This window comes from Nocardia sp. NPDC049526, from assembly GCF_044465765.1.
Classification (GTDB): Bacteria; Actinomycetota; Actinomycetes; order Mycobacteriales; family Mycobacteriaceae; genus Nocardia.
Genome location: NZ_JBITMA010000008.1, coordinates 54806 through 110601, shown reverse-complemented (window position 1 = coordinate 110601; position 55796 = coordinate 54806). Strand labels below are relative to the sequence as shown.

The 55796-nt window shown below is 65.7% G+C and carries 57 protein-coding genes and 1 riboswitch (1 of these 58 cut by a window edge); of the genes, 27 read left to right on the top strand and 30 right to left on the bottom strand.

The window, feature by feature from the left end:
* A protein-coding gene (locus tag ACIBW7_RS25005; RefSeq protein ID WP_397050213.1) for a DUF2867 domain-containing protein crosses the window boundary here: on the bottom strand, window positions 1-180 show its 5' portion. The gene continues 3 nt to the left of window position 1, outside the view; the window shows 180 of its 183 coding nt (coding positions 1-180); it begins with the start codon at window positions 178-180; the stop codon falls past the left edge of the window.
* 261 nt (window positions 181-441) lie between these two features.
* Here ACIBW7_RS25005 and ACIBW7_RS25000 point away from each other — a divergent pair, with 261 nt between their 5' ends.
* Complete coding sequence (locus ACIBW7_RS25000; protein WP_397050211.1) at window positions 442-1023, top strand: TetR/AcrR family transcriptional regulator; 582 nt, start codon at window positions 442-444, stop codon at window positions 1021-1023.
* Between the two features lies 1 nt (window position 1024).
* On the opposite strand, the gene ACIBW7_RS24995 is transcribed toward ACIBW7_RS25000, so the two are convergent.
* Window positions 1025-1273 (bottom strand): hypothetical protein, encoded by a 249-nt coding sequence (locus ACIBW7_RS24995; protein ID WP_397050209.1) that lies wholly within the window; start codon window positions 1271-1273, stop codon window positions 1025-1027.
* A gap of 119 nt (window positions 1274-1392) precedes the next feature.
* Entirely contained in the window at window positions 1393-1713 is a 321-nt protein-coding gene (locus ACIBW7_RS24990; protein WP_397050207.1) for an ArsR/SmtB family transcription factor, read from the bottom strand.
* 46 nt (window positions 1714-1759) lie between these two features.
* On the opposite strand from ACIBW7_RS24990, the gene ACIBW7_RS24985 reads away from it, so the two are divergent.
* Window positions 1760-2941, top strand: coding sequence for an MFS transporter (locus tag ACIBW7_RS24985; protein WP_397050205.1), 1182 nt, complete (start codon window positions 1760-1762; stop codon window positions 2939-2941).
* Between the two features lie 45 nt (window positions 2942-2986).
* Here the strand turns inward: ACIBW7_RS24985 and ACIBW7_RS24980 are convergent, their stop codons facing one another.
* Window positions 2987-3445 (bottom strand): MarR family transcriptional regulator, encoded by a 459-nt coding sequence (locus ACIBW7_RS24980; RefSeq protein ID WP_364485613.1) that lies wholly within the window; start codon window positions 3443-3445, stop codon window positions 2987-2989.
* 123 nt (window positions 3446-3568) lie between these two features.
* On the opposite strand from ACIBW7_RS24980, the gene ACIBW7_RS24975 reads away from it, so the two are divergent.
* On the top strand, window positions 3569-4558 hold the full coding sequence (locus ACIBW7_RS24975) for an SMP-30/gluconolactonase/LRE family protein (RefSeq protein ID WP_397050202.1): 990 nt from the start codon (window positions 3569-3571) through the stop codon (window positions 4556-4558).
* A gap of 218 nt (window positions 4559-4776) precedes the next feature.
* Complete coding sequence (locus ACIBW7_RS24970) at window positions 4777-5790, top strand: DUF6585 family protein (RefSeq protein WP_397050200.1); 1014 nt, start codon at window positions 4777-4779, stop codon at window positions 5788-5790.
* A 274-nt stretch (window positions 5791-6064) separates the two neighbouring features.
* On the opposite strand, the gene groL is transcribed toward ACIBW7_RS24970, so the two are convergent.
* Together groL and ACIBW7_RS24960 are read right to left on the bottom strand one after the other, a co-directional pair.
* Entirely contained in the window at window positions 6065-7690 is a 1626-nt protein-coding gene (gene groL / locus ACIBW7_RS24965; RefSeq protein WP_040696754.1) for a chaperonin GroEL, read from the bottom strand.
* Between the two features lie 224 nt (window positions 7691-7914).
* Window positions 7915-8214 carry a DUF222 domain-containing protein gene (locus ACIBW7_RS24960; protein WP_040696580.1) on the bottom strand — a complete coding sequence of 100 codons (300 nt, stop codon included), beginning with the start codon at window positions 8212-8214 and terminating at the stop codon, window positions 7915-7917.
* A gap of 243 nt (window positions 8215-8457) precedes the next feature.
* Here ACIBW7_RS24960 and ACIBW7_RS24955 point away from each other — a divergent pair, with 243 nt between their 5' ends.
* Both ACIBW7_RS24955 and ACIBW7_RS24950 read left to right on the top strand, forming a co-directional pair.
* On the top strand, window positions 8458-9132 hold the full coding sequence (locus ACIBW7_RS24955) for a suppressor of fused domain protein (RefSeq protein WP_397050197.1): 675 nt from the start codon (window positions 8458-8460) through the stop codon (window positions 9130-9132).
* A gap of 44 nt (window positions 9133-9176) precedes the next feature.
* Window positions 9177-11234, top strand: coding sequence for an NAD(+) synthase (locus ACIBW7_RS24950; RefSeq protein ID WP_397050195.1), 2058 nt, complete (start codon window positions 9177-9179; stop codon window positions 11232-11234).
* Window positions 11235-11414: 180 nt separating this feature from the next.
* On the opposite strand, the gene ACIBW7_RS24945 is transcribed toward ACIBW7_RS24950, so the two are convergent.
* The 6 genes from ACIBW7_RS24945 to ACIBW7_RS24920 form a co-directional block, all read right to left on the bottom strand.
* A complete protein-coding gene (locus ACIBW7_RS24945) occupies window positions 11415-12143 on the bottom strand; it encodes a Clp protease N-terminal domain-containing protein (RefSeq protein ID WP_397050193.1) in 729 nt (242 codons plus the stop codon).
* A 52-nt stretch (window positions 12144-12195) separates the two neighbouring features.
* Window positions 12196-13290, bottom strand: a complete 1095-nt coding sequence (locus ACIBW7_RS24940; RefSeq protein ID WP_397050191.1) for an NAD(P)/FAD-dependent oxidoreductase — start codon at window positions 13288-13290, stop codon at window positions 12196-12198.
* A gap of 82 nt (window positions 13291-13372) precedes the next feature.
* Window positions 13373-14413: an RNA polymerase sigma-70 factor gene (locus tag ACIBW7_RS24935; protein WP_397050189.1), complete on the bottom strand. Its 1041-nt coding sequence runs from the start codon at window positions 14411-14413 to the stop codon at window positions 13373-13375.
* Window positions 14414-14476: 63 nt separating this feature from the next.
* Window positions 14477-15376, bottom strand: coding sequence for a CDP-alcohol phosphatidyltransferase family protein (locus tag ACIBW7_RS24930; protein WP_397050781.1), 900 nt, complete (start codon window positions 15374-15376; stop codon window positions 14477-14479).
* Window positions 15376-16098: a phosphatidylserine decarboxylase gene (locus tag ACIBW7_RS24925; protein WP_397050187.1), complete on the bottom strand. Its 723-nt coding sequence runs from the start codon at window positions 16096-16098 to the stop codon at window positions 15376-15378. The genes ACIBW7_RS24930 and ACIBW7_RS24925 overlap by 1 nt, the downstream gene beginning before the upstream one ends.
* Before the next feature lie 175 nt (window positions 16099-16273).
* Window positions 16274-16546 (bottom strand): GlsB/YeaQ/YmgE family stress response membrane protein, encoded by a 273-nt coding sequence (locus ACIBW7_RS24920; RefSeq protein ID WP_063044923.1) that lies wholly within the window; start codon window positions 16544-16546, stop codon window positions 16274-16276.
* A 222-nt stretch (window positions 16547-16768) separates the two neighbouring features.
* Between ACIBW7_RS24920 and ACIBW7_RS24915 the strand changes: the two genes are divergently transcribed.
* Window positions 16769-17797, top strand: coding sequence for a beta-ketoacyl-ACP synthase III (locus ACIBW7_RS24915; protein ID WP_397050184.1), 1029 nt, complete (start codon window positions 16769-16771; stop codon window positions 17795-17797).
* A gap of 75 nt (window positions 17798-17872) precedes the next feature.
* Here the strand turns inward: ACIBW7_RS24915 and ACIBW7_RS24910 are convergent, their stop codons facing one another.
* The 4 genes from ACIBW7_RS24910 to ACIBW7_RS24895 all read right to left on the bottom strand — a co-directional run bounded on the left by ACIBW7_RS24910 (window position 17873) and on the right by ACIBW7_RS24895 (window position 21984).
* Entirely contained in the window at window positions 17873-18313 is a 441-nt protein-coding gene (locus ACIBW7_RS24910; protein WP_397050182.1) for a hypothetical protein, read from the bottom strand.
* A gap of 133 nt (window positions 18314-18446) precedes the next feature.
* A complete protein-coding gene (locus ACIBW7_RS24905) occupies window positions 18447-18800 on the bottom strand; it encodes a UBP-type zinc finger domain-containing protein (RefSeq protein WP_397050180.1) in 354 nt (117 codons plus the stop codon).
* Window positions 18800-20302 carry an ATP-binding protein gene (locus ACIBW7_RS24900; RefSeq protein ID WP_397050178.1) on the bottom strand — a complete coding sequence of 501 codons (1503 nt, stop codon included), beginning with the start codon at window positions 20300-20302 and terminating at the stop codon, window positions 18800-18802. The genes ACIBW7_RS24905 and ACIBW7_RS24900 overlap by 1 nt, the downstream gene beginning before the upstream one ends.
* Before the next feature lie 14 nt (window positions 20303-20316).
* Complete coding sequence (locus ACIBW7_RS24895; protein ID WP_397050176.1) at window positions 20317-21984, bottom strand: FAD-dependent oxidoreductase; 1668 nt, start codon at window positions 21982-21984, stop codon at window positions 20317-20319.
* A gap of 420 nt (window positions 21985-22404) precedes the next feature.
* On the opposite strand from ACIBW7_RS24895, the gene ACIBW7_RS24890 reads away from it, so the two are divergent.
* Window positions 22405-22860: an SRPBCC family protein gene (locus ACIBW7_RS24890; protein WP_397050174.1), complete on the top strand. Its 456-nt coding sequence runs from the start codon at window positions 22405-22407 to the stop codon at window positions 22858-22860.
* Window positions 22861-22920: 60 nt separating this feature from the next.
* Here ACIBW7_RS24890 and ACIBW7_RS24885 read toward each other — a convergent pair whose 3' ends face one another.
* A complete protein-coding gene (locus tag ACIBW7_RS24885; RefSeq protein WP_397050172.1) occupies window positions 22921-23529 on the bottom strand; it encodes a hypothetical protein in 609 nt (202 codons plus the stop codon).
* 352 nt (window positions 23530-23881) lie between these two features.
* Here ACIBW7_RS24885 and ACIBW7_RS24880 point away from each other — a divergent pair, with 352 nt between their 5' ends.
* From ACIBW7_RS24880 to mnhG, 8 genes are all read left to right on the top strand, one after another.
* Window positions 23882-26140 carry an AAA family ATPase gene (locus ACIBW7_RS24880; RefSeq protein ID WP_397050170.1) on the top strand — a complete coding sequence of 753 codons (2259 nt, stop codon included), beginning with the start codon at window positions 23882-23884 and terminating at the stop codon, window positions 26138-26140.
* Window positions 26141-26259: 119 nt separating this feature from the next.
* On the top strand, window positions 26260-27567 hold the full coding sequence (locus ACIBW7_RS24875; RefSeq protein ID WP_397050168.1) for a hypothetical protein: 1308 nt from the start codon (window positions 26260-26262) through the stop codon (window positions 27565-27567).
* A gap of 111 nt (window positions 27568-27678) precedes the next feature.
* On the top strand, window positions 27679-30570 hold the full coding sequence (locus ACIBW7_RS24870) for a Na+/H+ antiporter subunit A (RefSeq protein WP_397050166.1): 2892 nt from the start codon (window positions 27679-27681) through the stop codon (window positions 30568-30570).
* On the top strand, window positions 30567-30938 hold the full coding sequence (locus tag ACIBW7_RS24865; protein ID WP_397050164.1) for a Na(+)/H(+) antiporter subunit C: 372 nt from the start codon (window positions 30567-30569) through the stop codon (window positions 30936-30938). Before ACIBW7_RS24870 ends, ACIBW7_RS24865 begins: the two co-directional genes overlap by 4 nt.
* A complete protein-coding gene (locus ACIBW7_RS24860) occupies window positions 30935-32539 on the top strand; it encodes a Na+/H+ antiporter subunit D (protein ID WP_397050162.1) in 1605 nt (534 codons plus the stop codon). The genes ACIBW7_RS24865 and ACIBW7_RS24860 overlap by 4 nt, the downstream gene beginning before the upstream one ends.
* The gene (locus ACIBW7_RS24855) at window positions 32536-33102 is read left to right on the top strand and encodes a Na+/H+ antiporter subunit E (protein ID WP_397050160.1); all 567 of its coding nucleotides are present in this window, start codon (window positions 32536-32538) and stop codon (window positions 33100-33102) included. Before ACIBW7_RS24860 ends, ACIBW7_RS24855 begins: the two co-directional genes overlap by 4 nt.
* Window positions 33099-33359: a monovalent cation/H+ antiporter complex subunit F gene (locus tag ACIBW7_RS24850; protein ID WP_397050158.1), complete on the top strand. Its 261-nt coding sequence runs from the start codon at window positions 33099-33101 to the stop codon at window positions 33357-33359. Before ACIBW7_RS24855 ends, ACIBW7_RS24850 begins: the two co-directional genes overlap by 4 nt.
* Window positions 33356-33688: a monovalent cation/H(+) antiporter subunit G gene (gene mnhG, locus ACIBW7_RS24845; protein ID WP_040696631.1), complete on the top strand. Its 333-nt coding sequence runs from the start codon at window positions 33356-33358 to the stop codon at window positions 33686-33688. The genes ACIBW7_RS24850 and mnhG overlap by 4 nt, the downstream gene beginning before the upstream one ends.
* Window positions 33689-33791: 103 nt before the next feature.
* Here mnhG and ACIBW7_RS24840 read toward each other — a convergent pair whose 3' ends face one another.
* From ACIBW7_RS24840 to ACIBW7_RS24820, 5 genes are all read right to left on the bottom strand, one after another.
* Window positions 33792-35078 carry a DUF5933 domain-containing protein gene (locus tag ACIBW7_RS24840; RefSeq protein ID WP_397050779.1) on the bottom strand — a complete coding sequence of 429 codons (1287 nt, stop codon included), beginning with the start codon at window positions 35076-35078 and terminating at the stop codon, window positions 33792-33794.
* A 224-nt stretch (window positions 35079-35302) separates the two neighbouring features.
* Entirely contained in the window at window positions 35303-36448 is a 1146-nt protein-coding gene (locus tag ACIBW7_RS24835) for a glutamate--cysteine ligase (RefSeq protein ID WP_397050155.1), read from the bottom strand.
* A 13-nt stretch (window positions 36449-36461) separates the two neighbouring features.
* Window positions 36462-37148, bottom strand: a complete 687-nt coding sequence (sodC, locus tag ACIBW7_RS24830; protein WP_397050153.1) for a superoxide dismutase[Cu-Zn] — start codon at window positions 37146-37148, stop codon at window positions 36462-36464.
* Window positions 37149-37277: 129 nt separating this feature from the next.
* On the bottom strand, window positions 37278-37838 hold the full coding sequence (locus tag ACIBW7_RS24825; protein ID WP_397050151.1) for a LytR C-terminal domain-containing protein: 561 nt from the start codon (window positions 37836-37838) through the stop codon (window positions 37278-37280).
* Between the two features lie 67 nt (window positions 37839-37905).
* The gene (locus tag ACIBW7_RS24820) at window positions 37906-38253 is read right to left on the bottom strand and encodes a DUF3263 domain-containing protein (protein WP_397050149.1); all 348 of its coding nucleotides are present in this window, start codon (window positions 38251-38253) and stop codon (window positions 37906-37908) included.
* A 185-nt stretch (window positions 38254-38438) separates the two neighbouring features.
* Here ACIBW7_RS24820 and ACIBW7_RS24815 point away from each other — a divergent pair, with 185 nt between their 5' ends.
* The 3 genes from ACIBW7_RS24815 to ACIBW7_RS24805 are packed head-to-tail and all read left to right on the top strand — an operon-like array spanning window position 38439 to window position 40882.
* Window positions 38439-39029, top strand: a complete 591-nt coding sequence (locus ACIBW7_RS24815) for a peptide deformylase (RefSeq protein ID WP_397050147.1) — start codon at window positions 38439-38441, stop codon at window positions 39027-39029.
* A complete protein-coding gene (locus ACIBW7_RS24810; protein WP_397050145.1) occupies window positions 39022-40011 on the top strand; it encodes a GNAT family N-acetyltransferase in 990 nt (329 codons plus the stop codon). The genes ACIBW7_RS24815 and ACIBW7_RS24810 overlap by 8 nt, the downstream gene beginning before the upstream one ends.
* Window positions 40012-40066: 55 nt before the next feature.
* Window positions 40067-40882 (top strand): exodeoxyribonuclease III, encoded by an 816-nt coding sequence (locus ACIBW7_RS24805; RefSeq protein WP_397050143.1) that lies wholly within the window; start codon window positions 40067-40069, stop codon window positions 40880-40882.
* Window positions 40883-40897: 15 nt separating this feature from the next.
* Here ACIBW7_RS24805 and ACIBW7_RS24800 read toward each other — a convergent pair whose 3' ends face one another.
* From ACIBW7_RS24800 to ACIBW7_RS24790, 3 genes are all read right to left on the bottom strand, one after another.
* Entirely contained in the window at window positions 40898-41155 is a 258-nt protein-coding gene (locus tag ACIBW7_RS24800) for a Txe/YoeB family addiction module toxin (RefSeq protein WP_397050141.1), read from the bottom strand.
* The gene (locus ACIBW7_RS24795) at window positions 41152-41424 is read right to left on the bottom strand and encodes a type II toxin-antitoxin system prevent-host-death family antitoxin (protein ID WP_327094215.1); all 273 of its coding nucleotides are present in this window, start codon (window positions 41422-41424) and stop codon (window positions 41152-41154) included. Before ACIBW7_RS24795 ends, ACIBW7_RS24800 begins: the two co-directional genes overlap by 4 nt.
* A 144-nt stretch (window positions 41425-41568) precedes the next feature.
* Window positions 41569-43491 carry an acyl-CoA dehydrogenase gene (locus ACIBW7_RS24790; RefSeq protein WP_397050139.1) on the bottom strand — a complete coding sequence of 641 codons (1923 nt, stop codon included), beginning with the start codon at window positions 43489-43491 and terminating at the stop codon, window positions 41569-41571.
* Window positions 43492-43630: 139 nt separating this feature from the next.
* On the opposite strand from ACIBW7_RS24790, the gene ACIBW7_RS24785 reads away from it, so the two are divergent.
* The 3 genes from ACIBW7_RS24785 (at window position 43631) to fahA (ending at window position 46822) form a co-directional block, all read left to right on the top strand.
* Window positions 43631-44257, top strand: a complete 627-nt coding sequence (locus ACIBW7_RS24785; protein ID WP_397050137.1) for a TetR/AcrR family transcriptional regulator — start codon at window positions 43631-43633, stop codon at window positions 44255-44257.
* A 136-nt stretch (window positions 44258-44393) separates the two neighbouring features.
* The gene (locus ACIBW7_RS24780; protein ID WP_397050135.1) at window positions 44394-45650 is read left to right on the top strand and encodes a homogentisate 1,2-dioxygenase; all 1257 of its coding nucleotides are present in this window, start codon (window positions 44394-44396) and stop codon (window positions 45648-45650) included.
* A complete protein-coding gene (fahA, locus tag ACIBW7_RS24775) occupies window positions 45647-46822 on the top strand; it encodes a fumarylacetoacetase (RefSeq protein ID WP_397050133.1) in 1176 nt (391 codons plus the stop codon). Before ACIBW7_RS24780 ends, fahA begins: the two co-directional genes overlap by 4 nt.
* A 4-nt stretch (window positions 46823-46826) precedes the next feature.
* Here the strand turns inward: fahA and ACIBW7_RS24770 are convergent, their stop codons facing one another.
* The gene (locus ACIBW7_RS24770) at window positions 46827-47513 is read right to left on the bottom strand and encodes a TetR/AcrR family transcriptional regulator (RefSeq protein ID WP_397050131.1); all 687 of its coding nucleotides are present in this window, start codon (window positions 47511-47513) and stop codon (window positions 46827-46829) included.
* A gap of 96 nt (window positions 47514-47609) precedes the next feature.
* On the opposite strand from ACIBW7_RS24770, the gene ACIBW7_RS24765 reads away from it, so the two are divergent.
* Window positions 47610-49001, top strand: coding sequence for a lipase family protein (locus tag ACIBW7_RS24765; protein WP_397050129.1), 1392 nt, complete (start codon window positions 47610-47612; stop codon window positions 48999-49001).
* Window positions 49002-49138: 137 nt separating this feature from the next.
* On the opposite strand, the gene thiC is transcribed toward ACIBW7_RS24765, so the two are convergent.
* The gene (thiC, locus tag ACIBW7_RS24760; protein WP_397050127.1) at window positions 49139-50764 is read right to left on the bottom strand and encodes a phosphomethylpyrimidine synthase ThiC; all 1626 of its coding nucleotides are present in this window, start codon (window positions 50762-50764) and stop codon (window positions 49139-49141) included.
* Window positions 50756-50882: riboswitch (TPP riboswitch) on the bottom strand. It overlaps the preceding gene by 9 nt.
* Before the next feature lie 108 nt (window positions 50883-50990).
* On the opposite strand from thiC, the gene ACIBW7_RS24755 reads away from it, so the two are divergent.
* Window positions 50991-51185, top strand: coding sequence for a hypothetical protein (locus tag ACIBW7_RS24755; RefSeq protein ID WP_040696654.1), 195 nt, complete (start codon window positions 50991-50993; stop codon window positions 51183-51185).
* Here ACIBW7_RS24755 and ACIBW7_RS24750 read toward each other — a convergent pair.
* Together ACIBW7_RS24750 and ACIBW7_RS24745 are read right to left on the bottom strand one after the other, a co-directional pair.
* Entirely contained in the window at window positions 51178-51660 is a 483-nt protein-coding gene (locus ACIBW7_RS24750) for a VOC family protein (RefSeq protein ID WP_397050125.1), read from the bottom strand. The genes ACIBW7_RS24755 and ACIBW7_RS24750 overlap by 8 nt on opposite strands.
* A gap of 67 nt (window positions 51661-51727) precedes the next feature.
* Window positions 51728-52135, bottom strand: a complete 408-nt coding sequence (locus tag ACIBW7_RS24745; RefSeq protein WP_397050123.1) for a hypothetical protein — start codon at window positions 52133-52135, stop codon at window positions 51728-51730.
* 58 nt (window positions 52136-52193) lie between these two features.
* Between ACIBW7_RS24745 and ACIBW7_RS24740 the strand changes: the two genes are divergently transcribed.
* Window positions 52194-52655: a MarR family winged helix-turn-helix transcriptional regulator gene (locus ACIBW7_RS24740; RefSeq protein WP_397050121.1), complete on the top strand. Its 462-nt coding sequence runs from the start codon at window positions 52194-52196 to the stop codon at window positions 52653-52655.
* 57 nt (window positions 52656-52712) lie between these two features.
* Here ACIBW7_RS24740 and ACIBW7_RS24735 read toward each other — a convergent pair whose 3' ends face one another.
* Window positions 52713-54188, bottom strand: a complete 1476-nt coding sequence (locus ACIBW7_RS24735) for an MDR family MFS transporter (RefSeq protein WP_397050119.1) — start codon at window positions 54186-54188, stop codon at window positions 52713-52715.
* A gap of 126 nt (window positions 54189-54314) precedes the next feature.
* Between ACIBW7_RS24735 and ACIBW7_RS24730 the strand changes: the two genes are divergently transcribed.
* Together ACIBW7_RS24730 and ACIBW7_RS24725 are read left to right on the top strand one after the other, a co-directional pair.
* Complete coding sequence (locus ACIBW7_RS24730) at window positions 54315-54884, top strand: TetR/AcrR family transcriptional regulator (protein WP_397050117.1); 570 nt, start codon at window positions 54315-54317, stop codon at window positions 54882-54884.
* A gap of 311 nt (window positions 54885-55195) precedes the next feature.
* Window positions 55196-55672 (top strand): DUF1772 domain-containing protein, encoded by a 477-nt coding sequence (locus tag ACIBW7_RS24725; RefSeq protein ID WP_397050115.1) that lies wholly within the window; start codon window positions 55196-55198, stop codon window positions 55670-55672.
* The last annotated feature ends 124 nt before the right edge of the window (window positions 55673-55796 follow it).

The window sequence follows — 55796 nt, the reverse complement described above, 5'->3', positions numbered from 1 at the left end:
GCCGGCGAAACTGCGGGCGGTGCGCGCGAGCATCCATGGCACGAGCCGACGGTGGAATGGGCGCACGACGGCGAAATACCCTCGGCCCCAGTGATTTCGATACTCGACCAGCGAAGTGATGGTGACCGTGCCGTCGTCGACGAGAACCGAGACGACAAAGTCGAGGAGCACGCGTCGCATCGGCGGTCACGTGCTCGCGTTCATCGCATTCGCGATCGGGAAAAGGGTTGCCGAAGAATATCTTTCGGGTCCATTTCCGCGGGTCGAAAGGAGCGCCGGGGGGGCAACGCTATTTCGTAGGAATCGATGTAATCCCAATCGGTCCCGACGAACGCGCCAACGTGGCTCGTTCGGGAATTCGACTCGCCCATAAGTCGGCATCACATTCCTCCGCTGACCCATACGGGGCCGCCTGGAATGACCATACGGTAGCGTACGGGAATGACAAAAGGGGATGCGGCCGCGAAGACCCGGCTCACCGCCGACGACTGGGCACAGGCCGCACTGGACGCGCTGGCGGAGGGCGGTCTGGCGGCAGTCGCCGTCGAGCCGATCGCCAAGCGGCTCGGCACCACCAAGGGCAGCTTCTACTGGCATTTCAAGGACCGCGCGACCCTCGTCGAGGCGGCACTGGCGCGCTGGGAGCAGCGCAGCACCGACGATGTGATCGCCGAGATCGCCATCGAGACCGACCCGGCCGAGCGGTTGCATCGACTCTTCGCCCAGGTCATCGACTACGCGGCCATCGGACACATCGAATTGGCGCTACTGGCCTCGGCCGACCAGCCGTCGGTCGCCGCGACACTACGCCGAGTCGCGGACCGGCGCATCGAATACGTCGCGGAATTGCTGCGCGAATTGGGGCTGACCACCGGGCAGGCGCGGACCAGAGCGGTTGTCGCCGTGAGCATTTACCACGGCTTCAACCAACTGGCCCGCGTCTCCCCCGACGCGCTCCCACGTACCGACACACAGCGAAGGACGTTGGTGGACAGCGCATTTCAGAGTCTGTTGCCGGACTGAATCAGCTGCCGCCGCCACATCCGCCACCGCCGCCGCCGCATCCACCGCCACCGCAGCTCGAACCACCACCACAGCTGGAGCCGCCGCCGCAACCGCCGCCGCCTGCGTCGCCACCGCCACCTGCGGCCCATCGACTCCGACTACGGCGGTTGCGGCGCCCCCGACTGTCGCGGTTCGCGAGATTGATGAGCGCGATCGTGCCGTACAACAGCACGATACCGATCACGATCACGACCATGAATCCGTTCATTGTCCCCACCCCTGAGTGACATTCGAGGCTTGTCCTCGCACCAAGTGCACCTCCTACGGGATCGCCGGTAAAGCCAATACTTTTGGGGCGTTTGAACACCAGGAGGTCGAGTGCTCGGGTCAGAGTTGCGAGCTGTTGATGATCGCATCGAGCAGGCCGGGGAAACGTTGCGCCAGATCGTCACGCCGCAGTTCGACGAGTCGGTTGCGGCCGGAGACATAGGTGGTCGTGACACCCGCGTCGCGCAGCACCTTCCAGTGGTGCGACGCGGTGGCAGCGGTGATTTCGACATCGAATTTGTCGATGGCGCAACTGAGCGGTTCACGGACCCCGGCAAGCGAGCGGATCAGCTCCAGCCTGATCGGATCGGCGATGGCGCTCAGCACCCGGATCAGGTCCAGGTCGCCGGTGCTCGGCTGCGGTAGCTGGCGCACGTTCATCCTCCGATCGTTTGACAACCATCGAATTATATCTCAGCATCATAAGATGCTTCGACAACCATCGAACAATCTGTATCGATCCCTGATCCCACTCGCCGTCGGCACCTTCGTGCTGGGCACCGACGGTTTCGTCCTCAATGGCATGCTCCCGCTCATCGCCCGCGACCTGGACGTTTCGGTGTCCACCGCGGGCCAGCTCACCACCATGTTCGCCTGGACCTACGCCATCGCCTCGCCGATCATCGCGGCCGCGACCGGATCCTGGGACCGGCGCTGGGTATTGGGCGGCGGTGCGGCGCTTTTCGTCATCGGCATGATCGGACAGGCCGCGGCACAGGACTTTTCGGTGATGGCCGGAGCGCGCATCGTTGCCGCGGTCGGCGCGGCGGCATTCCAGGCCAATGCCTTCGCCGTGGCCGGGGTGGTCGCCGACGACGCGCACCGCGGCCGGGCACTATCGGTCGTCACCGCCGGAATCACGCTGTCCGCCGTCGCGGGTGTGCCGATCGGCATCTTCGTGGAGCGTTGGATCGGCTGGCGCGGAGTGCTCTGGGCGATCGTGGCGGGCGGCGCCATCGCGGCCGCGCTGGTGCTGCTGCTGCCGCGGGTCACCCTGCCGAGTACCGGATTGCGCGATCGCGTCGGCGTACTCGCCCGGCCCGCCGTGCTGCGGGTTCTGCTGGTGACCACGCTGCAGATGACCGCGGGCTATACGACCATCGTCTACCTGCCGATCGTCGTCGCACCATCGGTGCCGCAGGGGCAACTCGCGTGGCTGCTGCTGGTCATGGGCATCGGTCAGGTCATCGGCAACTCACAGGCGGGCCGGGCGGTGGACCGCTTCGGCCCGGCCCGCACACTGACCGTCGGACTCGTCGGCAGCCTCATCGGCCTGTTACTGCTCGGCCCGGCCACCCACGCCCACTGGGCGGTCTTCGCGGTGCTCGGCCTGACCGGCCTCTTCGGATCGGCGATCCTGATCCCGCAGCAATTCCGGCTCTTCGCCATTGCCCACGACGCGCCGACCGTCGCGCTCGGACTCAATGGCTCGGCCATCTACCTCGGCAGCGGCATCGGCTCACTACTCGGCGGCACGGTGCTGAATTCGTCGGGCGCGAGCTGGCTCCCATGGACCTCGGCCGCGGTCGGCTTCGTCGCACTCGCGCTCGGCATCGCAACCCTGCGCCGACCGGCACGCACCGAAGCGGCAGTGGTCGTTCCGGCGTGAAATCGCCGGTACCCCAATAGCTCCCGGGTCGATCTGATCCGGGAGCTATTTTTTCGGCGCGGATTCGGGGCGGATGGAGTCGAGCAGATCGGCGCAGCGGGTGAGCAGTTCGCGCAGCGCGGCATGTTCGGCCTCGGTGAATTCGTCGGCCAGTGCGCGTTCGACGCGGACTGCATTCACGTCCGCCTCCTGCGCGAGCGCCGCCCCCGCTTCGGTGAGACGGGTCTCCAGAACGTTCTTGTGCCAGGCGTGCGGGGTGCGCTCGATGAGGCCGCGGTCCTGGAGATTGGTCAGGATCGTATTCATGGTCGGCGGGGTCACCCCGCACAGCCGGGCCAGCGCGGCGGCATTGATGCCCGGATTTTCGATGAGGAACAGCAGGGTCCCGTACTGGGGAACGGTGAGGCCCGCCGGTTTGAGCGCCGCGCTCTTCGCCGAGTTGAGGGCCTGTTCGGCGCGCTTGAGATACGAGCCGAGGCGCTCGGAGGAGTGCATGGACGTCATATCCGCATGGTAACTGCCCGTCTACTGATTAGACTCTTGACGTTGATTAGAGTTCTAATATACGTTCGTACACATCTTAAGATGTGAATGCATCCGGATGTTCGACTATCAGGAGCCACAAGCATGTTCCGCACCATCTCGACCATCGCCACCGCCATTGCCTGCACCTCCGTCACGGCGTGCGGCACCGCGACGGAGGCCGCGAGCCAACCCGCGACCCGCATCAGCACCGCATACGAACTGCCCGGTGATCGCGTCTACCCGGAGGGCATCGCCGTCGACCCCCGCACCGGTGACACCTACGTCGGCTCATACGCCAACGGCGCCGTCTACCGCGCGACGCCCGGCGCCACGCGAGCCGAAATCTTCCTGCCCGAGGGGACTGACGGCCGCAAAACCGCCAATGGCCTGAAAGTCGATGCGGCAGGGCGACTGTGGGTCATCGACTCGACCGCCGGAGTCGCGGTCTACGACACCGGCAGCCGTGCACTGGTCGCCCGCTTCGATATCACCGGCACCGAACCGAGCCTGGTCAATGATCTGGCCATTACGCCGGACGGCAGCGCATATCTGACCGACAGCCTGCGACCGGTGGTCTACCGGGTCACCCCGGAGCAGGTCACCGCGGCGCACGGCGGAAAGGCCATTCTGACAACACAATTCGACCTGAGCACCATTATCAGCGCGCACGCGCCGGACGCATTTACCTTGAACGGCATCGTGTCCGACGATTCCGGTCGCTATCTGCTGATCGTCGATATGAATTCCGGTGAGCTGTATCGCATCGCGACCGCGGCGAATTCGCCGGAGATTCGCAAGGTGACCATGCGCGGCGCCGACCTGAAACACGGTGACGGACTGGAACTGCACGGCAGCACGCTGTGGGCGGCGCAGAATACCGGCAACACCATTACCCGCTGGCAGATCAGCGATGACGGCGCGACCGTCGAGCTGGAACGCACGGTCACCGATGACTCCCTGCGCATTCCCACCACATTGGTACGCAGCAATGGTCGAACGCTGGTTGTCTCTTCCCAATTCGATAAGGGCGGGCCGATGGGACCCGGCACCCCGACCATGCCGTTCGCCGTCCTGACAGTTGACGGAATCTGATCCCGCCGCGCGGCCGGTTCGTTCAGCGGACCGGCCATCGGCCTATTCGCCGTATGACAACTTGATCTAAATCACTCCGAAACGCCCGCACCCATCGCAGGTAGGCCGCCGCGATGACGTAAGCTCGGCCGACTGACCGGGCACGCGGCTGGGGTGGCGACCTTCGGGCGAGTGTCATACGCTTCGCCGCGGAGGAAAACCGCCTCATGGAGGGACAATTGACCACTCCGAGCCATGGCGATGTCGGAACCGGCGGCCCACAAAAGGTTCCACTGTCGCAGCTGATCCACCTGATGGCCGAATATCAGAAGCTCGGCACGCACCGACAGACCTTTCTACCGGCGCCGACGAGCGACACTTTCATGCGTGGCTGCGGGATCGTCGCGGGCGGGTTCGCGGCCGTGGGAGTTATCTGTGTGACGGTCGGCGCCTATCCCGGTGCGCTCGCGATCGGTCTGCTCGCCCTGGTGCCCGCGTCGATGGCATTCTTCCGCGGGCGGCGCAATCGTCGGCACCGCGCCGCACGGCTGGATCTGTTCGATGTCGGCATGACCGTGTACCGCTCCGGTGAGCAGGTGGCCGGGTTCCGCTGGGACAGCGCCGAAGTGCGCCAGCAGGTCATCCCCTTCCAGAATTCCGCCCACACCGAGTATTCGCTGCGGATGTCGGGCCCCGACGGCGCCGAGGCCGCATTCGACGACACCCTGTTCGGCGACGCGCGCGATTGGGGCCGGGCCATCCAGTCGGCCGTCACTCTGGCCCAGCTCCCCCGCGCCGTGGCCGCCATCGATGACGGCGCGACCGTCCATTTAGGCGAAATCGCCCTCGACCTCACCGCACTCTATTTCCACAGCCGGGCCTACACCTGGGAACAGATCCAATTGATCGACGCCCGAAGCGGTTTGGTCCGCATGAAGGTCGACGGCAACTGGGTCTCGCTCACCCCCGTAGGCCAGATCCCCAACTTCTACATCTTCAACGAACTCGCCGAACGCCTACGCCTGGCCGCTGCCGCAGAGGCCGCAGCCGAATCGACGGATCCCGAACTGCCGACCATCACACCGACCGCCGAACCCGATCCCCCCACCCCGGTAGTCGTCTCCGATCCGACGGTCGACAATGCTCCCGAGACAGCCGCCGATCAACAAATCGAACCCCCCACCCCAACGGCCAAAGGCACCGCCAAATCCCCCAACCGGCCCTCCCAAGACCTGAGCGCCGCCTCGAATTAACCCCCGCCCCAACCCCTTCCACCGAACCATTGGCCTTGATCCGTTCGGCTATCGCCATTCCGTTCATCGTTCTCGAATAGCCCCCACGATGTATAACGCCGCGAGTGTCGAAATCCCCCTCCGATAACCGCCCACGCGCAATCCAACCCATTGCGCCCCTGGAGTTCTCACCAGATCAAAGCTGCGGTTCGAATAGGCCAACCAAAGGCCGAAGGCCGGGCCACCTGATGGTGGCCCGGCCTTCGGGTCTAAAGGTGTTGCTGGGGAGCAGGACTCAGAAGTCCATGCCGCCCATGCCACCGGTCGGGTCGCCGGCGGGAGCGGCGGCCTTCTCCGGCTTGTCGGCGACGACGGCCTCGGTGGTGAGGAACAGGGCCGCGATGGAGGCCGCGTTCTGCAGGGCCGAACGGGTGACCTTGACCGGGTCGGCGACACCGGCGGCCAGGAGGTCCTGGTACTCGCCCGAGTCGGCGTTCAGGCCGTGGCCGGCCGGGAGGTTCGAGACCTTCTCGGCGACAACGCCGGGCTCGAGGCCCGCGTTGAAGGCGATCTGCTTCAGCGGAGCCGACAGCGCGACACGCACGATGTTCGCACCGGTCGCCTCGTCACCGGTGAGCTTCAGGTCGTCCAGCGCCGGAGCCGACTGCAGCAGGGCCACGCCACCACCGGCGACGATGCCCTCCTCGACGGCGGCCTTGGCGTTGCGCACGGCATCCTCGATGCGGTGCTTGCGCTCCTTGAGCTCGACCTCGGTCGCGGCGCCTGCCTTGATCACCGCAACACCGCCGGCCAGCTTGGCCAGACGCTCCTGCAGCTTCTCCCGGTCGTAGTCCGAGTCCGAGTTCTCGATCTCGGTGCGGATCTGCGCGACGCGGCCCTTGATGGCCTCCGCGTCACCCGCGCCCTCGACGATGGTGGTCTCGTCCTTGGTGATAACGACCTTGCGGGCCTGGCCGAGCAGCTCGATGCCTGCGGTCTCCAGGGAGAGGCCGACCTCTTCGCTGATGACCTCGCCACCGGTCAGGATGGCGATATCGGCGAGCTGCGCCTTGCGACGGTCACCGAAGCCCGGCGCCTTGACGGCAACGGACTTGAAGGTGCCGCGGATCTTGTTCACGACCAGGGTCGACAGGGCCTCGCCCTCGACGTCCTCGGCGATGATCAGCAGCGGCTTACCGGCCTGGATGACCTTCTCCAGCAGCGGCAGCAGGTCCTTGACGGTGGAAACCTTGGAACCGACGAGCAGGATGTACGGATCCTCGAGGACCGCTTCCTGACGCTCCGGGTCGGTCACGAAGTAACCCGAGATGTAGCCCTTGTCGAAGCGCATACCCTCGGTGAGCTCCAGCTGGAGCCCGAAGGTGTTGCTCTCCTCGACGGTGATGACGCCTTCCTTGCCGACCTTGTCCATGGCCTCGGCGATCAGCTCACCGATGGACGCGTCGCCGGCCGAGATACCGGCGGTGGCGGCGATCTGCTCCTTGGTCTCGACCTCCTTGGCGGTCGCGAGGAGCTTGGTGGTGACGGCCTCGACGGCCTTCTCGATGCCGCGCTTCAGACCCAGCGGGTTGGCGCCGGCCGCAACGTTGCGCAGGCCCTCACGTACGAGCGCCTGGGCGAGCACGGTGGCGGTGGTGGTGCCGTCGCCCGCGACGTCGTCGGTCTTCTTGGCGACTTCCTTGACCAGCTCGGCGCCGATCTTCTCGTACGGGTCCTCCAGGTCGATCTCCTTGGCGATGGAAACACCATCGTTGGTGATCGTGGGGGCGCCCCACTTCTTCTCCAGGACAACGTTGCGACCCTTGGGGCCCAGCGTCACCTTGACCGCGTCGGCGAGGGCGTTGAGACCCCGCTCGAGGCCGCGACGGGCCTCTTCGTCGTACGCAATTGTCTTGGCCATTGCGTTGAGATCCTCCACATGTATATGGCTGACACACAGGTCGATCGCAGGTTGGATCGCCCCATTTACGCTGGCCAGGTTCGGTGCCCGCGACGGACGACCGAGGGTGTCGATGGAACCCGGTCTCACCGTCCCGACCTGGCACTCACACGTCGAGAGTGCCAAGCCCTTTTTAGCACTCAGGGGTATCGAGTGCAAGGTCCGCCGCGCTGCCCAGCGCCGGCTCATGCCGAGCTGCGGTCGTCCACCCGGAGTATCAATGCGACGAAAGCATCGGCTCGGCGCTCCTCGGGCGTGCGTGGTTCACCCTCATCGACCGTTACGAGTTCCGCGTCGTTCAGCAGCAACTCCGCCTCCACCCGCATGATCGCCCGAATGAACGGTGGCGCGACATCGGGCGGCAGGTCGCCATTGATGATGTAGCTGCCGTCGGGCTGCGATTCGGTGGAGACATAGGTCAGCGCACGCTCGAGATCAGCGCGTCGTTCCCCCGCAACCAGGTCGGAATCCATGTCATCCGCCATTGCTATAGCTTACCGGTGCGCCGGATCAGCCCTTTCCCGACAGGCCGACCAGTCCGGGATCCGCGGCACCGCCCCGGGTCGGGCGACCAGCAAATGACTGTCCGCCAATGGCTTACGATCGGCTTCCGCGGCGTGAGCGACGGGCCCGGAGGCGGTAGCGAAGCGTGACCATGGAGGGCCCCACGAACGCCACCAATCAAGCACAGCGCGGCGCATGATCGGCGCCGACCTTATGGTGTCCAGGTGAGTGAAAGTCCCGGCTGGAACGCTATCGACGCCGCGTTGGAGCAGCTGTACCACGACACCGCACCCAGCCATTGGGGGACGGGGGTCCCCTGGTCGCTCGGCGGGCCCGATCCGCTGGACGGCGTCAGCGCCTATCCGCGCACCGAACCGGTCCCACACTGGCACTACATCAGCTACGGGATGACCGAGCTGTACGAGAAGGAATGGGATAACCCGGACGAATCGGGCTGGGGATTCGAATTCACCTTCCGCCTGCTGCGCACACCGGCCGACGAGAAGCCGCCGGTCTGGCCGGCGAACTTCCTGCAGAATCTGGCCCGCTACGTGTTCCAATCCGGGAATTGGTTCGCACCGGGCCACACCATCAAGTCGAACGGCCCGATCGCCGCGGACCATCCGGATTCGGATATCCACGCCGTCGCCTTCACCGTCGACCCGGAACTCGGCGCCATCGACACCCCGCACGGGCGGATGCAGTTCCTGCAGATCGTCGGCCTGACCATGCCGGAGTACCGGGCCGCGCAGGGCGGGCACACGCTGGCGGTGCTCGACGAACTCGCGCCGCAGCTGCCGCTGTTGGTCACCGATATCGAGCGCGGGCCGCTCATGGAGGAACCGAAGACCAAGGCGAAATGGCCGCGCTGGGGCGGGGGCCTGCGCGGGCGGGCGTAGATTTCGCCATGGAGGAAGATCAACGATCCCGAAGGGGGACGCCCGTGCCCGCATTGCCGTTCGACTCGCTCTATCGGCACGGGTTCGCGCGGGTGGCGGTCGCGGTGCCGCGGATCCGGGTCGCCGATCCCACGTTCAATGTCGAGCAGACACTCGAGCTCGCTCGGCAAGCGGCCGCCCGAGGCGTGGTGCTGACGGTCTTTCCCGAACTCGGACTCTCCAGCTACACCGCCGACGATCTTTTCCACCAGGATGCGCTCGACGATGCAGTGGCCGCGGCAATCGAGCATGTAGTCGCGGCGAGCGCCGAGATCGATACGGTGCTGGTGATCGGTGCGCCGGTGCGGACGCAGGGGCGGCTGTTCAACTGCGGCATCGCGGTATGCCGCGGCACCGTCCTCGGGGCGGCGCCCAAGAGTTATCTGCCGAACTATCGCGAGTTCTATGAGAAACGCCAGTTCGCGGCGGCGCGCGAAACGCTGGACAACCACATCACGATCGCGGGTCAGCGGGTGCCGTTCGGATCCGATCTGTTGTTCACCGCGACCAATCTCGACGGCTTCGTATTCCACCTGGAGATCTGTGAGGACGGCTGGGTACCGTTGCCGCCCAGTGGATATACCGCGCTGGCCGGTGCGACGGTGCTGGTCAATCTGTCGGCGAGCAATATCGTCATCGGCAAGGCCGACTATCGGCGCGCGCTGTGCACCTCGCATTCGGCGCGCTATCTGGCCGCCTATCTGTATTCGGCTGCGGGACACGGTGAATCGACCACCGATATGGCCTGGGACGGACAGGCGCTGGTTTGCGAGAACGGCGACCTGCTCGCCGAGGGTGAGCGGTTCTCCGACCATCCCCAGTTGATCACCGCAGATCTCGATCTGCAGCGGTTGGCCGCGGATCGCATCCGCACCACCAGTTTCGCCGACAATGTGCACGATCACCGCGACCGGCTGGTGCGGCTGCGGCGTATCGAGGTCGAGTTGCCGGTTCCGACGAGTGCCATCACCTTGGGGCGCGAAATCCAGCGCTTCCCTTACGTTCCCAGTGATCCGGCCGCGCGCAACGAACGGTGCGCAGAGGTACATCACATCCAGGTCGAGGGCCTGAGCACCCGATTGCGTGCGACCGGTAGCCAGCGCGTGATCATCGGCGTATCCGGTGGATTGGACTCCACCCAGGCACTGATCGTCGCGGCCAAAACCATGGACCGGCTCGGCCTGCCGCGCGCGAATGTGCTGGCTTACACCATGCCCGGCTTCGCTACCAGCACCCGAACCCGCACCGACGCGCACGCGCTGATGGACGCGCTCGGCGTGACCGCGCAGGAGATCGATATCCGCCCGTCCGCCACCCAGATGCTGCGCGACCTGAATCACCCTGCCGCCGAAGGTATTCCGCAGTACGACATCACCTACGAGAATGTGCAGGCGGGCGAGCGCACCTCGCATCTGTTCCGACTTGCCAACCAGCACCACGCACTCGTGGTCGGCACCGGCGATCTCAGCGAACTTGCCTTGGGCTGGTGCACTTTCGGCGTCGGCGACCATATGGCGCACTACAGCGTGAACGCCTCGGTCCCCAAAACACTGATCAAATATCTGATCGCCTGGGCGGTCGACACCGATCAGTTCGGCCCCGACGCGGGCCGGGTGCTGTCATCGATCCTGCAGACCGAGATCTCGCCGGAGTTGGTGCCCAGCCATGATTCCACCGCACCGAGCCAGAGCTCCGAGGCCACCGTCGGCCCCTACGAACTGCAGGACTTCCACCTCTACTACATGCTGCGCTTCGGTTACCGCCCCAGCCGGGTCGCCTACCTGGCCCGGCACGCCTGGTCCGAGCGCGACCGCGGCAGCTGGCCGGACCTCATTCCGGCCGACCAGCGCAACACCTACGACCTGCCGATCATCAAACACTGGCTCGCCGAATTCCTGCGCCGCTTCATCCAGACCAGCCAGTTCAAACGCTCCACCCTGCCCAATGCCCCGAAAGTCGGTTCGGGCGGCTCACTTTCACCGCGCGGCGACTGGCGTGCGCCGAGCGACGCCTCCGCCGCCGCCTGGTTGGACGAACTCGCCCGCAACGTCCCGGAGAACTGAGCCGCCGTCACGCGGCAACGGGCTCACGGTATTCGAGCGGGATCCGTGAGCCGCGTCGCACCGACATCCCCCGCGATCGGATGGCCCTGCGCTGCCGTGTCCTGGCCGCGTGCGTGGATCGAATGCCGATGACTATCCAGGCAATTCGACGTCGTCCAGCGATGGACGCGGCCCGGGCGTTCATGACTTCTCGGCGGCGATCACCGACAGCAGTTCGGTCAGATCGGCTTCGGCCTTCGCCTTGTCGACGCCGAGATCGGACAGGATTCCGGAACCGTTCTCCTGTTCGAGCAGGGCGAGCAGGACATGTTCGGTGCCGATGTAGTTGTGTCCCAGGCGCAGTGCCTCACGGAAGGTCAGCTCGAGCACCTTCTTGGCCTCGGCGCCGAACGGAATGAGCGCCGGCACCTGCGCCGGATCGGCGGGCTGTCGGGCGATGGCGTCGGTTGCCGCATCCCGGACCGCGTCGAGTTGCACCCCTTGCGCAATGATCTCCCTGGTGCCGAGGCCTTCCGGTTGGGACAGCAGGGCCAGCACCAGATGTCCGACGGTGATCTCCGAATTACCGAAGTTTCGGGCCGACTCCTGAGAGGCCACCACCATCTTTCGCGCACGCGGGGTGAACTTCGCGAAGCCCGCGTTGGGATCCATAGTCGCCGGATCACCCGGCCCCTTGGGCACGAACCGCTTTTGCGCGGCCTGTTTGGTGACGCCCATGCTGGCGCCGATATCGGTCCACGATGCACCGGAGCGGCGGGCCTGATCCACGAAGTGGCCGATCAGATGATCGGCCACTTCGCCGAGGTGCCCGGCCGCGACCACCGCATCGGAGAGTTGGTCGAGCACATTGTCCGGACGTGCTTTTTTGATGCCATCGATCAGATCGTCGAGGCGTACGTTGAATGTCATGCGTCAACCATAGGTTGACGATCCTATTTCGTCAACCATTAGTTGACGATATTCAGGGGCGCGCCGCCCCCGCCGCACCACGCACGATCTGCTCCTTGAACCAGGCCGCCCTCCGCCCGGTGAGCACGGTCCGTCCCGGCGAGTCGTCCGCGTGCAGAAACTGGATGACGCCATCGCGCCGACCGAGGCTGATGCACTGGAAGAAGTAACGGAACCGCAGCTCACGGGGTGCACGACCGGCCAGCCGTGCGACAACGGCATCGGCCGCGTACTTGCCGGTGGGCAACGCCGTCGCACAGGCCATCCGCAGCTCCCGACCACCCGGACCCGCGACCACCGCGGCGTCGCCCGCCGCGTAGACATCCGGATGCGATACCGACCGCAACGTCTCGTCGGTCAGCACCCGACCATGTCCGTCCACGGTGAGCCCGGCTCGCTCCGCCAACTCCGGCACCCCGAATCCGGCGGTCCACACCGTCGCGGCGGCCTCGACGACGCCCCCGTCGGTCAACCGCACGCCTTCCGGGGTCACCTCGATAACCTTTGCGTCCGAACGAATCTCGACCCCGAGCCGCTCCAGCACCCGTCGCACATGATCGCGCGCCCGCGTCGACAGCCAGGATGCGGGCTGATCCGAGCCGAGCAGCAATACCCGCGAATCCGGTCGGGACTCGGCCAGTTCCGCGGCTAGCTCGATACCCGTGGCGCCGCCACCGACCACCACGATCCGCCCCGCCGGAATACCGGCCCGCAGATACTCCGAATCCTCCGGTGTGGAAACCGAATACGCGTACTCGGCCACTCCCTGAACGCCCGCCGGATCGTTTGTACTGCCCAACGCATAAATGAGCGAGTCGTATTCGAGATCCGGTGCGCCGTCGAGGATCACCTGCTTGTGATCGGTATCGATCCCCTGCACCCGAGCGCGCACGAACTGGATTCGCTTGGGTTCGAGCAATTCTCGCAGATCCCATTCCGGAATCGACTGCCCCGCACTGTATTGGTGCAGCCGCACCCGTTCGACGAAGGTCGCGCGGGCGTCGACAACGGTGATTTGGGCGTCGCGGGCGGTGCGCGCCAACCTGCGGGCCGCCGCCAACCCCGCGTATCCGGCGCCGAGGACGACGATTCGATGCTGTCCGGTCATGATGTGGCTCCCTTTCGATCGGCCGACACCCCTTAGACGGGACAGCCCACCGATCCCTGACAGCCTCGGGAAATGACCCGCGTCACGCCCGCCCGATATAGGACAGTTTCTCCGGATTGACGATCAAGCGCAGCGCGGTCACCGCATCGTCGAGGGTGTCCACGCCGACGACCAGTGCGGGCTCCCCCGCCAACCGCACGACGACCGCGAGCGCGCCGTTGATCTCCTCCAGCGCCATCACCATCCCCGGCACCTCCCACCGGAACAGTCCGGCCACATACCGCGCGACCGCGGGAGCCCCGACGATCGGGCGCCGAGCCGCGGTGACCTGACCGCCGCCATCCGCGGTCGAGACGACATCGGCCGCGAGCATCCGCTCCAATGCCTCGATATCCCCGATCCGTGCCGCCTTCAGGAAGCGCTCGATCAGTTCGCGGGCCTGGTCGGCCGGAACATCGAAGCGCGGCCGCCCCTCGCGCACCCGGATACCGGCCCGGCGGAAGATCTGTTGCGAATTGGCCTCGGATACCGCGAGCATGTCCGCGATCTCCCGGTGTGCGTATCCGAACGCCTCGCGCAGCACGAAAACCGCGCGCTCGATCGGGCTCAACCGTTCCAATGCCGTCAGCAGCGCCAGCGATACCAGCTCGCGCTCCTCGACCGTCTCCAACGGCCCGAGCTCCCCGCGCGCGGTCGGTACCGGCTCGGGCAGCCAAGGCCCGACATAGGTCTCCCGGCGGGCCCGCGCCGAAACCAGCCAGGTGCGGCAGAGATTCACGACCGCGGTGGTCAGCCAGGCCTCGGCCGAGCGAATCGTGGTGCGGTCGGTGCCATCCCAGCGCAGGTAGGTCTCCTGTACCGCATCCTCGGCCTCGGTCGCGGAGCCGAGCATCCGATAGGCGAGCGCGAACAGGCGCGGGCGATGCGCCTGGAATTGGCGCAATCCATCCGGTTCCACCGCCACCTTCTTCCGTGCTCGGCCGCCGAAGATGACGGTACCGGTCGGGATCCACCCGGCCTTCGACAGTTCGGTGGCCGACCCGATGGTCCGGCCACCACCGAAAACCCGACCCAGATCGAATCCCCAGAAGCCCAAACCACCAAGTGCCGCAACGCTGCTCATAGGCGCAGCATTCCCGCGCGACCTAGACGATTCCTTAAGGAATACCAGGAGAGCCGCAACAGCTCAGAGGTGCAGATCGTCCACCCGACGGTCTTTACCCGGACTGCGCAGCCGCAGGCGGCTCGCCCCGCGGATCGCCGGACGCCGCAGCGCGGGCCGACGCCGCTGCGCCCGCCGCTGGGCCCGGCGTTCGGATGGCTTGTGCTGCCAGGTTTCCGGACGCGCGGCCACCCAGCGCTGCGAATGCCAGGCGAACGGGATATGCCCGAGGTACAGCGCGACCAGCACCAGCAGCAGCACGATCGGATAGGTGACCAGCAGCGCCGCCGCGAGCGCAGTCAGCACCAGCAGCCCGGCAGCGGCCTGCGGCGCAACCGATACCGACTTCATGGCCAGCGTGGGAATCGTGCTGACCGCCAGCGCCGCCGCGAACAAGGTCCAGGCCGCGACCTCGTAGTAGCCGACCCACCAGCCGTCGCCGAACTGCACGTACAGCCCGATCGGCACCAGCGCGATCAGCGCCGCCGCCGGTGCGGGGACGCCGACGAAATACTCGCGCGCCCACTGCGGTCGAGTGTCGTCGTCGAGCAGGGTGTTGAACCTGGCCAGGCGCAGCACAAGGCTCACCGCGAAAACCAGCGCGATGATCCAGCCCGCGCTGTTGCTGTCCAGCAGCGCGATATAGATCACCAGACCGGGCGCGACACCGAAGGAGATGGCGTCGGAGAGCGAATCGAGTTCCGCGCCCATCTTGGTGGTGGCGTCCAGCATCCGGGCGAGCCGGCCGTCGAGGGTGTCCAGTACGGCCGCGGCGCCGACCATCGCCAAGGAAATGTCGAGCCTGTCGTCCAGGGCGAACTTCACCGCGGACAGTCCGGCGCACAGCGCCATGATTGTCACGATGCTCGGCAACAGCCGGATGGTCCGGCGCCTTCGCTGCGGTGTGGGCAGGGCCTGCTCCATCATGAGTCGGTGGAAAGTACGGCCAGCACGGTCTCGCCCCCGATCGTGCGCTGTCCGGGTTCGACGAGTAATTCGGTACCCGCCGGGAAGTACGTGTCGACCCGGGACCCGAAACGGATCAGGCCGTAGGTATCGCCGATGGTCAGTTTGTCACCGGCCTGCGCGTCGCAGACGATGCGCCGCGCCAGCAGACCCGCGATCTGCACGACCACGAGCCGCGCGCCACCGGCGGTGTCGATGACCATGCTGTTGCGCTCGTTCACCGCACTGGCCTCGGGCAGATCCGCCGAACGGAACTGACCGGACTGGTGCAGCACGGTGCGCACGATGCCGGAGATGGGGGTGCGCTGTACATGGACGTCGAGCACCGAAAGGAAGATGCTCACGCGCGGCAGCGGCGCATCGCCGAGGCCCAGTTCGGCGGGCGGCGTCGCGGTATCGACCAGAGCGATCTCGCCGTCGGCCGGGGCGACGACCACGCCCGCCCGGTTCGGCGGCACCCGGTTCGGATGCCGGAAGAAGGTCGCGCAGGCCGCGGCGGCCAGCAGACCCGTGCGGCGCACCCACTTGCGCTTACCCCCGATGACCGCCACCGCGAGCGGCGCCGCGACGAACGGCAGCCCGGCGGGGTGCAGCGGGGGGATCGCGGCCCGGACCAGATCGACGACATGGCCGACCCCGGTCGTTTCGGGCGTGCCGGGCGGGGTGGGACGGCGTGCCACAGGCTCCTCTTTCATGCTCGATGCAGACAGTTTGCGCCCTTCAACAATAGGTCCGGCGCAAGCGTTCACACCTTACGGGAACGGAGCCTGTGGCACTGCGGCGTTTGCATCAGGCCTGGAGGAGGCAGCCTGGATAACCACGTAGGGCCCGCAAACGTCGCAAATCCAACGGCGGTCAGCTCATGGCTTTACGGCCGGTGAACAGCCGCACCAGGAACAGCAGAATCACTGCGCCTCCGAGACAGGTGAAGAAGCTGAACCAGAGTCCGCCGCCTTCGACATCGACGCCGAGCAATTTGAGGAGGAATCCGCCTAGTAGGCCGCCGACCACGCCGACCACGATGTTGAGGAGGATGCCTTGTTGGGCATCCGTCTTCATGATCTTGCTGGCGATCCAGCCGGCGAGACCGCCGATGATGATCCACCCGATAATCCCGAGTCCGAGCATGGTGTCCTCGAATCACTAGTTGGAGCAGCGCCGCACCACAGGGCGTGCTTCGAGGGTATACCCGCCAAATGTGAGAATACGCACTCCCAACGCGCGCCACACGGGCTAATATGAGGGGGCCTCATGTCTACGGTGACGTAGGCGGCCGGCCGATGAGGGACTCATTTCGTTGCTTCGGGGTACAACCCGGCGGCGCCGCCGCAGGTACATAGGAGACGCATCATGGCTGCTCGAATCGCCCAGACCACAGGGGCTGAGCACACGGCGATCCTCGGGCTCGGCGTTTACCGCCCCGCTCGAATCGTCACCAACGACGAGGTCGCTGGACCCATCGAGTCGAGTGACGAGTGGATCCGCACCCGTTCCGGAATCAAAACGCGGCGCTTCGCCTCGAAGGAAGAGACGATTCACAGCATGAGCGTCGCGGCCTCTCGCGGCGCGCTCGAATCCGCGGGAGTCGAGGTCGATCAGGTCGACTGCGTCATCGTCGCCACCTCCACCCACCTCTTGCTGACTCCTGCGGCCGCGCCGCAGATCGCGACCGAGCTGGGCATGAACGGCACGGCGGCGTTCGATATTTCGGCCGGATGCGCGGGCTTCTGTCACGCGCTCGCGCTGGCCTCGGATCTGGTGCGCGCCGGAACCGCCGGACATGTGCTGGTGATCGGTGTGGAGAAACTGACCAACACCATCAATCCGAAGGACCGCGCGACCGCCTTCCTGTTCGCAGACGGCGCCGGCGCGGTAGTGGTCGGACCGTCCGAGGAGCAGCGCATCGGACCGACGGTATGGGGGTCGGACGGCACCCAGCACCACGCGATCCGGCAGGACAAGGACTGGATCGAATTCTTCGAGGAGATCGAGGAGAAGGGCCTGGACGCGGTGCGGCCCTACCTCGCCATGGAAGGTACGGCGGTATTCCGCTGGGCCGCACATTCATTGGAGAAGGTCTGTCGCGATGCCATCGATCGCGCGGGCCTATCCACCGACGACCTGGACGCGATGATCCCGCACCAGGCCAACGGCCGGATCATCGAGATCATGGCCCGGGTGCTGAAGCTGCCCGAGCACTGCGCGCTGGCCAACGATATCGAGGAGACCGGAAATACCTCGGCCGCCTCGATTCCGCTGGCCATGGAGGCGTTGCTGCGCAAGGGTGAGTCGAAGCCGGGCGATACCGCGCTGCTGATCGCCTTCGGCGCCGGTCTTTCCTACGCCGCGCAGGTCGTGACGCTGCCCAACTGGCAGTAACTCAGCCCGGACCCCGGTGACCTTCACCGTGAAGGTCACCTGTCCGGGGGCCGGGTTCCAGTCGGCCGATCGCGCCTACTTGTCCTTTTCGGCTATTCCGGCGGCCACCGCGACCGGGGTATCGGCGTAGGTGGGGGCCAGGCAGACAAGTTTGGCGGTGCCGAGGGCGACGTTCGGGCTGCCCTCGAACTCACTGCCCGGATTCTCCGCGAGCACCTTCTCGATCAACGCCTTCTCCTCGGTGCTGTCCAACTTCTTGAACTCACCGCAGGTGGTGCTCGACGCGGGGCCGAGCGAGGGGTAGCTCGCCGTGGTTTTGGTGGTGGTCGGCGCTGCGGCGGCCGTGGTCGGCGCAGGGCCGGTCGCGGACGTGGTGCCAGCGGGCGTACTGGTGCCCGTCGCGCCCTTGCGCAGACCGCTCGCGTCGGAGCTGGAATCGTCCGAACTGCCACATCCGGCCAGCGCGACGGCCACCGCCCCGGTGGCCAGGGCGATGGCGGTAACTCGCTTGATCACGTGCGTTCCCCGGTGACTCGCGGCGCCGGAGTCTCCGGCGCGTCCGGAGCAGGGTACCGGGTGGGATGTTTCGGGTGTCATGGAGCCCACAGTGCGGTGCGGCCCTTACGTTTTTCCAAACGATCCCTGATGCTCAGTGGATACGGCTCTGCCAATCGGCGGGCACTCTTCCGCGCGGCCCGGGCACCGGCTGGTCCACCGGATGATGTGTCGGCGGTGCGAGTTCCGGTCCGCCGCTGTACATCTCGTCGGAGCGGAAGTCGAAGAACCAATCCTCGCCCGGCTCATAGCTCTGGATGAACGGATGTCCGGTGTCCTTGGCGTGTTTGGAGGCGTGCTGCTCCGGCGAAGTATCGCAGCAGCCGATATGGCCGCACTGCGCACAACGCCGCAAATGTACCCACCAGCCCTGGGCCGCCTCACATTCCATACAGCCCGCACCGCTGGGCGCGACCGTGGGATCGATACCCTCCAACTCCTGCGTCATCACTGGCCTCCTGCATTGGCTTCGGAACGGTCGCCGGACTCCGGCATTTCCTCGGGACGGTGCAGCGGGAGCCAGACCGTGAATCGGGTATTGCCCGGCTCGGAATCGAGCCGGATATCGCCGTGGTGCTTGTTCACCACGATCCGGAACGAAATGTCGAGGCCGAGGCCGGTTCCCTCGCCCACCGGCTTGGTGGTGAAGAACGGTTCGAAGATACGGCTGCGCACGTCGGCCGGTACGCCGGGGCCGGTATCGCCGATCTCGATCACGGCGCAATCGTTTTCGTGCCGGGTGCGGATGGTGAGCGTGCCCGCGCCGTTCATCGCGTATACCGCGTTATCGATCAGGTTGGTCCACACCTGATTCAATTCCGCCGCGTAGCAGGGCACTTCGGGCAGTGCCCGGTCGTATTCCTTGACCACCTTGACGCCGTCGCCGATCTTGCGACTCAGCATCACCAGCGTGCTGTCGAGCAGTTCGTGGATGTCGACCACCTGGAACGGCGCCCGGTCCATCTGCGAATACTGTTTGGCCGCGCCGATCAGAGTGGAGATGCGCGTGGTCGAATCGGCGATCTCGTTCATCAGCAGTTCGGTCTCGATGGTGTAGTTCAGCCACCGGATCGCCCCCTGGAACACCTGGTCGGGGCAGTCCTCCAGGGTGGCCGAAACCCGTTCCAGCCAGTCCACATCGAAGCCGGCCTGTACGAAATTCGGGGCCAGGTTCCAGCTGTCCTCGATGCCGTGGTCCGCCAGCCATTCACTGAGGATGTCCTCGCGCTCGGAGGCCTCCAGGGTGGTCAGCTCCGGGGCCTTGGCAACCTGGGCCGCCGCCTCCTCTTGCAGCCGCACCAGCACCTGCAGCGACGCCGTATCGAACTTGCCCTGCGCCATCATCGCCAGCTTGTGCCGCATACCCGCGATCCGGTCCCGCAGCCCGGAGGTCGCGCGCACCGCGGCGGCGGCCGGATTGTTCAGCTCATGGGTCAGACCGGCCGAGAGCGAACCGAGCGCCAGCAGGCGTTCGCGCTCGGCGATCCGCTCGCTGCTCTTGCGGGCACCGAAGAACGCGCCCTCGAGCAGGTGCACGGCCATCGGGAACCAGTCGTGCATCAGCTGCGCGAAGGCGCCGGCATCCAGTACGAAGAACCGCGACCGACGGGTCACGTACATCGAACCGGTGTAGTTCTGATCGACCTTGTCGCCGAGATAGGCCGTCCACGCGCCCGCATACGCGCCGCGGTAGTCGGTGCGCGTCGTCTCGATCTCGGCACCGCCGGAGAGCTTGGTGAGCTGCACCTCGCCCTCGATCATCACGTAGAAGCAGGTGGCCGGATCGCCCTCGCGGAAGACCAGTCCCGGTTCGACGATCTCGATGCGGCCATCGGCGCACAGCAGATTCAGCTGTTCGTCGGTGAGCTTCTCGAAGAGAAAGAGGCTGCGCAACTCCGCCGGATCGCAGACCAGATGACTGCTGCGATCCGCTGTCTCCTTCGAATTCATGGTCCAGCCTCCTATCACGCCAGGTACCGATGCACGAGCATGACCGCCATCGCACCCTCGCCGACCGCCGAGGCGACCCGCTTCGCCGAATCGGCGTGCACGTCACCCGCGACGAAAACGCCGGGGACGCTGGTCTCCAGGTGATGCGGCGGTCTGGGTAGCTCCCAGCCCGCGGGTCTGGTTCCGTCGACGAGCAGATCGGGACCGGCCAGCACATAGCCCGCCTCGTCCCGCTTGACCACGCCGTCGAGCCAGTCGGTCTGTGGTGCGGCACCGATGAACAGGAACAACCGTTCGGCCTCGGCTTTTTCTTCCGCACCGGTCCGGTTGTTGCGCACCACGATCTGCTGCAGGTGATCGTCGCCGTCGGCGGCGATCACTTCGGTATCGGTGTGCACGCGGATATTCGGTATCTGCGCGATCTGCTGGATCAGATAGTGCGACATGGACTTCTCCAGCGAATCCGCGCGGACCACCAGATGCACCGTGCGCGCGTTGCGGGACAGGAATACCGCCGCCTGCCCCGCCGAATTCGCCCCGCCGACTATGTAGACATCGTGGTCGGCGCATTCGGAGGCCTCGGTCATGGCCGAGCCGTAATAGACACCGCGCCCGGTGAAATCGTCCACGCCCGGTGCGGGATGACGCCGGTAGTCCACACCCGTCGCGATGATCACCGTGTGCGCGCACAGCCGCCCGCCGTCGGCGAACCGCACGGTCCGCGCGGACCCGTTCACCTCGAGCCCGACCACCTCGCGCGTGGTGATCACCTCGGCGCCGAACTTCGCGGCCTGCCGCCGCGCCCGATCGGCCAGCTGGGCACCGGACAGCCCGTCCGGGAAGCCCAAATAGTTCTCGATGCGCGAACTCTGGCCCGCCTGGCCGCCGGTCGCGGTGCGCTCGACGAGCACCGTGCGCAGCCCCTCGGAGGCGCCGTACACCGCCGCGCCGAGTCCGGCGGGTCCGCCGCCGACCACGATGAGGTCGTAGAAGTCGCCGGTCGGATTGGTGTTCAGCCCGACACTTTCGGCGAGCTCGCCGTCGCTCGGTTGCACCAGTGCCTGCCCACCCGGAGTTATCACCACCGGACAGATATCGGGATCGGCGCCCGCCGCCTCCAGCAGCCGTGCGCCTTCCGGTTCCTCGGCCAGGTACCAGCGGTAGGGCAGCTGATTGCGGGCCAGGAATTCGCGCACCTCCGACGACCGCGGGGACCAGCGGTTGCCGACCACCTTGGTCTCGGTGACGGGTTTGTGGTCGTTGCTGCGCCAGGCCTCGAGCAGTCCGTCCAGCACCGGATAGAGCTTCTCCTCCGGCGGATCCCACGGCTTGAGCAGATAGTGGTCGAGGTCGACGACATTGATCGCGTCGATCGCGGCGCTGGTATCGGCGTAGGCGGTCAGCAGCACGCGACGCGCGTACGGGTGCAGGTCCATGGCCTGCTCCAGGAATTCGATGCCGTCCATGCCCGGCATCCGATAATCGGCGATCAGGACCGCGACCGGTTGGCCGCGCAGTTTCATCTCACGCAGTGCGTCGAGTGCGCCCGCGCCCGACTCCGCGCGCAGAATCCGGTACTCGGCCCCATAACGGCGGCGCAGGTCGCGAACGACCGCGCGGGAAACTCCCGGATCGTCGTCGACACTGAGGATGGCCGGTTTCGTAGCAGCGGGTGCAGTCACCTATCGAGTATGGAACGCTCGTCAAACGCGATGCTCGCGCACCAAGTCGAGTTCGGTGGGCGTTAGCAGGCGCTCCAGTTGTTCGTCCGGAACTATCGAGCGTGCGAAACGCGGCGCGAAGATGTCTCGAGTAGCGGGTGTCTCGGGTGCGATGGCGGGAAGCAGCGGGACCGGACCCCCGTGCCGACGGTGTAAGAGCGAGCGCAGTTTCACGGCCGATCACCTCACGCTTGACGGAAAAGCTTGTGGCAGTGTCTGATGCTTCGTCTATCCGCCATTGTGCGCGCGCCATTACATGGCCGGGGAAACAAATCGCGAAAAAGTGACACATTTGTCTTCCAACAGTCGCCGACTAGGCTGTTGCCAAATCGTCAAGTCGTGCTAGACGGACGTCCGTCGCAGAGTTCTCCGGAGGCAGCGTTGCCGAAAAATATCGAAGCCACGATCGAGATCGCGGCACCGCCGGAACAGGTCTGGGCCGTCGTCGCCGATCTCAAGCGGATGCCGGAATTCAGCCCGCAGTGCGTACGGATGCTCGCGCTCGGCACGCCGAAGGCGGGCACCTGGACGATCAACCTCAATACCGACGGCAAGAAGTACTGGCCGACCACCGCGCGCATCGTGCGCTATGAGCCCAACCAGGCCTTCGCATTTCGGATCAACGAGAACCGCACCATTTGGAGCTACACGCTGGAGCCGACCGCCACCGGCACGCGGCTGATCGAACGCCGTGATGTGCCCAACGGCACCAGTTGGTTCTCCCGTAGGGCCATCGATGCCGCGCTCGGCGGCGAGGCGCCGTTCGAGGAACTGCTCGAACGCGGGATGAACGAAACGCTCGGCAAGATCAAGTCCGCGGTGGAGGCCGCCGCCTGAGTAGCAAAACGCGCGCACGCGAGACAAGCTCGCGTACGCGCGTCCTGCGCGGTGTGCGGATCAGGGCTGACCGGTGGCCAGTGCGGTCAACGCGTCGATGAACGGCTGGCCACCCTGCGCGGCGCCGCCGGCGAGCGCACCGGCGACCAGGCCGAGCGGCCCGGTAATGAGGCTGAAGATGCCGAACCCGACCAAACCACCGATGAACCCACCGAGCAGGCCGCCCAGAATCATCCCGAGGATGTTCTGGTTGGCCTGCTGCACGAAGTTGTCGAACGAGTTGATGTTCTTCAACTCGGCGATGTCCTTCGGGCTCACCTCCGGAGTCAGCGTGAGGCTTCGACCGCTATCGGCGATCTGGTAGCCGACCGGAATGGCATGCCCGGCGACCTCGAAGGTCAGCGGTACTTCCGCGACGACGGCACCACTGTCGGCCTGCACGGTCACCGCTTTGCCGTCCCCGCTGAGCGCGAACTTCCCGGCGTCCAGCTTGGTGGTCACCACCTTGCTGTCGGTGGACACCCCGGTGTTGTAGCCGACGCCCTGCTCGACGCCCGAGGTGGTGACGGCCTGCTCGATAGCCGCCGGTTGCGCGTTCGCGGTGCCTGCGGTAACTCCCATCGCCGCAATGGCCATGACCGCGATCGCGCTGAACTTCCCGAATTTCATTCTTCGAATCCCCTCCAAATAATGGCCGTCCCCGACTGGACCGACCCGGCGGCGACACTACCGTGCCCGTAAATGGCTGGGGCACAAGGGCTTAGCGCGATCAATCCGGACAGGCGTACCAGTCTCCGGGGTGAAATTACTGGTCAGAGACCCCTACCACAACGGCACGTGAAATCGGCGATATCGACGACGATCCGAGGCCGTTTTCGGTTCCGTGAGTACATTCACAATTTCGGGTCGCAGGGCGCAGATAGCGGATCGGGGCACTCGCCACCCCAGGATTTTCCGCATATCTCGGATCTATCCGACGGACCGCCGACCAACCGGGGCCGGACGTTGGCAGAATGACACAGTGGCAGAACTCGCGCTCACCGCCCGACTGAATCCCTCCGCCGCAGATGCCAGGCGCGGGGTGATCCGGTTGCATCCGGAGGCGCTGACCGCGCTCGGCCTGCGGGAATGGGACGGCATCGCGCTGATCGGGGCGCGGCGCACCGCCGCGGTGGTCGGGGTGGCCCCGGCGGGCACACCGGCCGGAGTGGCACTGCTCGACGACGTCACGCTGTCCAACGCGGGGCTGCGCGAGGACGGGAATGTGGTGGTCTCGCCCGCGACGGTGTACGGCGCCAAGCAGATCTCGGTGAGCGGTTCGGTGCACGCCACCAGGACCATTCCGGCGGCGACGCTGCGGCAGGCGCTGCTCGGCAAGGTGGTCACGGTCGGCGACGCGGTATCGCTACTGCCCCGCGACCTCGGTCCGGATATCAGTTCTTCGGCTGCCACCCAGGCACTTTCGCGTACCTTCGGGATCGCGTGGACCACCGAGTTGCTGACCGTCACCGCGACCGATCCCGGCCGCGCTCCGGTGAGCGTGCAGCCGAATACCGCGGTGGTCTGGGGCGCGAGCGCGGTGGCGGCCCGGGATTCCGCCGATCGGGCGGCGGCCGGGCTGCCGGTACCGGCGGGTGAGGCCGCGCGCGGGGCCACCGAAGCCGCGGCGCTGGCCGCGACCAATGGGGCGGGCGCGGGGTGGACCGCGTCCGTCGGCGAGTCGGCCATTCCGGTCGAGGAGCTGGCTGGTGTGCATGGGCAGGCGACGAAACTCCAGGAGTGGCTCAGCCTCGCGCTCGACGAACCGGAACTGCTGAAGGCCCTCGGCGCCACACCGCATCTCGGGGTCTTGATCACCGGCCCGGCCGGGGTCGGCAAGGGCACGCTGGCGCGTGCGGTGGCAGCACCGCGGCGCATTGTCGAACTGGATGGTCCGACGGTCGGCGCGGCCGAAAGCGGTGCACGGTTGCGCGAGGTAGCAGCCGCGGTGGCCGAAATCGGTTCCGGGCGGGGCGGAATCCTGCTCGTCACCGATATCGACGCACTGCTGCCCGCACCGGCCGAACCGGTCGCCACGCTTATCCTGGACCAGTTGCGCGCGGCGATCGCCGAGCCCTGCGTGGCACTGCTGGCTACCACCGCGCATCCGGCCGGTGTCGATCCACGGCTGCGCGCACCCGATCTCTGCGATCGTGAGCTCGCACTCGCGCTGCCGACCGCAGCTGTACGCAAGGCACTGCTCGAGCAACTTTTACGCAAGGTGCCGACCAAGGATCTGAAACTCGAGGAAATCGCCTCGCGCACACCCGGATTCGTGGTCTCCGATCTGGCCGCGCTGTGCCGGGAGGCGGCACTGCGCGCGGCTTCGCGAGCCAGTAAGCAACAGTCGGAGCCGGAGCTGACCCAACCCGACCTGCTCGGCGCTACCGAGGTGATCCGACCGCTATCACGTTCCGGGACCGAGGAACTCGCGATCGGCAGCCTCAGCCTGGACGACGTCGGGGACATGGTCGAAACCAAAGAGGCGCTCACCGAAACCGTGCTCTGGCCGCTGCGCCACCCCGATTCGTTCGCCCGCCTCGGCATTCGTCCGCCGCGCGGCGTACTGCTCTACGGCCCGCCGGGCTGCGGGAAGACCTTCCTGATCCGCGCACTGGCCGGGACCGGTCAGCTCAGCGTGCATGCGGTCAAGGGCGCCGAGTTGATGGACAAATGGGTCGGCGCATCCGAGCGTGCGGTGCGCGAATTGTTCCAGCGCGCACGCGATTCCGCACCATCGCTGATCTTCCTGGACGAGGTGGACGCACTCGCGCCACGCCGCGGTCAGAACAGCGACTCCGGCGTCGGTGACCGCGTGGTCGCGGCACTGCTCACCGAACTCGACGGTGTGGAACCGCTGCGCGATGTGGTGGTGCTCGGCGCGACGAACCGTCCGGAACTGATCGATCCCGCACTGCTACGCCCTGGCCGATTGGAACGGCTGATCTTCGTACCGCCGCCGGATGGCGAGGCCCGACTGGAGATCCTGCGGGCCGCCGGGAAATCGGTGCCGCTGGCCGCCGATGTCGATCTGGCCGCGCTCGCCGCCGATCTGGACGGCTATTCCGCGGCCGATTGCAGTGCGCTGCTGCGCGAGGCCGCATTTGCCGCGATGCGCCGGGATGTGGATGCCGCCGATGTCACCGCCGGGGATGTCGCGGCGGCCAGGGCGGCGGTGCGGCCGTCACTCGATGCCGAGCAGGTCGAGTCGCTGCGCCGGTACGCGGACAACCGCCAATAGCCGATCGGAGCAATCCCCCGGTAATTGCTGTCTTACTGCGTTTTCCGCATATTCGACATATTCGGGCAATATGGGCGCAATCACCGGCTCCCGCGTCGAGCGCGGGTAAGTTCGACGAGGTGCGCAAGATCGGCAATGCGATCGACACGATCACGGCCTTCTTCGGGGCCGCGGTCGCGGGCGTCGCACTGTTTCTGCCGATCACCTTCAGCTGGAGCGCCGACACTTCGCCGTATCGGTTGGCCAGTTTGAACAACAGCGTCCCGCGCGGTGCCGCGATCGGGGTGATCGTCGCGGTAGCCGTCGCGGTGCTGGTGATCACCTTTCACAAGCCGCTGGTGGCATGGGCGGCAGCACTGTTCGGCGCGATCGCCATGGACATCAATCACTTCGCCGGACGCCATGTTTCCTCGGCCGACCTGCTGACCACTCAGAACTATCTGGATTCGATTCTGGCCGGTGTGCTGCTCGGCGCGTTGGGCGCGGCGGTGCTGCGCCGGCCGGGACCCGCGGCCGGCTTCGCGATCGGCGCCGCGGGCTTCTTCGTCTTCGGTGATCTCGCGGAAATGCTGGAGATCGCCGACGACAATCCGTACGCGGTCCTCGAGACACCGCCACGCTGGCTCGTCAGCGTCGCGGTGGTCCTGCTGATCATCAGTACGCTGCGCAATCGGTCCCGGCCCGAGAAATCGAAACCGCCGCGGATCGCCGTCGAACTTCCGGTCACTCCGATCCTGGCCTCGATGGTGCTGGCACTGGTGATCCTGGCCATTACCGAATGGCTGGCGCGGCAGCATCAACATGCGCCGAATGTCAGTCATGCGGTCGAAATCGGGATGGCGGTCGCCGCGACGGTCATCGCCGCCACCGCCGCGGCCATGCTGCTACCGGGGCGCGACGGCATCGGGGTGTATCTGGCGGTGAGTCTGGTGCCCGCCGCCGAGGCGATCGGCGGCAATCCGCGGCCCGGGTGGAGCATCGCCGCGCTGATCGCGGTCACCGCCGTCGGACTGCTGATCGGGATCCGCCTGCCCTCGACCTTCATCGCCATCCTGCTGATCACCGGACTCGCGGTATTCGCCCTGGTGAAATCCTCCGAGGACCATCGCTATGTGACCGCGGCGGGCAGCACGGCCCTGGCACTCACGGCCGGTTACTGCTGTGGCACCGCGCGTCCCCGCTATGCACCGAGCGGCGTGCTCGCCATTTCCGCGCTGTATCTGCCGTCGATCATCACGGCCCTGCCGCACGACACCGCCGAATGGCCGCTGAACGGAGGCGCCGACCATCAAGTGCTGGCCGGCCGGACCGCGCTCGCGATCGCCTGCGGTTCGGCCCTCGGATTGGTGGTGCTGCGCCGATTCCGGCCGCGCAGCCGACCCAAGCCGGGGCAATCCGTCGACGACGAAACGTTAGCGGACATATAGCCCACCCGCCCGGAGATGGCATACGCCATATTCGCTCAGCCGACGAAACCCCCAGGCTCCAAGTAGGATCATTCGGTATCACCCCGCCGCAACTACCCGACGGAGTGCAGTTTGCTCGGAATCCTGCTCGCGCTCGTGACAGCCGCACTTGCGGCGCCGTTGTGCGTGCGGGTGCTGGGGCGCAACGGTTTCTACGTACTCGCACTCGTCCCGTTCGGCTGTCTCGGCTGGGTGATCGCGAATTGGGGTAGGGCACAGCGGGTTCGGGTCGGTTGGGCACCGAGCATCGAGATGAATATCGAACTGCGCTTCGATTCGCTGGCCGCCATCATGTCCGCGCTGGTGCTCGGCATCGGCGCGGTGATTCTGGCTTATTGCGCACGGTATTTCGAGGACGACGAGCCGCGGCTGCAGGTGTTCGCGGCTCAGTTGGTCGCCTTCGCCGGGGCCATGTTCGGCCTGGTCACCAGCGATAATATGTTGCTGCTCTTCGTCTTCTGGGAAATGACGACGGTGTTGTCGTTCCTGTTGGTCGGCCACAATGCCGAACAGGCGGTGAGCAGGCGGGCCGCGATCCAGGCGCTCTTGGTGACCGGGGCGGGCGGGCTGGCGATGCTGGTCGGGATCGTCATCCTCGGTCAGGCCAGCGGCAGTTATCTGCTGTCCGATCTGCTCGCTGGACCGCCCTCCGGCACCGCAGTGGACGTCGCGGTGGTGCTGCTGCTGGTCGGGGCATTGAGCAAATCGGCGATCGTGCCGCTGCACTTCTGGCTTCCGGGTGCGATGGCGGCGCCGACACCGGTGAGCGCGTATCTGCATGCGGCGGCCATGGTGAAGGCGGGCGTCTATCTGGTGGCGCGGTTGGCGCCGGTATTCGCGGATAGCCCGGCTTGGCATCCGCTGATCCTCACACTCGGTGTGGCGTCCATGGTGCTCGCGGGATTGCGGTCGTTGCAGGTGACGGATCTGAAGCTGGTGCTCGCCTTCGGGACGGTCAGCCAGTTGGGGTTCCTGATCATGCTGGTCGGGCTGGGGACGCCGGATGCGGCGCTGGCCGGGGCGACCTTGATCGTGGCGCATGCGCTGTTCAAGGCGTGTTTGTTCATGGTGGTCGGGATCATCGACCACGGAGCCGGTACGCGGGATCTGCGGGAGTTGTCGGGGCTGGGGCGGCGCGCGCCGGTACTGTGCGCGGTTGCGGTGTCGGCGGCGCTCAGTATGGCCGGAATTCCGCCGCTGCTCGGATTCGTCGGCAAGGAAAGTGCGCTGGCCGCGGTGTTGGATGCGGATGTCCTTGCCGAACCGGCCAAGGCCGCGTTGGCCATCGGCATGGTGCTCGGGTCCATGCTGACTGTTGGCTACAGCATTCGGTTCATTTGGGGAGCCTTTGCGGATAGGGAGGTGCTACCCCGTTGCGAGCCCGAGAGCGGAGATCCGCACGCTGACGGGGACGGGCGCTTTGCGCAGCACGGTTATTCGGAAAGTGGTCACTGGCATGCGCCGGGAGCCCAGTTCACGGCTGCGCCCGCCGTGCTCGCGGTGGCGAGCTGGGCAGCGGGACTCTGCGCACCATGGATGGACGAACTGCTGAGTCCCTACGCGAAAACCCTTCCCGGCGTACTCGATTCGCATCTCGCACTCTGGCACGGTTTCAATGTCACACTGGCGCTGACGATCCTGATCATCTGCGCGGGCATCGTGGTTTTCCAGCTGCGTGGTCGCATCGGCGAATCCGCGACCATGCTCGGCAATGCCGACCGCGCCTACGACGCCACCCTGCGGGCCATGGACCGGCTGTCGCTGCGGATGACCGGTGCGGTGCAGCGCGGTTCGCTGCCATTGAGTCAGGCGGCGATCCTGGTGACGTTGATTCTGCTGCCGACGGTGCTGCTCGCGGTCGGCACGCGCACCGGAGTTCGCCTGCGCCTGTGGGATTCGCCGTTCCAGGTCGCGATCGGCGCCATCATGGCCGCGATGGCGCTGGCCGCGACGGTGCTGCGCAGCCGGTTGGCCAGCGTGCTCGTCGTCGGCGTCACCGGTTACGGCTGCGGTGTAATCTTCGCGCTGCACGGTGCGCCCGATCTGGCGCTGACCCAATTCCTGGTCGAGACACTGACTTTGGTGATCTTCGTACTGGTATTGCGGGCCTTCCCGGCCGAAATCGACGAAAGCCGCACGGCCGCATTCAAGGTTCGTCGGGCGATCCTGTCGGCACTGGTCGGTGCGACGGTCGCGGTGCTGGCCGCCTTCGCCGTCGCAGCCCGCTCCACCGAACCCATCTGGCGCCTGATCCCCGATGCCGCATACACATTCGGCGGCGGTAAGAACGCCGTCAATGTTCTGCTCGTCGATATCCGGGCCTGGGATACCCTCGGCGAGATCTCGGTGCTCGTCGTGGCCGCGACCGGTGTGGCATCGCTGGTATTCCGCAGCCGACGTTTCGGCAGCGCGCCGCGCGCGGCGGACTCCCCGGACTACGATCCGGACCTGATCAGCTGGTTGCCCGCGGGGCGGCTGGTGGATCGGCGCGAACGATCGATGGTCCTGCAGGTCACCACCCGACTGGTCTTCCCCACCGTCATGGTGCTGTCGGTGTACTTCTTCTTCTCCGGCCACAATGCGCCGGGCGGCGGTTTCGCGGGCGGACTTACCGCCGGACTAGCACTGACGCTGCGCTATCTCGCGGGCGGCCGCTACGAACTCGGCGAGGCGCTGCCCGTCGATGCGGGGCATCTGCTCGGCGGCGGGCTGGCACTGGCCGCGGGAACCGCGAGCACCTCAGTGCTGCTCGGCGCGCCGCCGCTGTCGTCGGCGATCGTGGAGGTGACGCTGCCGGTGATCGGGCATGTCAAGGTGGTCACCGCATTGTTCTTCGATCTCGGCGTCTATCTCATCGTGGTCGGGCTGGTCCTGGACGTGCTGCGCAGCCTGGGCGCGCGTCTGGACAGTGAGCTGGCCACCGACGAGGACGAATCCGCCTCGGCGCAAGGACGTTTCCAGTGAGTGCGAATCTGACCCTGCTGATCCTGATCGGGATTCTCGTCGCGTGCGGTGTCTATCTGATTCTCGAACGCGCGGTCTCGAAAATGCTGCTCGGCATGATCCTGTTCGGCAATGCGGTGAATCTGCTGATCCTGACCGTCGGTGGGCGGGACGGTCGGCCACCCATCCGCGGTGAGGGAGAAGATATGGCCGATCCGCTGGCCCAGGCGATGGTGCTCACCGCGATCGTGATCACCATGGGTCTGGCGGCCTTCGTGCTCGCCCTCGCCTATCGCTCCTACATCCTCACCACCACCGACACCGTGCAGAACGATCCGGAGGACGCCGAGGTCGCGGCCCGGCGCGAGGCAGAGGATCCGGAGCGTTGAGTCTGCTGAGCACGCTCACGCCGCTACCGGTCCTGGTGCCCCTGCTCGGGGCGGCGGGCACGCTGGTGTTCGGGCGGCAGCCGCGTATCCAGCGCTTCGTCATGATTTTCGTGCTGTCGGTCGTGGTGGGCATCTGCGGGGTGCTGCTGTATCTGGTCGATCGCGAAGGAACCACCGCGTTGCAGGTCGGCGGCTGGGGTACGCCGATCGGCATCACCCTGGTGGTCGATCGACTATCCGCGGCCATGCTGCTCGTCTCCGCGATCGTGCTGCTCGCGGTCTCGGTCTACGGTGCGGGCCAGAACATCCGCGACGGTGACGAGCGCCAGCCGACCTCGATCTATCGACCGACGTATCTCATACTCACCGCGGGTGTTTCGGCCGCATTCCTGGCCGGTGATCTGTTCAACCTCTTCGTCGGCTTCGAAATCCTGCTCGCCGCATCGTTCGTGCTGCTCACCGTCGGCGCGACCGCGGACCGGATCCGCGCCGGTATCGCGTATGTGATGGTCTCGATGGTGTCGTCGCTCATCTTCCTGACCGGCATCGCGCTGGCCTACGCGGCCACCGGAACACTGAACCTGGCCCAGCTGGCGGTGCGAATGGGCCAGGTGCCCAACGGTATTCGAATGGCCGTCTATGCGGTGCTATTGGTTTCCTTCGGTATCAAGGCGGCGGTCTTTCCGCTCTCGAACTGGCTGCCCGACTCCTACCCCACCGCGCCCGCGCCGGTGACCGCCGTTTTCGCGGGCCTGCTGACGAAAGTCGGTGTGTACGCGATCATCCGGACGCACTCCCTACTGTTCCCGGACGGCGGATTCGACGATGTGCTGCTGGTCTGCGGCCTGCTCACCATGGTGGTCGGCATCTTCGGCGCCATCGCGCAGAGCGATATCCGGCGGCTGCTGTCGTTCACCCTGGTGAGCCACATCGGCTACATGGTGTTCGGCATCGGACTCTCCACCGCCGCAGGCCTTTCCGGCGCGGTGTTCTATGTGGCGCACCACATCCTGGTGCAGACGGCGCTGTTCCTGGTGGTCGGACTGATCGAGCGGCAGGCGGGATCGGTATCACTGCGACGACTGGGTGGTCTGGCGGCGGCAAGTCCGCTGCTGGCGATCCTGTTCTTGGTGCCGGCCTTGAATCTCGGTGGTATACCGCCGTTCTCGGGATTCATCGGCAAGGTGGCATTACTGCAGGCGGGTGCGGCGGCAGGCAGCGTACTGGCCTGGGTGCTGGTCGCGGGGTCGGTGCTGACCAGCCTGCTGACGCTGTATGCCATGGCGCGGGTGTGGAGCAAGGCGTTCTGGCGGCCGCGCGTCGAGGCACCGGAGGGGCATCTCACTGCGGCGAAACCACCGACGCTGGTGGAGGATTCGACGGACATGCTCTATGACGAGCGCACCGATCCGGGACGCATGCCGCTGCTGATGGTCGGCTCGACGGCGGCACTCGTGGTGGTCGGTCTGTGCCTGACCGTATTCGCCGGTCCGATTCTGCGCATCGCAGACCGCGCCGCCGACGATCTGAGCAATCCGGCGGTGTATGTCGGTGCGGTGCTCGGCAATTCGCATACCGATGCGAAGGGACCGATCCGATGAGCACGGCACGTCGCCTTGTCCCGAATCGATCGACGGTCGTGCGCATAGGCGTGCTGCTGTGGCTGACGGCGGTGTGGGTGACGCTCTGGGGTGATCTCAGTGTGGGCAATCTGCTGGCCGGCCTCGTCGTCGGTGCGTTGATCATGCTGACCTTGCCGTTGCCGCGCGTCCCGGTATCCGGACGCCTACATCCGCTGTCGCTGATCGAATTGATCATCGTCAGTTCGTATTACGCGCTGGAATCCAGTCTGCAGGTTGCCTGGTTCGCGATCCGTCCGGCGCCGCCGCCGGTCTCCGGTGTACTGCGGGTGAATCTGAGCGTGCGATCCGATCTGGTGCTGGTGTTGTGCGCCGATGTGCTCAATCTGATTCCGGGCACCATGGTGCTGGAGATCGACCGGCAGCGTTGCGTCTTCTATGTGCACGTCCTTGACGTGAGCAGCGAAAAGGCGGTCGACACGTTCTACCGGACCACCCGGCGGCTGGAGCGGCTGCTCATCTCGTCGTTCGAACGCCCCACCGAATGGCGTTCGGCCCGAACAACTCCGGAGGTGGAGTCGTGAATGTTGTCGCGATTGTGGCGGGCATCATGCTGATGGCCGCCGCGGTGATCGTCAGTTACCGCATCCTGGCCGGTCCGAGCACCCTGGACCGCGTTGTCGGCATCGATTCGCTGGTGGCCATCGCCGCCTCCGGCCTGGCGGTCTGGGCCGCCTACAGCGACGACGCCACGGTCGTTCCCGCGATCGTCGCGCTGGCGCTGGTCGGCTTCCTCGGCTCCGCAGCGGTGTCCCGATTCCGCGTTCGGGATGACGTATGAATCTGTGGCACTTGGCCTCCGGCGTCCTGATCCTGAGTGGCGCGACACTCGCGCTGACCGCGTCGATCGCAATCGTGCGCTTTCCGGACACTCTCTCGCGCATGCACGCCGCCACCAAACCCCAGGTCGTCGGCCTGATCCTGGTTCTGGAAGGTGTGGCGATCCAGTTGCGCGGGCACGGCAATATCTGGCTGCTGGTGCTGGTCGGGCTGTTCACGCTGCTCACCGCGCCGGTCATCGCGCATCTGATCGGGCGGACGGCCTATCGGGAGCAGCGCTACCGTGACGGGCTGCTGCGGGTGAACGAACTGCGGGACGACACGTTGTAAACGGAGCGATCCGGTCCTGACCGCCACCCTCGCACCGGATCTGCGGGATACCGCTCGACCACTGACCGTGATGAGCGCATCACTACTGAGATAACGCTCAGAGCTATCGAGCAGCGCCGACAGGTACCTCTTCCACCTCGACGACCGGAGCCGCGGCAAACCACGTCGCATGGAATGCCGCGGCCATCGCGGCCAGCAGCGCGAGCACGGCAGTCCCGGCCAGCACCGGATATTCGGCCATCGAAACCGCCAGATAGCGGAACGAGAGCAACAGCGCGCCGAGGATCACCACACCGAACAGCACCAGACGCACTCGGAACCAGCCCCAACCACGCTCGGGATCGCGCAGCGCGGATTCGACGGTCAGGCACAGCACCGCACCAGCGACCAGATCGACGCCGTAGTGGTAACCGAAGCCCAGCGTCGCGGTCAGGGTGGCGGCCAACCAGAACGCACCGAGGCAGCGCAGCCACAGCGGAGCAGGCGAGCCGTCCGTGTCCCGGCGGGTATGCAGGAAGACCGACAGCGCCCAGGCCGTATGCATCGAGGGCATGCAGTTGCGTGGTGTGAAGGAGTCGAAGGACAGCGGCGCCGGATTGCGATCGATCGGCGGGACGAAATCGGGCCAGAAGTTGCCCACCTGCATGCCGTGGCCATCCGCACCGTAGCCGAACATCGGGCCGACCACCGGGAAGATCACATAGATGACCGGACCGATCAGCCCCAGCACCAGGAAGGTTCGCACCAGATAGTGGGTCGGCCACACCCCGCTCGATACCACCCGGCGCAGCTGCCACACCGCGACGACAATCGCCGCCACCGGCAGTTCGATATAGACCCAGTGCAGCACCGCGTAGACCACCGGTCCGAGCGCATCCACCACGCGGCCCATCACCCAGGACGGATCACCGAGCGCATGGTCGGCCAGCGCCACATAGACGTCATAGACCTGTGGCCGGCTGACGACCGTAATGTGCAGCCACACATCACCGACCTTGGTAGCCAGTACCAGCAACGCGCCCAGCGCGGCGGCGTGCAGCGCATTGCGTCGCTCCACTCCGCTCCAGCGGAATCCGGCGACCAGCGCCAGACCGGTGAGCACGAGCGTCGGCCCATTGCCGATGGCGAACGACTCGCCGCTCACCAGTCGAATACTCGCCCACACCACGTCGATACCCGCCGCGATGCCGACCGCGATCATCCTGCGGCGCTTGGAGATTCCGACCAGCGCCAGAATGAGTCCGGCCCACGGCAACGACATGGACTTGGGCGTGCCGACATAGTCGTGCCACAGACTGCCGAGCGGCCCCTCGAAATCGTGCCCGATCGAACCCACCTGTAGGGCGATCAGCAGCACCGGCACCGCCGCGATCGCGGCCGCCGTCCAGATCCGCGAACGCGGCACGCGCACCCGCTCGGTATTCGATTTGCGGCGCTCCCGGGTCCCTCCGTGGTTACGCTCCGCTATCGCCTCCGGGCCCGTCGCTCGCGCCGCGGAGACGCGGCCACCCTTTTGGTTCGGATCTTCGACAAGCACGTCGACCATAGTAAACGGCGGATGAACGCCATCCCCCTGACCAGCTGAACGTCAGCCGACCTTTCGACCAGGCAGAACTACTGGTCCAACTCCTTGACCAGGGCATCGACCACCGCGACCAGATCGCCCTGCGTGCTCGCGGCCACTTTGCGCTGCCGCTGATAGGACGCGCCGCGCTGTGGGATCTCCGCCACCAGTGCGAGTTCGTCCGCACAACCGAGCCGCTTGGCGGTCGGCTCCAACCGCTGCAACAGATCCATCAGATCATCGGTGACCAACCGCTCATTGCTGTCGTCGTCCACGATGACGATCGCATCGAGGCCGTAGCGGGCCGCGCGCCATTTGTTCTCCTGGACATGCCACGGCGGGATGGTCGGCAGCGTCTCGCCGTTGTCGAGGCGCTGATCGAGATCGACGATCAAGCAGTGGATGAGCGCGGCCATGGCCGCGAGCTCCGCGCGGGTCGAGATCCCATCGCAGACCCGCACCTCGATGGTCCCCCATTTCGGCGCGGGCCGGATATCCCAGTGCATGCCGCCGAGCTGTTCGAAAACCCCGGTCTTCATCTCGTCGTGCACGAAATGCTCGAACTGGGTCCAGTTTTCGAATTGGAACGGCAGACCGGCGGTGGGCAGCTGCTGGAACATCAACGTCCGGTTGCTGGCATAGCCGGTATCGGAACCCGCCCACATCGGCGAGGACGCGGACAGCGCCAGCAAGTGCGGATACGACAGCAGCAGCGAGTTGAGGATCGGAAAAACCTTCTCGGCGTGCGAAACTCCGACATGCACATGCACGCCCCAGATCATCATCTGGCGGCCCCACCACTGGGTTCGATCGATAAGCTCGTCGTAATGCTCTGAGCGCGTTAATTGTTGGGCCGACCACTGGGCGAATGGATGGGTGCCCGCGCAGAACAGATCGACGCCGAGCGGATCGGCGGCGCGGCGCACGGTATCCATGGTGCCGCGCAGATCGTCGACCGCCTCGCCGACCGTGTTGTGTACACCGGTGACGAGTTCGACCGTATTGCGCAGTAATTCCTTGGTGACCTGCGGGGTTCCGTCGTAGGAGTGTAGGTCACCGAGCGAATCGAACACGGCCGCAGCAGTATTCGACAGATCGCGGGTCACCTTGTCGACGAGCGCGATCTCCCATTCGATACCGATGGTCGGCCGGGGCGACCCGGGGAAGGGAACCCGCGCGATTGCTGTCCCGGCCATATCGGTGACCTTGCTACTGGATTACACCGCAGGCGATGCGACCGCCAGCGTCGCCCGTCGCCAGTGTGGTGTCGTCCGGGCCGGCAACGCCGTCGGCGCGGACATAACGGTTGGGGATATTGCCGAAGTTATCGGCATCGGCGTGGATCATCAGGGCCTTGCCCTTGATGTCCTCGAGCGTCACCGCATCGGTGGTGGTGACCAGTTTGGCCGTACCGTCGCCACGGACCTCGAGCGAGGTCAGATCGCCGCTGGCCGGATGGGCATTGGCACTGCCGACCTGCAGGTGGCCGCCGGCCGACAGGAAGTCACCCGCCGGACCGCCGGTGGGCGCGACCGAGTTGGGCTCACACTTGCCGACCTGGTGGATGTGCAGGCCGTGGAAGCCGGGGCGCAGGCCGTGCGCCTCGATGCTGACCTGCAGGTGGTTGCCGTCCTTGGTGATATTCGCGACGGCGACCGAGGAACCCGCGGGGTCCTTCAGGTCGACCTTCACTCCGGTGTTGGCATTCGGGGCGCCCGTTTCGGTGCCGGATTCGCCGGCCGACGGGGCGGACGCACCGGTCCACACAGGCGGCGTAGTTCCCTGGACGTCACTCGACTCCTGGCTGTTCGAGCAGGCGGCGAGGCCGAAGACCGCGACAGCGAGCACCGGGGTCACAGTCCGCCAGGACGGGCGAAAAGTTGTGGACGGGGCCATCGGGGGAACTCCTTTACGAGTACCGAGTTTACGAGTAAAGCTGGGTGGACACGTTCGTTACCGGACAAGATGATGCCACGCCCGCCGTGTCGCACCCGTGACCGGGCCGTGTCGCGAGCCCCGCACTGGTCAGTTACCCGTGACAACCACTGTCACACCCGAACCCGACCCGCCGGAGCGTGGCTCGGCGGTCGCGCCCAGTTCATCGGCTATGGCCAGTGCGGCTTCCTTCTCGCCGGGGTTATTGCCGTAATACACAGTCGTATTCGTGAGATTGGGGCCGGGATAGTTGCCGACCTCGGCGACCGTCCAGCCGTTGGCGGTGAGCTCGCCCGCGGTGCGCGAGGCCAGTCCGGCAATGGTGCTGTTGTTCAGAACATGTACCGGGACAGCGCGATTCGCCGTGGTTGTCGTGGGCGTCGTCGTGGTGGTCGACGGCTTCGTGGTGGCCGACGCCGAACTGGTCAGTGCCGCACTCGTGGTCTGCACCGGCGAGTTGGTCGTCGCGACCGTCGTGGCGGCGGCGGCCCGACTCGTTGTACTCGAGGGATCACCCGCCCCCGAGGTATCGGAATCCGAACTCGATAACGACATCGCGCCGAGCCCCGCGAAAACGATGGCCAGTGCGATCAACACCATCGCCAGCGCGCGCAACGGCGGCCCGCCGGAGGTGGGATTCGGGTTGCTCACGCTTATGACCCTATCCGCAAACCGGGCCCTTTGGTCTTTGCGCAGGCTCCGCTTTTACGGCGGCGCGTCATACCTGGAAGCCGAGCCTCCGAGCGGCTCGCGCCTTCTGCCTGCTCGCCCGCAGTCGGCGCAACCGCTTCACCAGCATGGGATCGGCCGCCAGTGCCTCCGACCGATCCACCACCGCATTGAGCACCTGGTAGTACCTGGTCGGCGACATGCCGAACAGTTCACGAATGGCCTCTTCTTTAGCCCCGGCGTATTTCCACCATTGCCGTTCGAAGGCCAGGATGTCGTGTTCGCGACGGCTGAGACCGTCACCGTCATCATCGACCCGCTGGGCTGCCGTGACATCTTCGCTCGCAGAAGGGCCGTCCTGGATCGCGGAAAGATTCAGAGCCGCTGCGCCGTCCATCTTGCTCCCTCGCCGAGTGACCACTAGACGAAAATGATGCTTGTACGTCGCGGATCATTCAACCACGGGCCGCGGGATTGCCCCAGCACTGTCGCGGCGTGTTCGCTACCGGTCGGTAGCGAGTCGCGACCACCCGCGATCGCGGCGGCCGCGACCCCTGCGAGCCCATCGGCAATAATTGCCCCATGGCAATCCTCCCCATCGTGATCGTCGGTGACCCGGTTCTGCACAATCCGACCGAGCAGGTCAGCCAGACGCCGGAGGAACTGGCCGAGCTGATCGCGGATATGTACGAGACGCTCGATGCCGCCAACGGCGTCGGACTGGCCGCGAACCAAGTCGGCGTGCCACTGCGGTTGTTCGTCTACGACTGCCCCGATGTCGGTGCCAACGGTTCGGCCGTGCGGCGCAAGGGCGCGGTGATCAATCCGGTGCTGGAGACCTCGGAGATTCCGGAGACCATGCCGGATCCCGATGACAATGACGAGGGCTGCCTGTCGGTGCCGGGTGAGCAGTTCCCCACCGGTCGCGCCGAATGGGCCCGCGTCACCGGAACCGATGAGCACGGCGAACCGGTCGAGATCGAGGGCAAGGGTTTCTTCGCCCGCATGCTGCAGCACGAGGTCGGACATCTCGACGGATTCCTCTATGTGGACGTGCTGATCGGCCGCAATGCTCGCGCGGCCAAGAAGGCGATCAAGCGGAACGGTTGGGGCACACCGGGACTCAGCTGGATTCCGGGTACCGTGCCCGACCCGTTCGGACACGATGACTGATCCTGCGGGTGATTCGTTATTGCCCGATATCGAGTTGGGTCGGCGCGTGGTGCTGCGGTACCGGTTGCCGGCGGGTTATCCACAACCACTCACTGATGTGATCGGCGAACTGGTTTCGCTGGATCCGCCGACCGTGCGTGCCGCGGACGGGCAGGTCGTCGCGGTCGCGGTGGATCGGGTGGTCGCGATGAAAGCGTTGGGGCCGAGGCCGATTCGCACCAGGGAGATCCGGGCGCTGGAGGCCGCGGCGGCCTACGGCTGGCCCGGTATCGAACAGGGTTGGATCGACGGCTGGCTGCTGCGGGCCGGAAACGGCTATACCAACCGTGCCAATTCCGCTGTGCCGCTCGGCAGCTCGGACGGCCCGGCGGCGCTCGGCGCGGATACGCTGCAGCGCATCGGCGAGTGGTACACCGCGCACGGGCTGCCGGTGCAGATCGCGCTGCCGGATCGGCTCGCGGCGCTCCCGCCGGGTTGGCGGAGTTGGCGGGAAACCCAGCTGCTGGCGATCGATATCGAGAATTTCGTACTGCCGCAGGGGCCGCGGATGGTGCGCATCGTGCCCGCACCCGATGACGCCTGGTTGTCGATGCACCGCTACAGCGGCGAAGATCCTGCGACACAACCTGTTTCGACGCCGCCGGTGGTGCAGGTGCTGACGGCCGTGCACGACGGCGAAGTGGGTTTCGCCTCGCTCGGATTGCCGCAGCCCATCGCGATCGGCCGCGGCGCACTCACCACCGCACCGGACGGCCGCCGCTGGATCGGCCTGACCTGCGTCGCGGTGGCGGCCGAGCACCGCAGGCACGGACTGGGTTCGCTGATCTGCGCGGAGCTGATCCGCTGGGGCGCCGACCGCGGCGCCACCCACGCCTATCTCCAGGTCGAGGCCGAAAATATCGGGGCCATCGCGATGTATCACGAGTTGGGCTTCCTCGACCACCACACCTACCGCTATGCCGCACCGGACGGCTCTCGCTGAACCTACGGTCCTGCGGTACAACAGACCTATAGCCCACTGTGTAAGGAAGGCATCCGTGCGTCTCGCGACCTGGAACGTCAATTCGATCCGCTCCCGCCTCGACCGGGTCGCGGACTTCCTCGACCGCCAGGACATCGATGTGCTCGCGATGCAGGAGACCAAATGCCGCGACGACCAATTCCCGTTCGAGCGCTTCGACGAACTCGGCTATGAGGTCGCCCACATCGGGTTGAACCAGTGGAACGGTGTCGCCATCGCCTCACGCATCGGCCTCGACGATGTGGAAGCCGCATTCCCGGACCAGCCCGGTTTCGACAAGGATGCGGCCGAATCGCTGATCAGCACCCCGATCGTGGAATCGCGCGCACTCGGTGCGACCTGCGGCGGGGTGCGGGTGTGGAGCCTGTACGTCCCCAACGGCCGCACCCTGCACGACCCGCACTACACCTACAAACTGGAATGGCTTGCCGCCCTGCGCGCCAACGGCGCCCAGTGGCTCGCCGAGCATCCGGAGGCGCAGATCGCCCTGGTCGGCGACTGGAATATCGCCCCGACCGACGACGACGTCTGGTCCGTCGAATTCTTCGCCGATAAAACCCACACCTCCCAACCCGAACGCGACGCCTTCAACGCCATCGTCGAAACCGGCTTCGCCGACGTCATGCGCCCCTACGCCCCCGGCCCCGGCGTCTACACCTACTGGGACTACACCCAACTGCGCTTCCCCCGAAAAGAAGGCATGCGCATCGATTTCATCCTCGCCTCCCCCACCCTCGCCGCCCGCACCAAAGACGCGATGGTCGACCGTGAGGAACGAAAAGGCAAGAGCCCCAGCGACCATGCCCCGGTGATCGCCGAATTCACCGACTGATCGCTGACGCCGATCTCATTCGTAGTGGAAGCGGCAGGCGACAATCTTGGCCGTATCATCTTCGATCACATACACAACGCGATGCTCGGTTGTGATGCGACGTGACCAGAACCCAGCGAGGTTCTGCCGCAATGGTTCCGGCTTACCTATGCCGTCGTAGCCGTTGCGGGTGATGTCCTCGATCAGTCTGTTGATTCGTCTCAGCGTTGCCTTGTCGCTGGCCTGCCACCAGAGGTAGTCGGCCCAGGCATCAGGCGTGAACAAGATCTTCACTCCGCGCCCTCGTCGTCGGTTTCGACGAGCTCATGGTGTTCGGTTTCGCCAGCCCGTAACTGCTCGATGGATCGCTCCAGATGACGGGCGTTGGCCGGTGATCCAAGCAGGTATGCGGTTTCCTTCAGCGACTGGTACTCACGCAGCGAAATCACGACTGCAGACTCGCGTCCCGCACGGGTGATGACGACCTCTTCCAGGTCTTCGGTAGCCGAATCCAGGACAGAAGCCAGATTGGCGCGAGCCTCGGTGATGGAGATAGGTCGCATAACGGTCCTCTCGAGCGTTCGTAGTTCCAATGTACTGCATCATGTACATAGAAGCTCGAGCTGCGCCCCTCACACACACGGTCGACTAGTGGATGCTGCCAGGGGCGGCGTTGCCGTCACGGGAACGGATTCCGCGGGGGCGAGCTAGGGGTTCATCTCGTAGTTGCCAGCGTGGGCTCGGGCTCGAGCGAGTACTTGATCGAAACGAGAGCGCGAGGGGATCGGGCGGCGGACGAGGTCTAGGGCGCGGGTCTGTTGAGATTTGGTTGCGGCGGGCTTGGTGTGCAGGGTCAGTGCGTTCTTGGAGAATTCGCGGACGAAGACGTCGAAGATTTGGTCGAGCACATCCGTTGTGGTGCCCTCGATTTCGGCTTGCTCCAGGATCAGCTGGGCATAGGGCACCGCGGTGAACAGTTCGCCCAAGGCGAAGAGGAAATCCACGTCGCGCTGTTGCGTCGTGGTCGGTGCGGCGGCGGCCAGCAGCGTCTGGAATGCGAGCGCCTGTTCCAGGAAGAGGGCGACATTCGGCACGTGCGCGAACCTTTCGAAGACCGGGCGCCAGTCGCGGAAGCGGATTCGGCCGAGGCCGCTGCTGGGGCCCTGCCGGAACAGGAATTCGTCGTCGGCGGCATCGCGGCGCGTGGACACGGGATCGTAACTGGCACCGGCCAATTCGGCGCGCAGCTTGGGTACCGCCGCACCGGCGCGCGGGGTGAGCTTGCGGCTCGACCAGCTCAGCGCACCGGAAACCGCCCGAACCGTGCCCTTCGGCGCAATACCCGCACCGGGCAGGTAACGCAGCGCGACCAATCCGGCGTCGGCGGGATGGAACATGTAGTTGGCCATGAACTTCAGCGACAGCGCCATATTCACATGCACCGTGCCTTCGAGCCGCGGCAGCCCGAAGAGCCCGAGCATCGCCATCGGGAAGTACATATCGTTTTCGAAACCGCGGGCCGCGATCACATCCGCGAGATCCTCGGTGATCCGCTGTCCCTGCCGGGTCACGGTCATTTTCTCGATCGCATTGAACAGCAGGTAGCGACGGTCGTCCGGGGATGCGGAGCGCATGTAGTCGATGGCGCGCTCGCTGTAGAGCTTCATACCGAGCAGCCGCGCGTAGGAATCGGTCAGCAGCGATTGCACCTGCGGGAACTCGGTGACCCGATGCCCGAACAGGATTCGGTTCTCGGCATGGGTAATCGCCTCGTAGAAGGCGTGCTCACAGGCGCCGACCGCACCGAATCCGAGATTGAACTTGCCGACATTGACGGTGTTCATCGCGGCGTGGAAGGCATCCTCGCCGCGATGCAGGATGTCCTCCTCGGCGACCGGATATTTCTCCAGATCGAAGGCCGCCACATACATCTGGCTGTCGACGACATTGCGGCGCAACTTGTAGTTCTTGTGTTTGCTGTCCGCGACGAAGAACAGATACCCCTCGTAATCCTCCTGCGTCGGCTTGCTTTCCAGCGCCTTGGCGCTGTCGATGATCGGTTTGTCGGCCCGGCGACCGAATACCGACACCATGCCCGCCAGATTGCCGTTGCCGATGTAATGCTTACTGCCGGAAGCGGTATACCCGCCGCCACGCTTGGGTGTGAGCACCATATCGGTGGAGTAGACATCCGCGCCGTGCTCCTTCTCGGAGAGCCCGAAGGCGAAGATCTCACCGGAATCCAGTAGCGCGGCGGCCCGCTGCTTGGCGGCCTTGTTCTCGCTCTGCCAGATCGGGCCGAGTCCGAGAATGGTCACCTGCCAGACGTACCAGTAGGACATGCCGTAGAAACCGAGAATCTTGCTCATCATCGCGATCCGGCCGGTATCCCAGCGCTTGTTCGGATCGCCATTGGCCTCGGCCGCCGGGGTGAGGAAGGTGGCGAAGACCCGCTCCCGCTTCACGAAATCGAGGAAGTCGGCGTACCAGATCCGCTCCCGATCGTCGTGCTTCAGCGCCGCCTTACCCCGGCCCTCGAACCACTCCACGGTGGCGCGCAGCAGCCTGCGGGTCTCCGCATCGAACTCGGCGAATTCGCAGGTCTTCGGGTTGAACAGGGTTTCGGTCATCGATGACTCCTCATTGATCCGGACATGCACCGGCCACTTCATTCGCGACTGTAGCATTATTGTTCGTCGGTGTAGGAATTTGATCTTCAGGCCCGGTACCAGGGCGAACCCGGCGACTAACGCTGATATCTTGGTGCCCATGGGTAGCGAGACGGCGGTGCAGCCACGGCAGCGGGCACAGCACTTGGGCCCCGAACGTCGCCGCCCCCAGGTGCTCGACACCGCGCTCGCGATCGCCGTCGAGCACGGCGTCGCGGCGGTAACCATGGCCGCGATCGCGGAGCGGATGAATGTGACCCGGCCCGTGGTCTACGCCTGCTTCCCGGATCGCGTCGAGTTGATCGAGGCGCTCATCCAGCGCGAGGAGAGCTTCCTGGTCGGCGGAGTACTCGAGGTGCTCCCGCCCCGCGATGTCGACGCGGGCGAGACTGTATTCGTCGAAGGCTTCCGCGCACTGCTGGAGAAGGCGGCCGAGCGACCGGATGCGTGGCGGCTGCTGTACGGCAATCCCGATCCGGCCGTTGCGGATTCGTTCGGGCGTGGTCGCAAACTCGCCATCGAGCGCTGCATCACGCTGCTGCGACCGACGTTGCGCGCGTGGGGCACCCAGGACGCCGAGCGCAAGTTGCCGGCACTGGTCGAGCTGTGGGTATCCGCGGGTGAGGGCGCGGTGCGCACACTGCTGGCGGGCGAGGGCGAATGGGATCCGCAGAGCCTCGGGGCCTTTGTCGGGGCGGCCGTGTACCGCGCATTGCGTCACGCCTGACAATTGTTCAGCACTTCACCCCATCACTAGGCGAAATGCCGTAGAAGACGGCAGAGGACCGACAAAATGTCCACCGTACCGGCCCTTCCGGCACTACGATGGAAGCAAATCCAGCGGTCCAGCCGGAGGTGCGGTCATGGCGTTCTATCGGCAGGTGGGAGCGGTGCCGCCCAAGCGGCACACCCAGCATCGAGACGACCAGGGACGGCTCTTCTACGAAGAGCTGATGGGCGAGGAGGGCTTCTCCGGCGATTCCTCACTGCTGTATCACCGCGGCCTGCCGCCCGCCATAGTCGATTCGACGGTATGGGAACTGCCGGACCAGACCCTCACCCCGAATCATCCACTGCGCCATCGACATCTGCGCCTGCACGAACTCTTCCCCGGCGATACCCCGGCCGGAACCGATCCGGTTACCGGCCGTCGACTGCTGCTCGGCAATGCGGATGTGCGGATCTCGTATGTGGTGGCCAAGGGTGCGTCACCGCTGTACCGCAATGCGATCGGCGACGAGCTGGTGTACGTGGAATCCGGTGCGGCCGTTGTCGAAACGGTCTTCGGCACCATCCCCGCCCGGCAGGGCGACCAAGTGCTGATTCCGCGCGCGACCACGCACCGCTGGCTACCGAGCGGCCCGGAACCGCTGCGCGCGTATGTGATCGAAGCATCCGGTCACATCACTGCGCCGAAACGCTATCTCTCGAAATTCGGTCAGCTGCTGGAACATTCGCCGTACTGCGAGCGAGATCTGCACGGGCCGGGGGAACCGCTGGTCGCCACCGGAACCGATATCGAGGTGCTGGTGAAGCATCGACCCGGCGGTCAGGTGGTCGGCACGCGGATGATCTATGCGACCCATCCGTTCGATGTGGTCGGCTGGGACGGCTGCCTGTATCCGCTCACCTTCAATATCGCCGATTTCGAACCGCTCACCGGCCGGGTGCACCAGCCGCCGCCCGCCCATCAGGCTTTCGAGGGGATCAATTTCGTGGTGTGCAATTTCGTACCGCGCAAGGTCGACTACCACCCGCTCTCGATTCCGGTGCCGTACTACCACTCCAATGTCGACAGCGACGAGATCATGTTCTACTGCGGCGGAAACTACGAGGCGCGCAGGGGTTCCGGCATCGGTCAGGGTTCGGTATCGGTACATCCCGGCGGTTATGCGCACGGTCCGCAGCCGGGTGCGTATGAGCGCAGTATCGGCATCGATTTCTTCGATGAACTCGCGGTCATGGTCGATACTTTCCGACCGCTCGAACTCGGCGAAGGCGCGCTGGCCTGCGAGGATCCCGGATATGCGTGGACCTGGTCCGGTCGCGGACCGCAGTCCGACCGACACCGGCAACCGAATCGGCGCCCGCATGCGAATCAGCACCGTGGGCCCGCATGAAGACCCGCATCGAGGTTCCCGACAACACCCTCTTCGGTCCGAACAATCTTCCCTATGGCGTCTTCGCGCCGGAGGGCCAGGACTTCCGGGTCGGTGTGCGACTCGGCGAGCAAGTCATCGATCTGGCTGCGGCACTGGAGGATCCGGTATTTGCCGAGCCGAGTCTCAATGCCTTCATGGCGGCGGGGCCACGTCGGTGGCGGGCGGTGCGCAGCCGGATCCGCGAGCTGGTAGATGACGAAATCCCCAGTGCGGCAGTGCATCTACTGCACGACGTGCGCACCAAGCTGCCGGTTGCGATCGGCGACTACGTCGATTTCTACGCCAGCATCGACCACGCGACGAACCTCGGCAGGCTGTTCCGCCCCGATGCCGAACCGCTGCTGCCCAATTGGCGGCATCTGCCGGTCGGATACCACGGACGTGCGGGCACCGTCGTCGTGTCCGGTACCGATGTCGTGCGGCCCTGCGGCCAACGCCGAACCCACTCCGGCACACCGGATTTCGGACCGTCACAGCGTCTCGATATAGAAGCCGAGCTCGGATTCGTGGTCGGAGTCGGATCCGAACTCGGCACACCCATCGATATCGACCAGTTCACCGAGCACGTCTTCGGCGTCGCGCTGGTGAACGATTGGTCCGCCCGCGATATCCAGGCCTGGGAGTATCAGCCACTCGGACCGTTCCTCGGAAAATCCTTCGCGACCTCGCTCTCGGCCTGGATAACGCCACTGGCCGCCTTGGAGACCGCCCGCATTCGACTGCCGAAGCAGGAACCCGAGCCACTGCCCTATCTGCGGGGCGGCCAGCAGTGGGGACTCGATATCGACCTGGCCGTGCACTGGAACGGCCAAACCGTCTCCCATCCGCCGTATTCCCGGATGTACTGGTCGCCTGCGCAGATGCTGGCGCATCTCACCGCGAACGGCGCCGCCACGCGCACCGGCGACCTCTACGCGTCCGGCACCATATCCGGACCGGAACCGGACCAGCGCGGTTCGTTTATCGAATTATCCTGGGGCGGAGCCGAACCCGTCACGGTGAACGGGCTGCACCGGACCTTCCTGGAGGACGGCGACGAGGTAGTCATCACGGCATCGGCCCGGGGTTCGAATTCGCGGCGCATCGGCCTCGGTGAGGTCCGCGGACGCATCTGGCATGCGCGCGACTGAGCGTTCAACGCGCGGCAGTTCGAACACCCGCATCGACGACGGCGATGAACCGCTGCAGATCCTCGATCAGCGTATCGACCATATCGGGCGCGCCACCGTCGTCATGATGGTGCAGCCAGTCCGCGACGAGTTCGAACATGCCGCCAATGGTCGCCAGCGCCAAGGCGATTCGCCTGCGCTGCTCCTCCGGATCCGATGCCGCCGCACCCGACCACTGCTGATCGAGAAAGCCCGCCGACCAGCGCCGATTACTGCGCCGTTGCCTCTCCACCGCGGGTGAGATGCCGCCCGCCTCGCCGAATGTCACCTTGGCCAGCCGCGGATCATCGGCAATGGCATGCACGAAGGCCGCGATAATGGCCTGCGCGCGCTCCGGCCAGGACAGTTCGGCGGATGCGGTGGCCGCCTCGATGGCCCGCTGCTGAATCTGCTCGGTGATATGCGTGAGCAGCGCGACGTAGCACGCTTCCTTGCTGTCGAAGTGATCGTAGAAACCCTTGGTCCCGACGAACGCGCGCTGACAGATCTGTTCGATCGAAGTACCCGAAAAGCTTTGCTCGGCAAATAGTTCGGTGGCCGCGTCGAGCAGTTGGCTGCGCCGTTGCGCGCTGCGCTGCTCGGCATCGAGACCACGGATGCGGCGCCGCGCCGAAGTCGGATCGGGCCGCGCGGCGGATTTGCTGCGGGTCATACCTCGACGATAGCCGGAGCAGTTTCAGAAAGACTTCTTGTTGGTAATCGGAAGCCGTGTTGTAATCACTGTCACGTCGATGAGGAAGGGACAGACGTGGCAGTGATCAATGGGGATCCGACCCGCAGACCTCTGCGCGGATTGCGCGCGGCGGCCGTGCTGGTATCGATAGCGACGGCATTGACGGCCGGGGGTGTCACGGCCACGCCCGCCACCGCTGTACCTGTGCCGCAAGAAGATTCGTTCTATCAACCGCCGGAGGGGTTCGAGACGCAGGAAGTCGGCGCGATTCTGCGCTCGCGCGAGGTGCACCTGGCGGTGCTGACCGTACTGCCGCTGAGCGTGCGCTCATGGCAGTTGCTCTACCGCAGCACCGATCTGTTCGGACAGCCGACGGCCGCCGTCAGCACCGTGATCCTGCCCGCGGGGGCGGATCCGAACCGGTCGCGTCCGCTGGTCTCGCTGCAGTTCTACTACGACAGCGCCGGCATCGCCTGCTCGCCGTCGTTCGTACTGCAGCAGGGCGCCGGGCTGCCTGGTGTCGAAGGCATCCACTCACAGAGCGAGCTGATCGCGATCGCCGCGCTGATCAGCCAGGGCTGGGCCATTTCGGTGCCGGACTACGAGGGCCTCGACGGACATCTCGCGGTGGCCGAGGAGCCGGGATACCTGACCCTCGACGGCATTCGAGCCGCCGAGCGATTCGAACCGCTCGGCCTCGACGGCGCGAATACCCCGGTGGCGCTGTGGGGCTATTCCGGCGGCGGCATGGGCAGCGGCTGGGCCGCGGAGATGCAGCCGAGCTACGCGCCGGAGCTGAACGTGCAGGGTGTCGCGCTCGGTGCGCCGGTTTCGGATGTCGAATCCCTGCTGCACGTCAACGGATCCATGTTCTCCAGCCTCATCGGCATCGGCGTCTCCTCGCTCTACAACGCCTACCCGAAGTTCCGCGAGGCGACCGATCAGTACCTGACGCCCGAGGGCAAGGCGCTGATGAACCGGACCAACTCGCAGTGCCTGCCACGCAATGCACTGACCCAGATGTTCACCGATTACCAACGGATTCTGACTATTCCGATCGCGCAGTACCTCGCGCTACCGGAAATCCGCGAGGTCTTCGACGCGACCGTCCTCGGCAAACACACCCCGACCGCACCGCTGTTCATCTATCAGGGCGTCCTGGACGAGGCCGTCCCGATCTGGACCACCGATCGCCTGAACCAGCAGTGGTGCGCGGACGGTGCGTCGATCGTCTACAAACGCGACCACCTCAGCGAACACCTGACCCTCCCGTCGCTCGGCATGGCCGATACCTTCAACTGGTTGAAGTCCCGCCTGTCTCCCGATGCGCCGGATCAGGTCGGCTGTCGCACCGAGAACGTGGTTTCCATGCTCGCCGATTTCAATGCCCTGCTCACCCAGATCGAGATCAATCTGAACGCCACCTTCGGCGCCCTCGGTTTCCCGATCGGCCCGCGCGAACGCTGATCACGCAACTCCCTCGGCATCAATTTGTGCGAATCCACTCCTGAGCGGCGGATTCTTCGTGTACCTTCCAGTTAGAAGCCCCGGACCACGCGTTGGTCCGGGGCTATCGCCATTTCAGTGGCCGCCTCGAGCGCTACTCACGACACGACCGGCAAATACACCTGTGCGCCGTGGTCGGCGAATTCGGCGGACTTCTCCGCCATACCGGCTTGCAGTGCTTCGATCTCGGTGAGCCCCTGGCGCGCGGCGTATTCCCGCACGTCGGCGGAGATGCGCATGGAGCAGAACTTCGGCCCGCACATAGAGCAGAAGTGAGCGGTCTTGGCAGGTTCGGCCGGGAGGGTTTCGTCGTGGTATTCGCGGGCGGTATCCGGATCGAGGGAGAGGGCGAACTGGTCGCGCCAGCGGAATTCGAACCGCGCCTTGGACAGCTCGTTATCCCGGTCCTGCGCGTGCGGATGGCCTTTGGCGAGGTCAGCGGCGTGCGCGGCGATCTTGTAGGTGATCACGCCGACCTTGACGTCGTCGCGGTTGGGCAGGCCAAGGTGCTCCTTGGGAGTGACATAGCAGAGCATCGCGGTGCCCGCCTGGGCGATGATGGCCGCGCCGATGGCCGAGGTGATGTGGTCGTAGGCGGGTGCGATATCGGTGGCGAGCGGGCCGAGGGTGTAGAACGGCGCCTCCTCGCACAGCTCCTCCTCCAGCCGCACGTTCTCCACGATCTTGTGCATCGGCACGTGCCCCGGCCCCTCGATCATGACCTGTACGCCATGCGATTTCGCGATCTTGGTCAGCTCACCGAGGGTGCGCAGCTCGGCGAACTGGGCCTCGTCATTGGCATCGGCGATGGAGCCGGGACGCAGGCCGTCACCGAGGGAGAAGGTCACGTCGTACTTCGCCAGGATCTCGCAGAGTTCGGCGAAGTTGGTATACAGGAACGACTCCTGATGATGCGCCAGACACCATGCGGCCATGATGGATCCGCCGCGCGAGACGATGCCGGTGACCCGCTTGGCGGTCAGCGGCACGTAGCGCAGCAGCACACCGGCGTGCACGGTCATATAGTCGACGCCCTGCTCGCACTGCTCGATTACGGTGTCGCGGTAGATCTCCCAGGTGAGCGCGGTCGGATCGCCGTTCACCTGCTCCAGCGCCTGATAGATCGGCACGGTGCCGACCGGGACGGGCGAGTTGCGCAGGATCCATTCGCGCGTCTCGTGAATGTTCTTGCCGGTGGACAGATCCATGATGGTGTCCGCGCCCCAGCGGGTGGCCCACACCATCTTCTCCACCTCCTCCGCGATCGAGGAGGACACGGCCGAATTGCCGATATTGGCATTGATCTTCACCAGGAACTTCTTGCCGATAATGGTCGGCTCCAGCTCCGGATGCTTGTGGTTGGCCGGGATGACCGCACGACCAGCGGCGACCTCGTCGCGCACCAGTTCCGGCGTGACGCCCTCACGCGCGGCGATGAAGCGCATCTCGGGGGTGATGATGCCCTGCCGCGCCCAGGCCAGCTGGGTCGGCGGACCTTCGATCTCAGGCTTGGTCCAGCCGTCGCGCAGCTTCGGTAGCCCGGCCTCCAGATCGATGGATGCCGTGTCGTCGGTGTACGGGCCCGAGGTGTCGTAGACGTCGAAGTGCTCGCCATTGGTCAGATTGATCCGACGCACCGGAACGCGCAGGTCATCGACCCGTTGGTAATGCTTGACGCTGCCTTCGATCGGACCGGTGGTCACGGAATCTACAGGTGTGCCCATGAATATCCTCCCTACGCCGGCATTACCCGGTCAGGTTCATACGGTCGACGGCCCTGAACGCCCGAATTGGGCTAGCCGTCCTCTCAGCCCGCTGGTGCGAGCCCCCGTTGGTGTGTGAAATTTTCCCGCCCGACCATACCTTTCCACGTCCGCGCCCCGCTGGGCGATCGGAGGAACATACAGCGAAGCACCCGAGGCCCGACCGGGCGCCGGTAGATTCCTCAGGGTGAAATTCACCCTGGAGGTAGATCTGGACGTCCTGCCCGACGGCGTGGCCGCGCCGGCCGATCTAGCCGATGAGCTCGGCCGGATCCTGCGCTATTGGGGCGGAAATATGAAGCACTACCAGATCACCGAGGGTGACAGCTCCGCGATCTACAACTCCGGATACCGCGAGGTCGGCTCCTGGCAGATCAGCTGATCTTGCCCGCGTAGGCGTCCCGCATCCCTTGCAGGTCGATCTTCTGCATACCGAGCATCGCCTGCATGGCGCGGTTCGCGGCCGCGCGGTCGGTACTCGTCAACAGGGTGTCGGCTTCCACGGGCCAGATCTGCCAGGGGATACCGTATTTATCGTTGAGCCAACCACATTCGATCGGCTGGCCGCCGTCGGCGAGCAGTGCCGTCCAGAGTCGGTCGACCTCGTCCTGGCTGTCGCAATTCACCAGCAGCGACATGGCGTGGGTGTAGTGGTAATCGCCGCCACCGTTGATGGCGGTGAACTTCTGTCCGTTGAGTTCGAAATCGACGAGCATCGTCAGCCCGGCTTCGCGCGGACCCACCTCGGAGTAGGGCACGACATTGGTGATCTTCGAATCCTCGAACAGCGAACAGTAGAACTCGGCAGCCTCTTCGGCCTGGGTGTCGTACCAGAGGTTCGTGACGATCTTCTGCATGGTGGTCCTCCCGATCGGTGTGCCTGTATCAGTGCCGACGGTGCTGGCGGACGGTATTCATCGCCCGTCAGTAGGACTGGAGCTCGATCAGGGTACCCGCTGGGTCGCGCAGGTGTGCTGTGCGCAGGTTCGGACCCCAGTTCGGTCGATCGGCCGCGGCGGCGGCAAGGGTCGCGCCGTTGCGCAGGCAGAGGTCCAGGCCCGTGTCGACGTCGGGTACTCGGCAGACGAACATCACGGCATCCTGTGCGGGCGCGGCGGTGCAGGGCAGATCGGTGGTGCCGACGACTTCGGACATCACGCCGCGATCGAAGAGCACGAGTACTGCTTGGTCGTCGACATCCCAGTTCGCGTACGGGCCCGCCGCGGTGCCCTTGATCAGCTTCGCGCCGATGAGCTCCGGGAGGACGGTGTTGTAGAAGTCGAAGCATTCGGCGAAACGGGTGACGAGCAATCTCGGGTACAGGGCGTCCACGCGGTCTCCTTATTAGTAGGTGCAAACCTATCGTAGGTTCCACCCTATAATTAGTCGCATGGATTCCGCGCGTGCACTTCCGCCGAGCCTGCTCGGGCTCGAGACCTACCTGCTGTCGCGGGTCGGCAAGGTCGCGCGGGGACGGTTCGCCGATCGGCTCGCGGCGCGCGGACTTCGGCTGTGGCATATGGCCGTACTCGCCGCGCTCGCCGATTTCGGGCCGCATGCGCAGCGCGATCTGGGCATGCGGCTCGATATCCATCCGAGCGATGTGGCGAAGATCGTCGATGAATTGACAAGTGCCGGCCAGGTCGAACGCACTCGCGATCCCGCCGATCGTCGTCGAATGTCGGTGCGGATCACCAGGACCGGCCGGGCCTTGTTGCGATCCCTCGAGAAGGAGGCGGGACAAGCACGCGACGAGATCCTGGCTCCGCTGCGTCAGGATGAACGAATTATGCTGGCGGACATGATGCTTCGACTGTTCGAGCACACTCATCCGGACGCCGTGACGGATTGATCGTCGATATCGTGCCTGCCCGATCCCAAGCGTGATCGGGCAGGCACGATGGCAATCTCAGGCAGCGGCCTTGCTTTCGGGCTTGCCGAGGGCAACCGGCTCGGGAGCCTTGCCGCGCAACGGAACTTCTTCGATGAACCAGGCGATCAGGAAGCCGAGTGCGCAGATCGCGGCGGCGGCCAGGAAGACGTGTCCGGTGCCGGTGGCGAAGGCCGCGAGGTAGCCGTGCCCCTCGGTGGGCACATGGCCCTGTAGCGACCCGGTGAACAGGGATCCGAAGGCCGCGACGCCGATTGATCCGCCCAGGGTTCGGAACAGTGTGACCGCACCGGATGCCGCGCCGATGTTCGCCATTTCCACGCTGTTCTGTGCGACGGCGGTGGACAGCTGCATCGAGAAGCCGAGTCCGGTGCCCATCAGCGCCATGGCGAAACCTGTTGTCAGACGACCGGTTTCGGCGTCGATGGTAGACAACAGTACTGCGCCCGCAGTGAGGAAGAGCCCGCCGAGGATGAAGAAGATCTTGTAGTTGCCGGTCGCGGTCATCCGCTTCCCGACGATCTGGGAGACCACCAGCAGCGGCACCATCATCGGCAGCAGGAGCAGTCCGGAGTTCGCGGCCGAGGCGCCCTGCACCGTCTGCTGGAACAGCGGCAGATACAGCACCGAGCCGAACATGACCACCCCGCCGACCAGGGCGGTCAGTGCGGCAAGGGTGAGATTACGGGTGCGGAAGATCCCCAGCGGGATCACCGGGTCGACCGCCCGGCGTTCGATCACCAGGAATGCGGCCGAGGCCGCCACCGCGAGCACCGCCAGCCCGATGATCTGCGCCGAGAGCCACGCGTAGTCGACACCGCCCCAGGTCGCGATCAGCACCAGGGCTGCGATCGCGGTCGTCAGCGCGAGAATGCCCGCGTAGTCGATGGTCACCTTCCTGCGCGCGACGGGCAGTTCGAGCCGCCACCACGACCAGGCGAAGGCCACCAGCCCAAGCGGAATATTGATATAGAAGGCCCAGCGCCAGTCGAGACCGTCGGTGATCACGCCGCCGAGCAGCGGTCCGCCGATGGTGCCGACGGCCATCGTGGTTGCGGTCATGCCCTGATACTTTCCGCGTTCGCGCGGCGGGACCAGCGCGCCGATGACGGCGAATGCGGTGACCGCGATACCACCCGCGCCGAGGCCCTGCAGTGCCCGGAATCCGATGAGCGCGGACATCGACCAGGACGCGCCCGCCAGCACCGAGCCGATCAGGAACACGCCGATGGCACTGAGGAATACGGTCTTTCGGCTGTAAAGATCGCCGAGTTTCGCCCATACCGGCGTCGAGATCGCCGACAGCAGGGTGTAGGCGGTCACCACCCAGGCGACGTGCGACAGTCCGCCCAATTCGCGCACGATCGTCGGCATCGCGGTGCCGACGATCGCGTTGTCCAACATTGCCAGCAACATCGCCAACAGCACCCCGGCCAGTACCAATCGGATCGGTCGCGTGGGCGCGGTCTTCGTCTCGGTCATTTCTGCGGACATGGCCGCTCACCTCCTTCGAGTCTCGGCAGCTGGGAACCCGCCGACGGCTCCAGAAAATCACAGTCGATACAAAAGTACAACTGCTCCGACTTTAGTGCCGATAGCCTAATCGGGTACAGTTGCGGCATGACCGCGACGATCGGGCGCAGGGAGCGCAAGAAGGCGCAGACGCGGCAGGCACTGGCCGATGCCGCGACAAAGCTGTTCACCGAACGCGGCTACGACAATGTCGGCGTCCGAGAGGTCGCCGAGGCGGCGGATGTATCGCTGAGCACGCTGTTCAAGCATTTCCCCAGCAAGGAATCACTGGTCTTCGACCTGGACGCGGATGTCGAGGCCGACCTGGTGGCAGCCGTGCGCGACCGGCCCGCCGGACAATCGGTCATCCACGGGCTGCGCGACTATCTGATGCGCACCCGCACCGCGCGCAACGACGATCCTGGAATCGTCGCCTTCCACCGCCTCGTGGACTCCACCCCCGCGCTGCGCGAGTACGCGCACCAGATGCTGCTGCGCCACGAATCCGCATTGGCGGACGCGATCGCCGAGGCGACCGGCGCGCCGGCGGGCGATCTCGCGGCCGCGGGACTCGCCCACTTCGCACTGGAAACCGCCAAAGTCGCGAGCGCCAGGGAAGATCCGGCGAGCGCGTTCCGCGAGTTGTTCGATCTGCTCGAAAACGGTTGGCGTCAGTGACTTCCGCGCCCTGAAATCTCTTGGGCGCCGATCACATTCATAATCCACGCCAGGCTGTCCGGCGCTTTCCGGCGGGACCGCCGAGACCAGTGCCGCTGCGGCGGCGATGATCGCCGCGCCAGGCGCTGCGCGAATCAGCCGCCGCCGAGGACCCCTCTGCTCGCCGATCCATATTCCGTCGGCATCTCAGCCGACAACAAGCTACCGAGCCGGATGGTTCAGCGGCGTTCGGAATTCCGATACGGGTTGACCAAAAGTTCTAGCGTTGCTAGATTCTCTAACAACGCTACAAGCAGAGAACGGAACAGCTCATGATCACCACACTCATCCAGGTCGTCGCCATCGTCTCGGTCCTCGCGAACGCCGTCGTCTACGGCACCGATGCCTGCTTCGCACTGATCACGCGGTCGGTGTACGACAAGCTGGACGACCGGACCGTCACCATGTCGGCGGGCTGGGGTCACTACTACGGCGACCGCCGGATGCCGATCGTCGGCATCAGCGGTGTGGTAACCGCCGTTGCGGCAACGGCTCTCGCGGCGATCAGCGGCCACGCGGCAGCGGCGATCGCGGCGGGTATCGCCGTCGTGGCGCTGGTGACCTGGCTCGGAATCTACGTTCGGGTGGCGAAGCCGGTGAACACCCAGCAGACCGCCGCGGCGCACTCCGGCGTCATTCCGTCGAATGCCCGTGCGCTGCAGGACAAGTGGAACAGTGTGATCAACGGCCGGGTGGCCCTGCAGTTCATCGCCGTCGCCGCACTCTGCGCCGCGATCGCCCTCGCCTGACCCACCTCATCGAAACCCTGTGTCGGGGGCCCCCCCCCCCGGGGGGGGGGGCCCCCCGGGGGGGGGGGGGGGGCCGCCCGCGGGGGGTGGGACTGGGGGGGCACAAACCGAGCGAGCCACAAAG

What these genes read in the sequence shown, in the direction of transcription:
- ACIBW7_RS25000 (WP_397050211.1), top strand. Translation starts at nt 442, where the DNA reads ATGACAAAAGGGGATGCGGCCGCGAAGACCCGGCTCACCGCCGACGAC.
- ACIBW7_RS24995 (WP_397050209.1), bottom strand. Translation starts at nt 1,273, where the DNA reads ATGAACGGATTCATGGTCGTGATCGTGATCGGTATCGTGCTGTTGTAC.
- ACIBW7_RS24990 (WP_397050207.1), bottom strand. Translation starts at nt 1,713, where the DNA reads ATGAACGTGCGCCAGCTACCGCAGCCGAGCACCGGCGACCTGGACCTG.
- ACIBW7_RS24985 (WP_397050205.1), top strand. Translation starts at nt 1,760, where the DNA reads ATGCTTCGACAACCATCGAACAATCTGTATCGATCCCTGATCCCACTC.
- ACIBW7_RS24980 (WP_364485613.1), bottom strand. Translation starts at nt 3,445, where the DNA reads ATGACGTCCATGCACTCCTCCGAGCGCCTCGGCTCGTATCTCAAGCGC.
- ACIBW7_RS24975 (WP_397050202.1), top strand. Translation starts at nt 3,569, where the DNA reads ATGTTCCGCACCATCTCGACCATCGCCACCGCCATTGCCTGCACCTCC.
- groL (WP_040696754.1), bottom strand. Translation starts at nt 7,690, where the DNA reads ATGGCCAAGACAATTGCGTACGACGAAGAGGCCCGTCGCGGCCTCGAG.
- ACIBW7_RS24960 (WP_040696580.1), bottom strand. Translation starts at nt 8,214, where the DNA reads ATGGCGGATGACATGGATTCCGACCTGGTTGCGGGGGAACGACGCGCT.
- ACIBW7_RS24945 (WP_397050193.1), bottom strand. Translation starts at nt 12,143, where the DNA reads ATGACATTCAACGTACGCCTCGACGATCTGATCGATGGCATCAAAAAA.
- ACIBW7_RS24940 (WP_397050191.1), bottom strand. Translation starts at nt 13,290, where the DNA reads ATGACCGGACAGCATCGAATCGTCGTCCTCGGCGCCGGATACGCGGGG.
- ACIBW7_RS24935 (WP_397050189.1), bottom strand. Translation starts at nt 14,413, where the DNA reads ATGAGCAGCGTTGCGGCACTTGGTGGTTTGGGCTTCTGGGGATTCGAT.
- ACIBW7_RS24930 (WP_397050781.1), bottom strand. Translation starts at nt 15,376, where the DNA reads ATGGAGCAGGCCCTGCCCACACCGCAGCGAAGGCGCCGGACCATCCGG.
- ACIBW7_RS24920 (WP_063044923.1), bottom strand. Translation starts at nt 16,546, where the DNA reads ATGCTCGGACTCGGGATTATCGGGTGGATCATCATCGGCGGTCTCGCC.
- ACIBW7_RS24915 (WP_397050184.1), top strand. Translation starts at nt 16,769, where the DNA reads ATGGCTGCTCGAATCGCCCAGACCACAGGGGCTGAGCACACGGCGATC.
- ACIBW7_RS24905 (WP_397050180.1), bottom strand. Translation starts at nt 18,800, where the DNA reads ATGACGCAGGAGTTGGAGGGTATCGATCCCACGGTCGCGCCCAGCGGT.
- ACIBW7_RS24900 (WP_397050178.1), bottom strand. Translation starts at nt 20,302, where the DNA reads ATGAATTCGAAGGAGACAGCGGATCGCAGCAGTCATCTGGTCTGCGAT.
- ACIBW7_RS24885 (WP_397050172.1), bottom strand. Translation starts at nt 23,529, where the DNA reads ATGAAATTCGGGAAGTTCAGCGCGATCGCGGTCATGGCCATTGCGGCG.
- ACIBW7_RS24855 (WP_397050160.1), top strand. Translation starts at nt 32,536, where the DNA reads ATGAGCACGGCACGTCGCCTTGTCCCGAATCGATCGACGGTCGTGCGC.
- mnhG (WP_040696631.1), top strand. Translation starts at nt 33,356, where the DNA reads ATGAATCTGTGGCACTTGGCCTCCGGCGTCCTGATCCTGAGTGGCGCG.
- ACIBW7_RS24835 (WP_397050155.1), bottom strand. Translation starts at nt 36,448, where the DNA reads ATGGCCGGGACAGCAATCGCGCGGGTTCCCTTCCCCGGGTCGCCCCGG.
- sodC (WP_397050153.1), bottom strand. Translation starts at nt 37,148, where the DNA reads ATGGCCCCGTCCACAACTTTTCGCCCGTCCTGGCGGACTGTGACCCCG.
- ACIBW7_RS24820 (WP_397050149.1), bottom strand. Translation starts at nt 38,253, where the DNA reads ATGGACGGCGCAGCGGCTCTGAATCTTTCCGCGATCCAGGACGGCCCT.
- ACIBW7_RS24815 (WP_397050147.1), top strand. Translation starts at nt 38,439, where the DNA reads ATGGCAATCCTCCCCATCGTGATCGTCGGTGACCCGGTTCTGCACAAT.
- ACIBW7_RS24810 (WP_397050145.1), top strand. Translation starts at nt 39,022, where the DNA reads ATGACTGATCCTGCGGGTGATTCGTTATTGCCCGATATCGAGTTGGGT.
- ACIBW7_RS24795 (WP_327094215.1), bottom strand. Translation starts at nt 41,424, where the DNA reads ATGCGACCTATCTCCATCACCGAGGCTCGCGCCAATCTGGCTTCTGTC.
- ACIBW7_RS24790 (WP_397050139.1), bottom strand. Translation starts at nt 43,491, where the DNA reads ATGACCGAAACCCTGTTCAACCCGAAGACCTGCGAATTCGCCGAGTTC.
- ACIBW7_RS24785 (WP_397050137.1), top strand. Translation starts at nt 43,631, where the DNA reads ATGGGTAGCGAGACGGCGGTGCAGCCACGGCAGCGGGCACAGCACTTG.
- ACIBW7_RS24780 (WP_397050135.1), top strand. Translation starts at nt 44,394, where the DNA reads ATGGCGTTCTATCGGCAGGTGGGAGCGGTGCCGCCCAAGCGGCACACC.
- fahA (WP_397050133.1), top strand. Translation starts at nt 45,647, where the DNA reads ATGAAGACCCGCATCGAGGTTCCCGACAACACCCTCTTCGGTCCGAAC.
- ACIBW7_RS24770 (WP_397050131.1), bottom strand. Translation starts at nt 47,513, where the DNA reads ATGACCCGCAGCAAATCCGCCGCGCGGCCCGATCCGACTTCGGCGCGG.
- thiC (WP_397050127.1), bottom strand. Translation starts at nt 50,764, where the DNA reads ATGGGCACACCTGTAGATTCCGTGACCACCGGTCCGATCGAAGGCAGC.
- ACIBW7_RS24750 (WP_397050125.1), bottom strand. Translation starts at nt 51,660, where the DNA reads ATGCAGAAGATCGTCACGAACCTCTGGTACGACACCCAGGCCGAAGAG.
- ACIBW7_RS24740 (WP_397050121.1), top strand. Translation starts at nt 52,194, where the DNA reads ATGGATTCCGCGCGTGCACTTCCGCCGAGCCTGCTCGGGCTCGAGACC.
- ACIBW7_RS24735 (WP_397050119.1), bottom strand. Translation starts at nt 54,188, where the DNA reads ATGTCCGCAGAAATGACCGAGACGAAGACCGCGCCCACGCGACCGATC.
- ACIBW7_RS24730 (WP_397050117.1), top strand. Translation starts at nt 54,315, where the DNA reads ATGACCGCGACGATCGGGCGCAGGGAGCGCAAGAAGGCGCAGACGCGG.
- ACIBW7_RS24725 (WP_397050115.1), top strand. Translation starts at nt 55,196, where the DNA reads ATGATCACCACACTCATCCAGGTCGTCGCCATCGTCTCGGTCCTCGCG.